This window comes from Martelella alba, from assembly GCF_005217455.1.
GTDB lineage: Bacteria > Pseudomonadota > Gammaproteobacteria > Enterobacterales > Enterobacteriaceae > Acerihabitans.
Window position 1 is genome coordinate 1 of the sequence record NZ_SZPQ01000023.1, and the last position, 57671, is coordinate 57671.

General features: G+C 56.7%; 56 protein-coding genes. 19 read left to right on the plus strand and 37 right to left on the minus strand.

What is annotated here, in order from left to right; genetic code table 11:
* The 9 genes from FCN80_RS15635 to fkpA all read right to left on the minus strand — a co-directional run.
* The coding region (locus FCN80_RS15635) for a GTP-binding protein (RefSeq protein ID WP_230492553.1) at positions 1 to 146 on the minus strand (146 nt) is incomplete at its 3' end.
* Positions 147 to 216: 70 nt separating this feature from the next.
* Positions 217 to 2322 (minus strand): elongation factor G, encoded by a 2106-nt coding sequence (gene fusA, locus FCN80_RS15640; protein ID WP_136991106.1) that lies wholly within the window; start codon positions 2320 to 2322, stop codon positions 217 to 219.
* Positions 2323 to 2419: 97 nt separating this feature from the next.
* Positions 2420 to 2890, minus strand: coding sequence for a 30S ribosomal protein S7 (gene rpsG, locus FCN80_RS15645; protein WP_136991107.1), 471 nt, complete (start codon positions 2888 to 2890; stop codon positions 2420 to 2422).
* A 96-nt stretch (positions 2891 to 2986) separates the two neighbouring features.
* Positions 2987 to 3361, minus strand: coding sequence for a 30S ribosomal protein S12 (gene rpsL / locus FCN80_RS15650; RefSeq protein WP_132923669.1), 375 nt, complete (start codon positions 3359 to 3361; stop codon positions 2987 to 2989).
* A 134-nt stretch (positions 3362 to 3495) separates the two neighbouring features.
* The gene (gene tusB, locus FCN80_RS15655; RefSeq protein ID WP_136991108.1) at positions 3496 to 3783 is read right to left on the minus strand and encodes a sulfurtransferase complex subunit TusB; all 288 of its coding nucleotides are present in this window, start codon (positions 3781 to 3783) and stop codon (positions 3496 to 3498) included.
* Between the two features lie 16 nt (positions 3784 to 3799).
* Positions 3800 to 4159 carry a sulfurtransferase complex subunit TusC gene (gene tusC / locus FCN80_RS15660; RefSeq protein WP_136991109.1) on the minus strand — a complete coding sequence of 120 codons (360 nt, stop codon included), beginning with the start codon at positions 4157 to 4159 and terminating at the stop codon, positions 3800 to 3802.
* 9 nt (positions 4160 to 4168) lie between these two features.
* Positions 4169 to 4561, minus strand: coding sequence for a sulfurtransferase complex subunit TusD (tusD, locus tag FCN80_RS15665; RefSeq protein WP_306767886.1), 393 nt, complete (start codon positions 4559 to 4561; stop codon positions 4169 to 4171).
* Positions 4558 to 5280 carry a helix-turn-helix transcriptional regulator gene (locus FCN80_RS15670; protein WP_136991111.1) on the minus strand — a complete coding sequence of 241 codons (723 nt, stop codon included), beginning with the start codon at positions 5278 to 5280 and terminating at the stop codon, positions 4558 to 4560. Before FCN80_RS15670 ends, tusD begins: the two co-directional genes overlap by 4 nt.
* A gap of 398 nt (positions 5281 to 5678) precedes the next feature.
* Positions 5679 to 6557 carry an FKBP-type peptidyl-prolyl cis-trans isomerase gene (gene fkpA / locus FCN80_RS15675; protein WP_136991112.1) on the minus strand — a complete coding sequence of 293 codons (879 nt, stop codon included), beginning with the start codon at positions 6555 to 6557 and terminating at the stop codon, positions 5679 to 5681.
* Positions 6558 to 7047: 490 nt separating this feature from the next.
* Between fkpA and FCN80_RS15680 the strand changes: the two genes are divergently transcribed.
* The 6 genes from FCN80_RS15680 to FCN80_RS15710 all read left to right on the plus strand — a co-directional run bounded on the left by FCN80_RS15680 (position 7048) and on the right by FCN80_RS15710 (position 14381).
* Positions 7048 to 8121: a zinc-binding dehydrogenase gene (locus tag FCN80_RS15680; protein ID WP_136991113.1), complete on the plus strand. Its 1074-nt coding sequence runs from the start codon at positions 7048 to 7050 to the stop codon at positions 8119 to 8121.
* Positions 8122 to 8632: 511 nt separating this feature from the next.
* Complete coding sequence (locus FCN80_RS15690) at positions 8633 to 9445, plus strand: ABC transporter substrate-binding protein (protein WP_230492707.1); 813 nt, start codon at positions 8633 to 8635, stop codon at positions 9443 to 9445.
* 71 nt (positions 9446 to 9516) lie between these two features.
* On the plus strand, positions 9517 to 11007 hold the full coding sequence (locus FCN80_RS15695; protein ID WP_136991116.1) for a sugar ABC transporter ATP-binding protein: 1491 nt from the start codon (positions 9517 to 9519) through the stop codon (positions 11005 to 11007).
* Positions 11004 to 11993 carry an ABC transporter permease gene (locus FCN80_RS15700; RefSeq protein WP_136991117.1) on the plus strand — a complete coding sequence of 330 codons (990 nt, stop codon included), beginning with the start codon at positions 11004 to 11006 and terminating at the stop codon, positions 11991 to 11993. Before FCN80_RS15695 ends, FCN80_RS15700 begins: the two co-directional genes overlap by 4 nt.
* A gap of 23 nt (positions 11994 to 12016) precedes the next feature.
* Positions 12017 to 13501 carry an FGGY-family carbohydrate kinase gene (locus tag FCN80_RS15705; RefSeq protein WP_136991118.1) on the plus strand — a complete coding sequence of 495 codons (1485 nt, stop codon included), beginning with the start codon at positions 12017 to 12019 and terminating at the stop codon, positions 13499 to 13501.
* Positions 13491 to 14381, plus strand: coding sequence for an L-ribulose-5-phosphate 3-epimerase (locus tag FCN80_RS15710; protein ID WP_136991119.1), 891 nt, complete (start codon positions 13491 to 13493; stop codon positions 14379 to 14381). The genes FCN80_RS15705 and FCN80_RS15710 overlap by 11 nt, the downstream gene beginning before the upstream one ends.
* 130 nt (positions 14382 to 14511) lie before the next feature.
* Here FCN80_RS15710 and FCN80_RS15715 read toward each other — a convergent pair whose 3' ends face one another.
* Positions 14512 to 15516, minus strand: coding sequence for a LacI family DNA-binding transcriptional regulator (locus tag FCN80_RS15715; protein WP_136991120.1), 1005 nt, complete (start codon positions 15514 to 15516; stop codon positions 14512 to 14514).
* A gap of 335 nt (positions 15517 to 15851) precedes the next feature.
* Here FCN80_RS15715 and FCN80_RS15720 point away from each other — a divergent pair, with 335 nt between their 5' ends.
* Positions 15852 to 16070 carry a protein SlyX gene (locus FCN80_RS15720; protein ID WP_136991121.1) on the plus strand — a complete coding sequence of 73 codons (219 nt, stop codon included), beginning with the start codon at positions 15852 to 15854 and terminating at the stop codon, positions 16068 to 16070.
* Positions 16071 to 16283: 213 nt separating this feature from the next.
* Here FCN80_RS15720 and slyD read toward each other — a convergent pair whose 3' ends face one another.
* The 4 genes from slyD to kefG form a co-directional block, all read right to left on the minus strand.
* Entirely contained in the window at positions 16284 to 16862 is a 579-nt protein-coding gene (slyD, locus tag FCN80_RS15725; protein WP_136991122.1) for a peptidylprolyl isomerase, read from the minus strand.
* A 93-nt stretch (positions 16863 to 16955) separates the two neighbouring features.
* Positions 16956 to 17165, minus strand: a complete 210-nt coding sequence (locus FCN80_RS15730; RefSeq protein WP_136991123.1) for a YheV family putative zinc ribbon protein — start codon at positions 17163 to 17165, stop codon at positions 16956 to 16958.
* The gene (gene kefB, locus FCN80_RS15735; RefSeq protein ID WP_136991124.1) at positions 17155 to 18993 is read right to left on the minus strand and encodes a glutathione-regulated potassium-efflux system protein KefB; all 1839 of its coding nucleotides are present in this window, start codon (positions 18991 to 18993) and stop codon (positions 17155 to 17157) included. The genes FCN80_RS15730 and kefB overlap by 11 nt, the downstream gene beginning before the upstream one ends.
* Entirely contained in the window at positions 18986 to 19549 is a 564-nt protein-coding gene (kefG, locus tag FCN80_RS15740) for a glutathione-regulated potassium-efflux system ancillary protein KefG (protein WP_136991125.1), read from the minus strand. Before kefG ends, kefB begins: the two co-directional genes overlap by 8 nt.
* Before the next feature lie 129 nt (positions 19550 to 19678).
* Between kefG and FCN80_RS15745 the strand changes: the two genes are divergently transcribed.
* Complete coding sequence (locus tag FCN80_RS15745) at positions 19679 to 21595, plus strand: ABC transporter ATP-binding protein (protein ID WP_136991126.1); 1917 nt, start codon at positions 19679 to 19681, stop codon at positions 21593 to 21595.
* A gap of 136 nt (positions 21596 to 21731) precedes the next feature.
* Here FCN80_RS15745 and FCN80_RS15750 read toward each other — a convergent pair whose 3' ends face one another.
* On the minus strand, positions 21732 to 23963 hold the full coding sequence (locus FCN80_RS15750; RefSeq protein WP_136991127.1) for an inverse autotransporter beta domain-containing protein: 2232 nt from the start codon (positions 23961 to 23963) through the stop codon (positions 21732 to 21734).
* Positions 23964 to 24220: 257 nt separating this feature from the next.
* Complete coding sequence (locus tag FCN80_RS15755) at positions 24221 to 24823, minus strand: LysE family translocator (RefSeq protein ID WP_136991128.1); 603 nt, start codon at positions 24821 to 24823, stop codon at positions 24221 to 24223.
* Positions 24824 to 24992: 169 nt separating this feature from the next.
* Between FCN80_RS15755 and FCN80_RS15760 the strand changes: the two genes are divergently transcribed.
* A complete protein-coding gene (locus FCN80_RS15760; RefSeq protein ID WP_373880341.1) occupies positions 24993 to 25217 on the plus strand; it encodes a YheU family protein in 225 nt (74 codons plus the stop codon).
* Positions 25218 to 25302: 85 nt separating this feature from the next.
* The gene (locus FCN80_RS15765; protein WP_136991129.1) at positions 25303 to 26172 is read left to right on the plus strand and encodes a phosphoribulokinase; all 870 of its coding nucleotides are present in this window, start codon (positions 25303 to 25305) and stop codon (positions 26170 to 26172) included.
* A gap of 48 nt (positions 26173 to 26220) precedes the next feature.
* On the opposite strand, the gene FCN80_RS15770 is transcribed toward FCN80_RS15765, so the two are convergent.
* Positions 26221 to 26628, minus strand: a complete 408-nt coding sequence (locus FCN80_RS15770; RefSeq protein WP_136991130.1) for an OsmC family protein — start codon at positions 26626 to 26628, stop codon at positions 26221 to 26223.
* 312 nt (positions 26629 to 26940) lie between these two features.
* Between FCN80_RS15770 and crp the strand changes: the two genes are divergently transcribed.
* Both crp and FCN80_RS15780 read left to right on the plus strand, forming a co-directional pair.
* Complete coding sequence (gene crp / locus FCN80_RS15775; protein ID WP_034895576.1) at positions 26941 to 27573, plus strand: cAMP-activated global transcriptional regulator CRP; 633 nt, start codon at positions 26941 to 26943, stop codon at positions 27571 to 27573.
* 51 nt (positions 27574 to 27624) lie between these two features.
* Positions 27625 to 29709 carry a YccS/YhfK family putative transporter gene (locus FCN80_RS15780; protein WP_136991131.1) on the plus strand — a complete coding sequence of 695 codons (2085 nt, stop codon included), beginning with the start codon at positions 27625 to 27627 and terminating at the stop codon, positions 29707 to 29709.
* Positions 29710 to 29732: 23 nt separating this feature from the next.
* On the opposite strand, the gene argD is transcribed toward FCN80_RS15780, so the two are convergent.
* Both argD and FCN80_RS15790 read right to left on the minus strand, forming a co-directional pair.
* Positions 29733 to 30953 (minus strand): bifunctional acetylornithine/succinyldiaminopimelate transaminase, encoded by a 1221-nt coding sequence (argD, locus tag FCN80_RS15785; protein ID WP_136991132.1) that lies wholly within the window; start codon positions 30951 to 30953, stop codon positions 29733 to 29735.
* A 156-nt stretch (positions 30954 to 31109) separates the two neighbouring features.
* On the minus strand, positions 31110 to 31688 hold the full coding sequence (locus FCN80_RS15790; protein WP_136991133.1) for an anthranilate synthase component II: 579 nt from the start codon (positions 31686 to 31688) through the stop codon (positions 31110 to 31112).
* Positions 31689 to 31959: 271 nt separating this feature from the next.
* Between FCN80_RS15790 and FCN80_RS15795 the strand changes: the two genes are divergently transcribed.
* Positions 31960 to 32754, plus strand: coding sequence for a LysR family transcriptional regulator (locus tag FCN80_RS15795; protein ID WP_170975416.1), 795 nt, complete (start codon positions 31960 to 31962; stop codon positions 32752 to 32754).
* Between the two features lie 74 nt (positions 32755 to 32828).
* On the opposite strand, the gene FCN80_RS15800 is transcribed toward FCN80_RS15795, so the two are convergent.
* The 3 genes from FCN80_RS15800 to ppiA form a co-directional block, all read right to left on the minus strand.
* Positions 32829 to 33596 (minus strand): SDR family NAD(P)-dependent oxidoreductase, encoded by a 768-nt coding sequence (locus tag FCN80_RS15800; RefSeq protein ID WP_136991135.1) that lies wholly within the window; start codon positions 33594 to 33596, stop codon positions 32829 to 32831.
* Positions 33597 to 33985: 389 nt separating this feature from the next.
* On the minus strand, positions 33986 to 34579 hold the full coding sequence (locus FCN80_RS15805; RefSeq protein ID WP_136991136.1) for a putative adenosine monophosphate-protein transferase Fic: 594 nt from the start codon (positions 34577 to 34579) through the stop codon (positions 33986 to 33988).
* 156 nt (positions 34580 to 34735) lie between these two features.
* A complete protein-coding gene (gene ppiA, locus FCN80_RS15810) occupies positions 34736 to 35308 on the minus strand; it encodes a peptidylprolyl isomerase A (protein WP_136991137.1) in 573 nt (190 codons plus the stop codon).
* A gap of 295 nt (positions 35309 to 35603) precedes the next feature.
* Here ppiA and tsgA point away from each other — a divergent pair, with 295 nt between their 5' ends.
* Positions 35604 to 36785: an MFS transporter TsgA gene (gene tsgA, locus FCN80_RS15815; RefSeq protein WP_230492708.1), complete on the plus strand. Its 1182-nt coding sequence runs from the start codon at positions 35604 to 35606 to the stop codon at positions 36783 to 36785.
* A gap of 18 nt (positions 36786 to 36803) precedes the next feature.
* On the opposite strand, the gene FCN80_RS15820 is transcribed toward tsgA, so the two are convergent.
* The gene (locus FCN80_RS15820; protein WP_230492709.1) at positions 36804 to 37022 is read right to left on the minus strand and encodes a DUF1127 domain-containing protein; all 219 of its coding nucleotides are present in this window, start codon (positions 37020 to 37022) and stop codon (positions 36804 to 36806) included.
* A 181-nt stretch (positions 37023 to 37203) separates the two neighbouring features.
* On the opposite strand from FCN80_RS15820, the gene FCN80_RS15825 reads away from it, so the two are divergent.
* Positions 37204 to 38628 (plus strand): aminotransferase-like domain-containing protein, encoded by a 1425-nt coding sequence (locus tag FCN80_RS15825; protein WP_136991139.1) that lies wholly within the window; start codon positions 37204 to 37206, stop codon positions 38626 to 38628.
* On the opposite strand, the gene FCN80_RS15830 is transcribed toward FCN80_RS15825, so the two are convergent.
* The 13 genes from FCN80_RS15830 to FCN80_RS15890 form a co-directional block, all read right to left on the minus strand.
* Positions 38618 to 39907, minus strand: coding sequence for a cytosine deaminase (locus tag FCN80_RS15830; RefSeq protein ID WP_136991140.1), 1290 nt, complete (start codon positions 39905 to 39907; stop codon positions 38618 to 38620). The two genes, FCN80_RS15825 and FCN80_RS15830, sit on opposite strands and share 11 nt — an antisense overlap.
* 9 nt (positions 39908 to 39916) lie before the next feature.
* Entirely contained in the window at positions 39917 to 40921 is a 1005-nt protein-coding gene (gene trpS, locus FCN80_RS15835) for a tryptophan--tRNA ligase (RefSeq protein ID WP_136991141.1), read from the minus strand.
* Positions 40914 to 41621, minus strand: coding sequence for a phosphoglycolate phosphatase (locus FCN80_RS15840; protein ID WP_136991142.1), 708 nt, complete (start codon positions 41619 to 41621; stop codon positions 40914 to 40916). Before FCN80_RS15840 ends, trpS begins: the two co-directional genes overlap by 8 nt.
* A complete protein-coding gene (rpe, locus tag FCN80_RS15845; protein WP_136991143.1) occupies positions 41614 to 42291 on the minus strand; it encodes a ribulose-phosphate 3-epimerase in 678 nt (225 codons plus the stop codon). The genes FCN80_RS15840 and rpe overlap by 8 nt, the downstream gene beginning before the upstream one ends.
* Positions 42292 to 42321: 30 nt before the next feature.
* Complete coding sequence (gene dam, locus FCN80_RS15850; protein ID WP_136991144.1) at positions 42322 to 43155, minus strand: adenine-specific DNA-methyltransferase; 834 nt, start codon at positions 43153 to 43155, stop codon at positions 42322 to 42324.
* A gap of 81 nt (positions 43156 to 43236) precedes the next feature.
* Positions 43237 to 44295, minus strand: coding sequence for an SPOR domain-containing protein (locus FCN80_RS15855; RefSeq protein ID WP_136991145.1), 1059 nt, complete (start codon positions 44293 to 44295; stop codon positions 43237 to 43239).
* A gap of 110 nt (positions 44296 to 44405) precedes the next feature.
* On the minus strand, positions 44406 to 45491 hold the full coding sequence (gene aroB, locus FCN80_RS15860) for a 3-dehydroquinate synthase (protein WP_136991146.1): 1086 nt from the start codon (positions 45489 to 45491) through the stop codon (positions 44406 to 44408).
* Positions 45492 to 45532: 41 nt separating this feature from the next.
* Positions 45533 to 46054 (minus strand): shikimate kinase AroK, encoded by a 522-nt coding sequence (gene aroK / locus FCN80_RS15865; RefSeq protein WP_136991147.1) that lies wholly within the window; start codon positions 46052 to 46054, stop codon positions 45533 to 45535.
* Between the two features lie 336 nt (positions 46055 to 46390).
* Positions 46391 to 47647: a secretin N-terminal domain-containing protein gene (locus FCN80_RS15870; RefSeq protein WP_136991148.1), complete on the minus strand. Its 1257-nt coding sequence runs from the start codon at positions 47645 to 47647 to the stop codon at positions 46391 to 46393.
* Between the two features lie 81 nt (positions 47648 to 47728).
* Entirely contained in the window at positions 47729 to 48010 is a 282-nt protein-coding gene (locus FCN80_RS15875; RefSeq protein WP_136991149.1) for a hypothetical protein, read from the minus strand.
* Positions 48000 to 48554, minus strand: coding sequence for a hypothetical protein (locus FCN80_RS15880; RefSeq protein WP_136991150.1), 555 nt, complete (start codon positions 48552 to 48554; stop codon positions 48000 to 48002). The genes FCN80_RS15875 and FCN80_RS15880 overlap by 11 nt, the downstream gene beginning before the upstream one ends.
* On the minus strand, positions 48538 to 49092 hold the full coding sequence (locus tag FCN80_RS15885; protein WP_136991151.1) for a PilN domain-containing protein: 555 nt from the start codon (positions 49090 to 49092) through the stop codon (positions 48538 to 48540). The genes FCN80_RS15880 and FCN80_RS15885 overlap by 17 nt, the downstream gene beginning before the upstream one ends.
* A complete protein-coding gene (locus FCN80_RS15890) occupies positions 49092 to 49928 on the minus strand; it encodes a type IV pilus biogenesis protein PilM (RefSeq protein WP_136991152.1) in 837 nt (278 codons plus the stop codon). Before FCN80_RS15890 ends, FCN80_RS15885 begins: the two co-directional genes overlap by 1 nt.
* Positions 49929 to 50046: 118 nt before the next feature.
* Here FCN80_RS15890 and mrcA point away from each other — a divergent pair, with 118 nt between their 5' ends.
* The gene (gene mrcA, locus FCN80_RS15895; RefSeq protein WP_136991153.1) at positions 50047 to 52566 is read left to right on the plus strand and encodes a peptidoglycan glycosyltransferase/peptidoglycan DD-transpeptidase MrcA; all 2520 of its coding nucleotides are present in this window, start codon (positions 50047 to 50049) and stop codon (positions 52564 to 52566) included.
* Between the two features lie 62 nt (positions 52567 to 52628).
* On the opposite strand, the gene nudE is transcribed toward mrcA, so the two are convergent.
* A complete protein-coding gene (nudE, locus tag FCN80_RS15900; protein ID WP_136991154.1) occupies positions 52629 to 53183 on the minus strand; it encodes an ADP compounds hydrolase NudE in 555 nt (184 codons plus the stop codon).
* 542 nt (positions 53184 to 53725) lie between these two features.
* Between nudE and FCN80_RS15905 the strand changes: the two genes are divergently transcribed.
* From FCN80_RS15905 to hslO, 3 genes are all read left to right on the plus strand, one after another.
* Complete coding sequence (locus FCN80_RS15905; RefSeq protein ID WP_136991155.1) at positions 53726 to 55855, plus strand: IgaA/UmoB family intracellular growth attenuator; 2130 nt, start codon at positions 53726 to 53728, stop codon at positions 55853 to 55855.
* 306 nt (positions 55856 to 56161) lie between these two features.
* Positions 56162 to 56578, plus strand: a complete 417-nt coding sequence (hslR, locus tag FCN80_RS15910) for a ribosome-associated heat shock protein Hsp15 (protein ID WP_136991156.1) — start codon at positions 56162 to 56164, stop codon at positions 56576 to 56578.
* A 27-nt stretch (positions 56579 to 56605) separates the two neighbouring features.
* Positions 56606 to 57484 (plus strand): Hsp33 family molecular chaperone HslO, encoded by an 879-nt coding sequence (hslO, locus tag FCN80_RS15915; RefSeq protein ID WP_136991157.1) that lies wholly within the window; start codon positions 56606 to 56608, stop codon positions 57482 to 57484.
* Positions 57485 to 57671 lie beyond the last annotated feature (187 nt).

The window sequence follows — 57671 nt, forward strand, 5'->3', positions numbered from 1 at the left end:
TGATCGAAGGCGCGGGCAGTACCGCCGTAGGTCTTGGCCAGTACAGCGGTGATGGCGGCGGTCAGGGTCGTTTTACCATGGTCGACGTGGCCGATGGTGCCTACGTTGACATGCGGTTTGGTACGTTGAAACTTTTCTTTAGACACGGCTATATTCCTTACTCTTATGCCCTCTCCAGAGGGTGAGGGCACGGATATTAATTTTACACCCTAAAGCTTATTTCGCTCTGCGGGCTTCGATAATGGCCTGAGCAACATTGTTCGGTGCTTCATTGTACTTCAGGAACTCCATGGAGTAAGAAGCACGGCCCTGAGTCTGTGAACGCAGATCTGTAGCATAACCAAACATTTCAGACAAGGGGACCTGCGCACGAACCGTTTTGCCGGTCGCCGTATCTTCCATACCGTCGATCATGCCGCGACGACGATTAAGGTCGCCGATCACGTCGCCCATGTAATCTTCAGGCGTTTCGACTTCCACTTTCATGATAGGCTCCAGCAGGACCGGCTTGGCCTTCATGAAGCCTTCCTTGAACGCCATGGAAGCGGCGATCTTGAACGCCATTTCCGAGGAGTCGACTTCATGGTAGGAACCATCGTAAGCCGCGACGCGGACGTCTACAACGGGGTAACCAGCCAGAACGCCGTTTTTCAGCTGTTCCTGCACGCCCTTGTCCACCGCAGGGATGTATTCCTTGGGCACCACACCGCCGACGATTTCATTAAGGAACTCGTAGCCCTTGCCGCCGGGCTCCATCGGCTCGATACGCAGCCAGACGTGACCGAACTGGCCGCGGCCGCCGGACTGGCGAACAAACTTGCCTTCCTGTTCCACGGTTGTGCGGATGGTTTCGCGATAAGCCACCTGCGGTTTACCCACATTGGCTTCAACATTAAACTCGCGACGCATACGGTCAACCAGGATTTCCAGGTGCAATTCGCCCATACCGGCGATAATGGTCTGGCCGGATTCCTCATCGGTCCATACGCGGAACGACGGGTCTTCCTGCGCCAGACGCCCCAACGCCAGGCCCATTTTTTCCTGGTCGACCTTGGTCTTCGGCTCGACGGCGACGGAAATAACCGGTTCGGGGAATTCCATACGCTCCAGGATAATCGGCGCACTCTGATCACACAGGGTATCGCCGGTGGTGACGTCTTTCAGACCGATGGCCGCCGCGATATCGCCGGCGCGCACTTCTTTGATTTCTTCACGCTTGTTGGCGTGCATCTGGACGATACGGCCGAAACGTTCGCGTTTGTCTTTCACCGAGTTCAACACGGTATCGCCGGAATTCACCACCCCGGAATACACACGGAAGAACGTCAGGTTACCGACGAAGGGGTCGGTGGCGATTTTGAACGCCAGCGCCGAGAACGGCTCGGTGTCGCTGGAATGGCGCTCAGCATGGGTTTCGCCGTCTTCGAGCACGCCGTTAATCGCCGGGACGTCGGTAGGTGCGGGCAGATATTCGATGACCGCATCCAGCATCGCCTGTACGCCCTTGTTCTTGAACGCGGAACCGCAAGTCACCAGAATGATTTCGTTGTTCAGAACGCGCAGGCGCAGACCGTGCTTGATTTCTTCCTCAGTCAGATCCTCACCGCCCAGGTATTTGTCCATCAGCTCTTCGCTGGCTTCCGCCGCGGATTCGACCAGATGCTGATGCCATTTCTGGGCCAACTCGAGCATGTCCGCCGGAATGTCTTCGTAAACGAAGGTCACGCCCTGATCGGCTTCATTCCAGTTGATCGCTTTCATTTTCACCAGGTCGACAACGCCGGTGAATTTTTCTTCCGCGCCGATGGCCAGTTGAATCGGCACCGGGTTGGCGGCCAGACGGGTTTTCAACTGTTCAACGACACGCAGGTAGTTGGCGCCCATACGGTCCATCTTGTTGACGAACGCGATACGCGGCACTTTGTATTTGTTGGCCTGGCGCCATACGGTTTCGGACTGAGGTTGCACACCGCCTACCGCACAGTACACCATGACCGCGCCATCGAGCACACGCATGGAACGTTCGACTTCAATGGTGAAGTCGACGTGCCCCGGGGTGTCGATGATGTTGATACGGTGCGAATCGAACTGTTTGGCCATACCGGACCAGAAGCAGGTGGTGGCCGCGGAGGTGATGGTGATTCCGCGTTCCTGTTCCTGTTCCATCCAGTCCATAGTGGCGGCGCCGTCATGGACTTCACCGATTTTATGGTTTACACCGGTGTAGAACAGAATGCGTTCCGTCGTGGTGGTCTTACCGGCGTCGATGTGCGCACTGATACCGATATTACGGTAGCGTGCAATAGGTGTTATACGAGCCATTTGTATCCTCGATTACTGGGGCGTTCTATTCGGGCCAACCCAAGCGAGCGGGCTTAGCTGTTCCGCCCGCTGGGTGAGCATGACTACTCCGCGGCGGTTACCAGCGGTAGTGGGCGAACGCCTTGTTGGCATCTGCCATACGGTGAACGTCTTCACGTTTCTTGACGGCAGTACCTTTGTTTTCTGCCGCATCGGAAAGTTCGTTCGCCAGACGCAGAGCCATAGATTTATCACCGCGTTTACGAGCGGCTTCTACGATCCAGCGCATCGCCAGGGCGTTGCGACGGACCGGACGGACTTCTACCGGCACCTGATAAGTAGACCCGCCGACGCGGCGCGATTTGACTTCGACAGTCGGACGCACGTTGTCCAGGGCTACTTCGAAAGCTTCCAGATGATCTTTACCGGAACGCTGAGCCAGGGTCTCCAGCGCGGTATAGACAATTGCTTCAGCAGTGGATTTTTTACCGTCCACCATCAGGATGTTGACGAATTTCGCCAACAGCTCGGATCCGAATTTGGGATCCGGCAGGATTTTACGTTGACCAATGACGCGACGACGTGGCATGGGATAACTCCGTTCTTAATTCAGGATTGTCCAAAACTCAATGAGTTCTTTGACATTAGTAATATAAAATGTTTGGCCTTACTTAACGGAGAACCATTAAGCCTTCGGCTTCTTCACGCCGTACTTGGAGCGACCCTGCTTGCGGTCTTTAACGCCAGAGCAGTCGAGCGCGCCGCGAACGGTGTGGTAACGCACGCCGGGAAGGTCTTTTACGCGGCCGCCGCGAATCAGGATCACGGAGTGCTCCTGCAGGTTGTGGCCTTCACCGCCGATATAGGAGGTGACTTCAAAGCCGTTGGTCAGGCGTACACGGCAAACCTTGCGCAGTGCGGAGTTCGGTTTTTTCGGGGTGGTGGTATATACGCGAGTACATACGCCACGCTTTTGCGGGCAGGCCTCCAGCGCCGGAACGTTGCTTTTAGCAACCTTCATGGTGCGTGGTTTGCGTACCAGCTGGTTAATTGTTGCCATTCAATAAAGCTCCTGGTTTTTTTTGCTTCGTAAACACGTAATAAATCGCCTCGGTTTGCCACAGGCAAAATACGAGGACGCAGAATTTTATGGCTGACGGCATAACGTGTCAAGAAATATACAATAAACCCGACTCACCAAGCCATCTGTTGGGATTGTTTGACCGTGAGCGAGACTAGCTGATTATAGTCGATAATGGTGATTTTGTCTGAAAAATGAGCGGTCAGCCCCCGAGCGGCCAGATCGGCGTCCAGCGCATAAAGCCCCAAGGGGGAGGAAAGCAGTCGCGCCAGCGCCTGCGTCCCTCTCAGGCCGGCGATAACGCCGTCCTGCCATAGCAGCAAGTCGTCGCCGGCGCGGACTGTGAGCAACAGGGCCGCCAGATCGCAGGCGAACGGTGAGCGGCGCAAGGTATACAACATGGACGGGATCTCCGGCTTAGAAGGTCAGTACGGTATCGTATTCCAGCAACCGTTGCCGCCACGCTTGCGCCGGCAGCGTCTCGGCGTCCAGTATTCGCCGCCCCGCCGCGTCCAGACCGCGTTCGGTCAGCGACTCGGCGCAAAGATAGCAATGTTCGATGTCATAAATGGACAACAGGCCGAAGGTGGCGATGAAATCACGGGCCAGTACCCGCGCCGGTTGCTGGTCCGGCAAGAGCAGCAACACGCCGTCGCCGATAAAAAATACGCCGACGCGTTCGGTCAGGGCGGAAATCGCCAGTAAGGCATCCAGCCCTTCCCGACCGGCGGCATGGCCGTGGGGACCACGAGTGAAAACGCATGCGATGCTTTTCATGGCGATATCCTAAAACTGTATGAGCCGATCGCATTCCACCGCCGCCTGGGCCAGCGAGCCCAGACCGCTTAGCGCGAAGCCCGGTTGCAGGGTATGGCCCGACAGGTTCAGTTGGCCGGCTTCCCGTTCGTCCAGGATACCCCGGCGCAGGGCGGCGGCGACGCAAACATGCAGGGGCACCCGGTGCTCATCGCTCAAACGCCGCCAGGCGCGCACGATGTCCGCCTCATCGCTGGCCGGCGAGGTGTAAAGGTTGCCATTCAGCACGCCGTCCTGATAAAAAAAAACCCTGTCGATGATGTGTCCCGCCGTCAGCAGCGCCTGGGCGAATTGCAAAGCGCTGGCGGACTGTTGGGTGCCGTAGGCCGGCCCCGTCACCATCAGGCAATACCGTAAACTCAACGTTCAAGCCCCAGGAAATCGCCGCTTTTGAACTGGCGGATATAGAGATACACCGTGTGCTTGGAGATATTAAGCCGGTCGGCCACCTGGTTGATGGCGTCCTTGATGTCAAAGATTCCCTTCTCATACAGGTTCAGCACAATCTGGCGATTTTTGGCGTTATTGGAAACGCTGCGATCGGCGTTCACTTCCTCGATAGTGAACTCCAGCGCTTGGGAGACCAGGTCGTCCACCGATGAGGCGAAATTCACTGACGTGGCGCTTTCCTGGGTTTCCGGCGGAATAAAGGTCTTCATGATTTGCGAGAAAGGGACATCAAGATTCATATTAATGCACAGAAGACCAATGACGCGTTGTTCACGGTTACGGATAGCGATAGTCACCGATTTCATCAATACGCCGTTTTTCGCCCGGGTAAAATAGGCTTTCGAGACACTGCTGTCGTCACCGGCCATGTCGTGCAGCATCCGCAGGGCCAGGTCGGAAATAGGCGATCCTATCTTGCGGCCGGTATGTTCGCCATTGGCGATGCGGATCGCGGAACTTTTCAAATCTTCCAGGGAATGCAGAACGATTTCGCAATGCTCGCCGATAAGCATTGCCAGACCGTCCACCACGGCTTCGTAAGAGGCGAGTATTTCGTGATCGACCGGACTGTAAGGGCGTTCGTCCAATACATCCAGTTCACTGTATTCGGAGGTTGGCGCAGAAGTAGACATGTGAAAATACCACCCGTTTAGACCGACCCGCCGCCACACCCGGGGCAAGCGCGGCCGTAAGTTGAGTTTTATGCTCGCTAGTCTAGCAAATCCCTTAAAACACTGTCCTTGTGTTTGGGCAGATTTTTGCAACGTGCAGTCCCACCATACTCCTCTCGCCAGAGGGCGGATATTGATTTTAATGCAGGCCGGCGAAATGACGCGCAGGTTCAATTCTCCCCGCTAAGGCCGTTTTAACCGACACGCGCCCGCGTTGCCGCGATTAGGTTCAGGGAAACGCCGTTGACGACGCGAATGCCTGACGGGCAGAAACACCGGGCAGGGCGGTAAACGACAAGCCCCGGAACCGGCCGGGGCTTGCCACACCTGGAATTCCGCCGCAAGGGCCGAAAAAGGCGTTATTGCTTGCTGTCGGCGGCGCCCGCGTCGGCTTTGCTCTTCTCGGCGGGCTTGGCCGCGGGTTTACTCTCTTGCGCGGCCGGTTTGATATCCAGCAATTCGACGTCGAACACCAGCGTGGAGTTGGCGGGGATGCCCGGAACGCCGGTTTTGCCGTAAGCCTGATCCGGCGGGATCACCAATTCAATCTTGCCGCCCTTGCGGATTTCCTTCAGACCTTCGGTCCAGCCCGGGATGACACCGTCCAGACGGAAAGACAGTGGTTCGCCGCGTTTGTAAGAGTTGTCGAATTCGGTGCCGTCGACCAGGGTGCCCTTGTAGTTGACCACCACGGTGTCGGTGTCGGTGGGCGCCTTGCCGGTACCGGCTTTTTCGATTTTGTAAAGAACGCCGTTGGCGGTTTTCTTCACGCCTTTCTGTTTAGCGAATTCAGCCCGGAACTTATCGCCCTTCTCGGCGTTGTCCTTGGCCTCTTGCTCCATTTTGGCCTGGGCGGCGGTTTTCACCTTGGCTTCAAAACTTTGCAACGTGGCTTCTATTTCTTCGTCACTCAGTTTGCTCTTATCGGCGAAGGCATCCTGAACGCCGGCAATCAACTGATTTTTGTCCAGTTTGATGCCCAGCTTTTCCTGTTCTTTGAGTGAGTTATCCATATAGCGGCCCAATGAAGCGCCCAACGCATAAGCGGCCTGCTCGTCGCTGTTCTTGAATTTGTCCGAAACGGCATTGCCGGACGCAGGCGCGGCATCGGCGGCGGTGCTCGCGGCGGCATTGGCCGTGGCCGGCGCGGCGGCGGCATCTTCGGCCATGACATAAGCGGTATTCAGGGCCATTGCCATCGTAGTAGCCAGCAACGTGACTTTAAACAGTGATTTCATCCATTTCTCCATAGCCTGGGCTGTCTCTTCCCAAGGTTCATGACAAGTTAAGCCGATATCATAGCCGCGAGCGCGAATGCAACACAATCGCTATACCTGCTGATCGGGTCTTTCTCAGACTTTTTTTTCCTTCAGGAAGTTTCGTTTTCGCCATGGGTCGGGCGAAACATCATTCACCCCCTGCACCGCCCTCTCCATCCCCCGCTGGGCATTGCGCCCGATTTCGTCACGCTACCTAACAACAAAAACATAACAAAATCGAACGGAAAGATTGACATTATGTGAGATGTCTCACTTTATTCTTTCAATGAAATACTATTATCGAAAATGTTAACGTTGTCATGCGAAACAAAGCCTAAATTCCGTTGTTATCGTGTTCATTTCACGTTTTTACGGGGGAGAAATCTGTATTTATAGCGTATTTTCATCACTTTAAATGACAACGTCAACATTCACTTAATTCATGACTAAAAACCTTATGGAGCAGAAAATGAGCCCATTACCGGAAACAATGAAAGCCGTGGTTTGTCACGGCCCCCATGATTATCGCTTCGAACATATTGCCACGCCCAGGCCTGGCCCCAGAGAAGTCGTAATCAAAGTCGATGGCTGCGGCATCTGCGCCGGCGATTGCAAGGCAAAAAGCGGTGCGCAAATGTTTTGGGGAGATAACCCCTGGGTTAAAACGCCGGTGGTGCCGGGACATGAATTCTACGGTCGTGTCGTTGAATTAGGCGACGGGGCCGCGGAGAAATTCCATATTCAACCCGGGGACAGGATCTTGGCCGAACAGATCGTCCCTTGCGGAGAATGCCGCTATTGCAAATCCGGCCAGTACTGGATGTGCGAAACGCATGATATCTACGGTTTTCAGCACAAGGTAGCGGAGGGCGGCATGGCGGAATACATGAAATTCTCCGAACGCGCCATCATCCATAAGATCCCGGAAAGCCTTTCACACAAAGACGCCGCGCTTATCGAACCGATGGCTTGCGCCATCCATACGGTGCAACGGGCCGATATTCAGCTCAATGATGTCGTGGTATTGGCCGGCGCCGGGCCGCTCGGTTTGTGCATGGTGCAGGCGGCGCGGCTGAAAACGCCAAAAAAACTGGTGGTCATCGACACCCTTGATGAACGGTTGCAACTGGCCAAATCACTGGGCGCCGATATCACTCTCAATCCCCAAAACCAGGATGTCGACAACATGGTCAAGGACATGACCGATGGCTATGGTTGCGATGTGTATATCGAAGCCACCGGCGCGCCGGTGGGCGTAACCCAAGGCTTGAAAATGATCCGCAAATTGGGGCGTTTTGTGGAATTCAGTGTTTTCGGCAAGGAAACTACCGTCGACTGGTCAATTATCGGCGATCGCAAAGAACTGGATATCCGCGGCGCTCACCTTGGGCCCTACAGTTACGAAATCGCCATCGATTTGTTCGCACGCGGGCTTATCACCGCCGAAGGCATTGTGACCCACAGCTTTCCCATTGAGGAGTGCGATGCCGCATTTGCCCTGGCGGATTCCGCCGATTCCATCAAAGTGGTCATCCACCCTTAGGCGCACCATCATAACGGATGATGTTATTGGGGTTGATATCGGCAAAGCCATTATCGCCAGTGTCCGTTCAGCCGGCGTGCCGGCCGCTGAAATTCGCGCAATGTGCGTGAGCAGCCTGTACGGCGGCTCGGGGATCCCGGTGAATAAGGACATGAGGCCGTTGCAACCCTGCCTTATTTGGATGGACCGCCGGTTTTGCGCCAGAATACTTCCAGGCATAGAGTTTTAACTTTTTAAGGAGTAAAAAGAAAAGAGACACATGCATTATCCGATCTCTGCGGATATATGGCAAAGTTAAATAATTTAAAGAACTTTGAGAAAACCTGCCAGTAATGACAGGTGGTGTATACCTCTACGCAATTAAAATATCGACCAACAGCTATTTAAAAAACTCGCACCCTACAGGAGAGAATATATGTTGTCTACGATTAAAAAAATATTTGCGGTATGTTGTATTGCACTGACTTCATTTATCAGTCAAACCGTCATGGCAAAACCATTGACTATAGGAATGTCATTTCAAGAGATGAATAATCCCTATTTCGTCACAATGAAATCCGCGTTGGAACAGGCGGGTAAAGATATAGGCGCGACGATTTACGTCGCCGATGCCCGCCATGATGTTTCGAAACAAATCAATGACATTGAGGACATGCTGCAAAAAAAAATCGACATTCTGTTGATCAATCCAGCAGATTCGGTTGGCGTACAATCCGCGGTGCTGTCCGCGCATAATGCCGGCGCGGTGGTGGTTGCCATTGATGCCCAGGCCGAAGGCCCTATCGACGCCTTCGTTGGCTCCAAGAATTACGACGCGGGTTATCTCGCCGGACAGTATTTAGGCAAAAATCTCAATGGTAAAGGTCAGGTCGCCATCCTTGACGGGATTCCGGTAGTGCCTATCCTGGATCGGGTTCGGGGTTTTGAAGCCGCCATGAAAACGTTCCCAGGCATCAAGATCGTCACCAAACAAAATGGAAAACAAGAGCGGGACACCGCGCTTACGGTGACCGAAAATATGCTCCAGGCCCATCCGGATTTGAACGGTATCTTCAGCGTGAACGATGTGGGCGCGCTGGCCGCCATCCAAGCCAGCGGATCCAAGGTCAAACTGGTGAGCGTTGACGGCCATCCGGAAGCCATCAAAGAAATTCTTAAACCCAACTCGCCTTTTATCGCCACCGCGGCGCAATTTCCCCGCGATCAGGTCAGGATTGGCCTGGGTATCGCATTGGCAAAGTATTGGGGCGCCAATGTGCCGAAGACAATACCGGTTGATGTCAAATTGATTGATAAATCCAATGCGCAAGGTTTCAGCTGGTAAATCAACGCCAGCGGAATATTACCGGCCGCCGTCAAATCGTTGCGGCCGTATTTCCAGGCGAGGAAACTGTCATGACATCGTTATTGCAACTGAGGCAGATCAAAAAATCTTTCCCTGGCGTCAAAGCATTAAATGGAATTAATATCACGATTGAGCACGGCGAAATCCATGCTTTGCTCGGTGAAAATGGGGCTGGGAAATCGACATTAGTAAAAATCTTATGTGGTATTTATCGTCCAGATGACGGCGATATCATAATGGAAGGCCGCCCACGAAAATTCAGTAGTTACCGGGAAGCCATCAACGCCGGTATTGGCATCATTTTCCAGGAATTTTCGCTTATCCCTTATCTGGATGCGGTTGAAAATATTTTTCTCAATCGGGAAATTCACAACCGTTATGGTTTTCTCGATCGTAAGGCCATGCGTCATAAAGTAAGGCAGATTCTTAAGCGACTGGCGGTGAAATTGGATCTGGATTGGCCAGTGGAGCAATTAAGCGTAGCGCAGCAACAGTTCGTGGAAATAGCCAAGGCGCTGTCACTCAATGCCAAGATTCTGGTGTTGGATGAACCCACGGCGACATTGACGCCGGGCGAAGCGGAACATTTATTCAGCGTGATGCGCGATCTAAAGAAATCTGGGGTCGGCATGGTGTTTATCTCCCATCACCTGGAAGAAATTTTCCAGATCTGTGATCGGATAACCGTGCTGCGCGACGGCGAGTATATCAGTACCGTCGCCACTGGCGCGACCGATATCGAGCAGTTGGTCGGTATGATGGTCGGTCGCAAGGTGGAAAACACTTTCCCGCCGAAAAAACGCGGCGATACCCCCGCTGATTGCGTGCTGGAAGCCACAGTACAACATAAAAAGAACGCTCCGGCCGATGGGTTCCGTCTGATGCGCGGCGAAATTCTCGGTTTCGCCGGCCTGGTGGGTTCCGGGAGGACCGAACTGGTCTCAGCGTTGATCGGCGCGCGACCCTGCTACCACAAAAGGATCCTTTTGCGGGGCAAACCCACGACGTTGCGCGACCCCGCCCAAGCGCTTGAACAGGGCATCGGCCTGTTGCCGGAAAACCGTAAAAGCGAAGGCTTGGTGCTGCCGTTTTCCGTCGCGCAAAACATTGCCCTAAACCGTCATGAAAAGGCGGCCCGCATTTTTATCAATGCGCGAAAGGAACGGGGCATTGTGCGTCGACTTATCCATATCGTGGGCGTCAAAACGCCAAGCGGAGAGACCGAAGTCAATACCCTTAGCGGCGGTAATCAGCAGAAGGTGGTCATCGCCCGTTGGCTGAACAGCGATTGCCGTATTCTTATCTTCGACGAACCGACACGCGGTATTGATGTGGGTGCCAAAGCAGAAATCTATCAGTTGATGCGGCAACTGACCGGGAAAGGCATTTCAATCATTATGGTTTCATCCGAACTACCTGAAATCATTGGTATATGTGATCGCGTACTGGTCTTTCGCGGCGGACATGTGGCGGCGGAACTGACGGACGGACAGATCGAATCGAATACGATTATGCTACACGCAACGGGGAACTCTTTATGAGTAGTATCGGCAGTCCTTCCTCCCAAGATGTGATGGTTCCGGCCTCAGGCCGCGTTCAATGGCGCAAATGCCTGCGCCACCCGGCGTTTTATCCTTTTCTGGGTTTTATCATCTTATTTGTGCTGATGGTGTTTCTCAGCGGCAGTTTTCTGACATTCAACAATCTGACCAATGTCGCGCGACAGGTATCCATCAATGCCATTATCGCCGTGGGTATGACCTGCGCCATTCTTACCGGCGGCATCGATTTGTCGGTGGGTTCGGTTATGGCGTTGTCCGGTACCGTGGCGGCCGGCCTGATGATTACCGGGATACCCATGCCGCTGGCGCTGCTGGCCGGTCTGGCGATTGGCGGCGCGTTTGGTGCCATCAATGGCGCCTGCATCGCCTATGCCCGCATGCCGCCTATTATCGTAACCCTGGCCTCCATGAGCATCGCTCGCGGGCTGGCCCTGATTTACACCGGCGGCTACCCGGTCTCGGGATTGCCGAATGGGTTTGCCTTCTTCGGTCGGGGCATGATTGCCGGCGTTCAGGTGCCGATTCTGATCATGGCCGGCATATACATCATTGCCTACGCCATGCTCAATCACATGTCGTTCGGCCGCTATGTCTATGCTATCGGCGGCAATGAAGAAGCCGCGCGCCTTAGCGGTATCCGTATCTCACGCTACAAAATGCTGGTGTATATCATCAGCGGTTTCACCGCGGCCCTGGCGGGCGTGGTGCTGACCTCGCGATTGATGAGCGGCCAGCCCAACGCCGGGGAGGGGTTTGAACTGGATGCCATTGCCGCGGTGGTATTGGGGGGCACGGCCATTACCGGCGGCAAGGGCGCCATCATCGGTACGCTGGTGGGCGCCATGATGTTGGGAATTCTAAATAATGGCTTGAATTTGCTTGGGGTATCGCCCTACGTCCAAAACGTCATCAAGGGCGGCATTATTCTGGCCGCCATATATATCAGCGCGGAAAAACGTAAATGATTGCTCTTATTCAAGGAGGCTCTATGGCCTGTTTTCTCGGTATCGACATCGGCGGTACGGTCACCAAGGCCGGGTTATATAGCGCCGAAGGCGAGGAGATCGGCGTGGCGGAACGCTATGCCGATGTCTTGTCGCCCAGTGCCGGCTTTACCGAACGCGATATGGATGAACTTTGGCGGACGGTATGCGCTGTTATTCGGGAAGTCATCCAAACCGGCCGGGTAAAATCCGCCGATATCCTGGGCGTCAGTTTTTCCGCCCACGGGAAAGGATTGTACGCTATCGATGCACAGGGCCGGCCTGTACGCAATGGCATTATTTCCTCGGACACCAGAGCGCTGACGCTGGTCCGGCATTGGCGGGAACAAGGTATTGATCGGCTAACCTATCCTCGCGGACTGCAACAACTGTGGACAGCGCACCCGGCCACTTTACTGCGTTGGCTGAAAATCCATGAACCGGAGAATTATCAGCGTATCTCATCGGTTCTGATGGCGCACGATTACGTTCGTTACTGCCTGACCGGCGTCATCGCCGCCGAAGTCACCAATATCTCCGGCAGTAACCTCTACAATCAATACAACGGCAATTATGATCCACAATTAATGGCTGATTTCGGCATTGCCGACGCCCGCTATAAAACGGCGCCGGTCATCGGCTCAACGCAGCAAGCCGGGCGGGTCACCGAATCCGCGGCGCAAGCTTGCGGACTGGCGGCGGGCACGCCGGTGTACGGCGGTTTGTTTGATGTGGTGGCGTCGGCGGTCTGCTCCGGTGTGTGCGACGATCGGATCTTGAGCGCCGTGGCCGGCACATGGTCCATCGCGACCAGCGTCACCGACGCCATTATTCCCGCCACCTATCCTTATGTCTGGGGCAGTTATTGCGTACCAGGTAAATTTTTTGTGCATGAAGGCAGCCCAACTTCGGCGGCCAATCTGTCCTGGTTCATGCGCAATTTCTGTAGTGATGAGACCGACCCCTATGCCCGGTTTGACCAATGGGTGGCGGAACGTGGTGGACAGTCAACGGAAATGATCTTCCTGCCCTACCTGTTCGGTTCCAATTACAGTCTGAATCTGGCGGGCGGTCTGGTGGGTATGCGTTCCCACCACAATAAGGCCGATATCGTTCATGCCCTTTATCAAGGAATAGTATTCTCCCATCTGGTGCATCAGGATCGCATTCTTAAACTCAATCCGAAGATCGCGCGTATCCGTATTACCGGCGGACCAACCCATTCGGCTGTGTGGATGCAGATGTTTGCCGATGCGGGTAACCTGCCGCTGGACGTGGTCGATATCCAGCAAAGCGGGTGCCGCGCCGCGGCATTATGCGCCGCCGTCGGTCAGGGCTATTACGCCGACTTCGCCCAGGCCATCGCCGCGACACAGCCTTATGTTCGAACCTATCTGCCGCAAAAAGACGCCCATTTCCGGTTACGCCGGCAAATGGCCCGATTCCTTGATACCGCCAAAGCGCTAAGCGAGGTGGCGTATGCAGAATGACGATGCGGGGCAATGGGGCAACAAAGTCACCCTTGGCATTTATGAAAAAGCATTGCCGGCCTCGCTGGAATGGCCGCAACGACTGGACAGTGTCCGTGATCTGGGGTTTGCGTTTCTGGAGCTGTCCATTGATGAACAGCCGGAACGGCAGCGACGTCTCGACTGGGATAGGCGGCAACGTCTGGCTTTTACCCAAGCGAGGTTGGACAGCGGCGTGGCGGTCCCCAGCATGTGTCTGTCAGCCCATCGCCGCTTCCCGTTCGGCAGCAGGGACGCCATCTTGCGCCAGCGGGCATTCCAATTGATGGAAAAAGCACTGGCCTTGGCGGTGGATCTCGGTATCCGGAATATACAATTGGCCGGTTACGACGTGTATTACGAACCCTCCGATCGCCATACCCGCGACCGGTTTCTCGCCGGCTTGCGCTGGGCGGTAGAACAGGCGGCCAAAGCACAGGTCATGCTGTCCATCGAGATCATGGATACCACATTTATCAACAGCATCAGTAAATGGCTGGAATTCGACGATATCATCCGCAACCCATGGTTTACCGTCTACCCGGACCTGGGCAACCTCACCGCCTGGGGTAATAACGTGGCGGCCGAATTGACCAAAGGTATTGGCAAAATTACCGCCATCCACCTCAAAGACACTTCGCCGGTGACGCCGGATTCACCGGGTAAGTTTCGTGATGTTGCCTTCGGCGACGGTTGCGTGGATTTTGTGGAGGCTTTCCGCACTCTGCGCCAATTAAATTATCGCGGTCCCTATCTGCTGGAGATGTGGTCGCGGGACAAGGAAGACGATATCGAGCGGGTTCGTCAGGCCAAAACCTGGATGGAACAGCGAATGCGTCTGGGTGGTTTGTTTGTTGAATGAACTGAAACAGCCGCAGCCGGTTTGGACACGGACAGCGCGCGGAAACCGGCGCGTACCCGGGATATGTGGGAATAGGGAGCACGGCCCGGGGCCAAAATGGCAAGTGAAATAGCCCTAATGGGATAAGCGCCTAAACAGTCAGTTCCCCAGGGACATATTCGCGTAGCGATGTTTGGCTGGCGGGGGACGTTTCAATTAGGCGGAAGAGTATTTCCGCCGCTTTTTCCCCCAGAAAAACCGTATCGTGATATATTCCAGGAATATGTTGTCCATAGGATTGGCAATAGGGTGGTTTATCAATAGAAAAAAATTTCACTTGGTCATAAATATGCAATTGATGACAAATCGACATGGCACCCAATGTGATAACACCGTTCAACCCGACGATATATTGTGGCCAACATTCTTCGGCCGACAACATATCGCGCAACACTTGCTCCTGCGAATCAAATTTATAACCGCCATGAATTATTTTTACTTGTTTATTATTATTATTGATCAAGGCCCCCATGATACCCGCAACGCGGTCTTTGGTAATTTCCGAATCTTCGGGCCCGCCGACAATAAGCAGGCGTTGCTCCGGCTGTTCCGCTAAAAAACGTCCGGCACGCACACCGATTTCAATGTTGTTGAGAAAGACCCCGTTCAGTTTTTTGCCATAAATATCGCGGTCGATAAGGACCAAGGGAATCCGGTACACATCGGCCAGGTCCAGGTAAGAAGGGCTGTAATTCTTGTCGTCGCGCACAGCGGATAGCAAAATACCACAGGCCTGATAACTAAACAGTGTCTGAATGGCCAGCGATTCGGCCGATTCACTGTCATCGGTATCGAACAGCATTATCTGATAACCTTTATTTCTGGCGATACGCGAAACTGTCTGAATTAGATGAGAATAAAAAGGGTTGTAGGTGCTGCTGGTCACCACGCCGATAATCCGACTGCTGTTTTTTTTCAGCCCCTGAGCGAATGCGTTAGGTACATAATTAAGTTCTTTGGCAATGGTAAGTATTTTTTCCCGCGTTTCAGGCTTGACTAAATGGGGTTGGTTAAAAACACGCGATACGGTGATATTGGTAACGTTCGCGCGCCGTGCTATATCAATGATGGTCGAATTGGCATTGTTTTTTTTCACCGGTAATCCTGATTTCCAGATATCAATACTGATACTATTTCCATTGTAGGGAAGCCGGGAGCTAAGCGCCACTCAAATTGGCGCGGCCACAAGGCCGGCAGGCTTCGCCGGCCGCCAGTGGCATCGCTTTTCGCGCCAGCCGTCCAGAGCCGGCGACTCTCCGTTTTACGCCGGGCGTCGATAGGGTTTTACGGTTACAATGAACGTCGGGTCACCCCCGACGATGAACAAAGCAGTAGATGCCGTCCGGACCGGGTTACATACGCCAAATACGTCGAGTTGTATCGCGGCGGCAAGCACGTGACCCATTCGTCGGGAACGAAAAGGAGAATAGGATGGATTTATCGCAGTTGGAACAAAGACTGGATTTACTGGAAGGCCGTCTGGCGTTCCAGGAGGTGACCATTGAAGAATTGAACCAAACCGTGGTGGCCCACCAGCGCGACATCAGTCGCTTGCAGGAACAATTACGGTTATTATCGGAAAAACTGCGCGCCCAGCCGCTTTCAAATATCGCTTCGCCGTCAGAAGAGACGCCGCCACCGCATTACTGATTGCCATGTCATCATGACGGTGCCTGATAGCCAGGCGAACATGGCTGCGCCGTTAAGACACAGGGACTCTTTCGCCACGGCATATCGGCGGCGGGTTTTTCGCGCCGGCGCAGGGCGTAAGCACGCCGCCGGACGCTACCGTCGATGCGAGCAACGGAAGAACCCGCCTGCCGTCACGCCGGCGCGGGAGGCATGGCGCCGCCCCGCCGTCAATTAATGGCAGCCGCATCCGCCATGGCCGTCGCCGTGGCCGCCGCAGCAATCATCGCCATGTTTATGGCCGTGGCCGCCGCAACATTCGTCGCCATGTTCATGTTCGTGGTCGTGCTCGCCGTGTACATGCCCGTGCGCCAGTTCCTCCTCGGTAGCTTCACGAACAGCCAGCACCTCGACATTGAAATTCAGGTTTTGGCCGGCCAGCATATGGTTACCGTCCACCACCACATGATCGCCGTCGATTTCGGTAATCTCCACGGGAACCGGACCCTGGTCGGTTTCCGCCAGGAAACGCATGCCCACTTCCAGTTCCTCCACGCCCATGAAGACGTCCTTTGGCACCCGCTGAACCAAATTATCGTCATAATGACCGTAGGCGTCATTGGCGCTGATATGCACATCGAAATGATCGCCGACGGAATGCCCGTCCAGCGCTTTTTCCAGACCGGAAATCAGCGAACCATGGCCGTGCAGGTAGTCCAACGGCGCGCTCACCGGAGACTCATCGACCAATACACCATCTTCAGTACGTACCTGATAGGCCAGACTGACCACCAGGTCTTTTGCAACTTTCATGATATCTCCTACCGTTGAAACTTGACTGGCGCAGATTCTAGCGAAAAAACGCCCGGATGTATGCCCCAGCTTAAAAAAACCTGGCCCGGAACGCTACTCGGGATGAAAAATACCGATAATCCGCTCCGGGGCCGGTTTTTTCTCGGTAATTGTTTTGTCGGTTTGCCGCTGGGTAAAACCGCATTGCACACAGACCACATTATCGAATTCATCTTGTTCATCTCGCCAGATGGCCAGCGTGTCCCGACTTTGACATTCGGGACACACCGCGCCGGCGATAAAACGCTTGCGTCTAACCGTCATAGGGCTTGTCTCCTTGTACATCGTCGTCTTCCCAGCCGCTCAACTGTCGCCTTTCCTGGTTCATCTCCCGCTGGAAAATATCCTCCAACTCCCGCCGGGCTTCTTTCACCCGTGATATCTGCGAAACATCGCCGTGTAGTTGCGGCATTAACTCCCGCAGCATCCGCACATCCAGACGACGGAAATGCTGCTGCGCGCGGTAGGCCTGGTGGGGATGCATACCCAACTCCAGTAAAGCCTTGCGGCCCAGGTCCAACGCGCTGGAAAAGGTCTCGCGGGAAAATTGCGTCACCCCGGCCTGCAACAATTCGTGGGCTTCCACCCGCCCCCGGGCGCGCGCCAGGATCTTCAGGTGGGGAAAATGCTGCCGGCACAGATGTACGATAGCCATGTTGGCTTCCGGCGTATTGGCGGTCACCACGATAACCTGCGCCTTTTCCGCCCCGGCGGCGCGCAACAGTTCCAACTCGGTGGCATCGCCGTAGTACACCTTATAACCATAGCTGCGCATCAGGCTAACCGCACTGATATCCCGTTCCAAAACCGTGATCCGCATCTTGTTGGCCATCAGTAACCGACCTATCACCTGACCGAATCGGCCGAAACCGACGATGATCACTTGCGGTTCGTCGTCGTTGACGAAGGGCTGCTCATCGTTATCCTCTGAAGCGTTATAACGACGGGTCAGAATGCTGTCTATTAATTTCATCAGCAGCGGCGTGGCAATCATGGATAACGTAACGGTCACCAGCAGTAGCGCCAATTGATCCGGCGTCAGGATTTTCAGCGCGCCGGCGGCGGAAAACAGCACAAAGGCGAATTCGCCGCCCTGGCTTAGCACGCCGGCGAATTGCAGCCGGACCGAACGTTTTAAACCGGAAATCCGCGCCAGGGCATACAGCACGGCGCCCTTGATAAACACCAGCGCCAGTAGACCGGCCAGTACAGTCAATAAGTGAACGTACAGAATGCCCAGATTCAGCGACATGCCCACCGAAATGAAAAACAAGCCGAGCAGCAATCCTTTAAACGGCTCAATGGCGATTTCCAGTTCATGGCGGTATTCGCTTTCCGCCAGCAATACCCCGGCGATAAACGTACCCAGCGCCATGGACAAACCAAGCAAATCCATAAACAGCGCGGCGCCCAGCACCAGCAGCAGCGAGGCGGCGGTAAAAATCTCGCGCACATTGGCGGCGGCGATGTAACGGAATACCGGTTTCAACAGAAAACGGCCGCCCAATAACATCACCAGAAACGCCGCCACTTTCATGGTGATTTTCATCCAGTCGCTGGGACCGCCGCCGCCGCCCGACAGAAAAGGGATCAGGGCCAGGGCAGGAATCACCGCGATATCCTGAAACAGCAGCACCGCGAAACCGAGTTGACCGCCCTCATTGCGATTCATGCCCTTGTCACGCATCAATTGCAACGCGATGGCCGTCGAGGACATGGCCAAGCCAATACCGCCTATCAGCGACGCCTGCCATGAGGCATGGGTCTGGTAGAGCGCGACGCCAAGCAGCAGAGCGGTAACAATCAGTTGAGCGGTGCCGACACCGAAGATCGAACGCCGCAGCGCCCATAATTTGCCGGGGTTCAGTTCCAGCCCGATGATGAACATCAGGAAGACCACGCCCAATTCGGAAAAATGCAGGATCTCGTCCACATCGCGGATAAAACCCAGCCCCCACGGCCCAATGGCGATACCCGCCGCCAGGTAGCCGATGACCGCGCCGATGCCCAGACGCTGGGCAATCGGCACGGCCACCACGGCGGCGGACAAAAATAAAACCACGGCGGCGAGAAATGACGGACTGCTATCCACGTCGCGTCCCCCCTTCTTCAAGCGGCATATTCAACCATTGAACATAGGCGTCGGCATGGCGTTTGAGAATGTCGGCCGATTGCCGCCTGGCCCAATAAATCACCAGCGGCGGCAGCCAGCGCATTCGGCATAGCGTCGCGGTCAACTCGAACGGCCGCAGCACCTCATCCATGGTATAGCGGTTGTAACCCAGGCGCTGATAAGCGGTTTCCGGCTCGCCGGTGGTGATAACCGATCGCCACGCCTTGCCGCTTAAGGCATTGCCGCCGATGCCGCTGGCGAAACCGCGGGTGAGAACCCGGTCAAGCCATTCCTTCAGTAGCGCCGGACAACTGTAGGTGTAGAGCGGATGCTGGAAAACGATCACTTGATGCTCGCGCAGCAATTGTTGTTCGTAATGGATATCGACGAAAAAATCCGGATACTGCGCATAAAGGTCATGCACGGTAACATGTTCGAGCGATGATACCGCCTGGAGCAAAACCCGGTTGGCCACGGAATCCTGCGATTCGGGATGGGCGTACAATAAAAGGATCTTGGGTGGCTGTGCGATCAATTCCCCTCCAAAGCGTCGTCAGGGCGCGGGATTTCCGCTACCATGCTTCGCGAAGTCAGAAACCAGGACAGTGCGCCTGGCTGGCATCCCATCAGGTCAATTTAACATATTCTCAAACTATGGCGCTTTATGATTGTTTTCACCTCATTGCAAATTCGTCGCGGTACACGGGTACTGCTGGATAATGCCGCCGCCACGATCAATCCGGGCCAAAAAGTCGGTCTGGTCGGCAAAAACGGCTGCGGCAAATCGACGCTGCTGGCGTTGTTGAAACAGGAAATCAGCGCCGACGCGGGCAGCGTCGCCTTTCCCGCCAACTGGTCCATGGCCTGGGTTAATCAGGACACTCCCGCGCTGGATCGTTCGGCCCTAGACTATGTTATCGACGGCGATCGTGAATATCGTCAGTTGGAATCCGAATTACAGGCGGCCAATGAAAAAAATGACGGCCATGCCATCGCCGTGGCCCATGGCAAACTGGATGTGGCGGACGCCTGGACCATCCGCCCCCGCGCGGCCAGCCTGCTAAGCGGTCTGGGATTTAGCCAGGAACAGTTCGACGCGCCGGTGAGCGCTTTTTCCGGCGGCTGGCGGATGCGGCTGAATCTGGCCCAGGCGCTCCTTTGCCGTTCGGATTTATTGTTACTGGACGAACCCACCAACCATTTGGATCTGGATGCGGTCATCTGGCTGGAAAAATGGCTGAAAAGTTATGCCGGCACGCTGATCCTGATTTCCCATGACCGGGACTTCCTCGATCCCATCGTCAATAAGATACTGCATATCGAACAGCAGTCATTGCACGAATATACCGGCAATTATTCATCCTTCGAGCAGCAACGGGCGGCGAAAATGGCGCAGCAGCAGGCGTTGTATCAGCACCAGCAGGAAAAAGTGGCCCATCTACAGCACTACATCGATCGTTTTCGCGCCAAGGCCACGAAATCCCGCCAAGCGCAAAGCCGCATCAAGATGCTTGAGCGTATGGAGCTGATTGCGCCGGCGCATGTTGACAATCCCTTCCATTTCCAGTTTCGCGTTCCGGAAAATCTGCCTAATCCGTTGTTGAGCATGGAAAAGGTCAGCGCCGGCTATGGCGAGCATACGGTTTTAGATTCGATCAAATTCAATCTGGTACCGGGTTCGCGCATCGGCCTGCTGGGGCGCAATGGCGCCGGCAAATCAACGTTAATTAAATTATTGGCTGGCGCTTTGATGCCGCAATCAGGCAGCGTCAGTCTCGCCAAAGGCGTCAAGCTCGGTTATTTCGCCCAGCATCAGCTTGAATTTCTCAGGGCCGACGAATCCCCGTTGCAGCATTTGAGCCGTATGGCGCCGCGGGAATATGAACAGTCGCTACGCGACTATCTCGGCGGTTTTGGTTTTCAGGGCGACAAGGTCACTGAACGAACGGAACGGTTTTCCGGCGGGGAGAAAGCCCGTTTGGTTTTGGCGCTTATCGTCTGGCAACGGCCGAATCTGCTGTTGCTCGACGAACCCACCAACCACCTGGATCTGGACATGCGCCAGGCATTGACCGAAGCCTTGATTGATTTTGACGGCGCGCTGGTGGTGGTGTCCCATGACCGGCATCTGTTGCGTTCCACCACCGATGATTTTTATCTGGTGCATGACGGCAAGGTTGAACCGTTTGCCGGCTGTTTGGAGGACTACCAGCAATGGCTGGCGAATGAACAACGCTTGGCGGCTCAAAGCAGCCTTGGGGACACCGCGCCGACGGCCAATTCCGCGCCGTCGAGAAAAGACCAGAAACGGCGTGAGGCGGAATTCCGTAATCGTACCCAGCCGTTGCGCAAAGCCATCAGCCGACATGAAAAAAATATGGAAACACTGGGGGAGGCATTAACCGAAGCTGAAACCGCTTTGGCCGATCCGGCTCTTTATGCGCCCGCGCATAAAGGAGAATTGACTGCCTGTCTGCAACGGCAGACGGATTTAAGAAGCCGTTTGGAACAGGCCGAAACCGACTGGCTTGATGCGCAAGAGCAATTGGAAGCGCTGACGCGTCAATTCGATTCAGAATGAAAAGGCGGCTCGGCCCGGTTATTTTCCCGCGTCTCGCGGCGCCGCGGCAATGCGCGCGCCAATCGAGCCGTCCGCCAGTGCCGCTGCCGGACGGCGAGTTCCCTTCGCCATACCGCATACCGTTTGACATTCGCCGTTAGCGGGTACACCAACTGGCATCGTCGCAGAACAGGATGTTATCCACCGATTTGGTGAATGTGCCGACATCAACTTTTACGGAAACCCGTTGTTCAATACCCTCCACGCCTCGCAAAGTCGCGCTGACCGAACCGTCATCGGCCGTTGTGCCTTGGGCGGGCGATATTGAAATGGTATTTTCCGTGCTGAATGAAACCGTTTGTCCTTTGATGGGGTTATCGTATTTGTCGCGTACGAAGACAGTCAGCGCGTTGCTGCCGCCGCTGGGCACCGGTTCGTTGACGAGCAATTGCGTCGTGGTGGCTCCGCTATCGGCGGGTCCGGCGATAAAGCCCATTGCATCGCTGTTTTTTTCAAAACCATCGACAAGCGCGATTACCCGCGTTTCTCCCGCCTTGGTGCTGGTTATGTCGGCGACAAGCGTTCCGTCGGCGTCGGTTTTCCCTTCCCCCGGCGTGACCTGCGCGCCGCCGGATGCGCTAAAGCTAACGGTGCGCCCGGCAATGGCATTGTTTTCCGCATCGCGGACGGTGACTTTTACCCGATGCGCGTCAACGCTATTGGCGGTTTTATCTCCCGATGTGGTTATCTCAATGCGGGTATTGGCCTGAGAGGCCGCCACATCCGTGAATTCGGCATTCACATTTCTCGTGCTGTCGCCGGTTCGAGCCGTCACCGATGTGGTACCCGCCGTCGTTTGGGTCAGGCTGGTCTCGGCCCACCCTTGTTCATCGGTCTTTGCCTCCATGCGTGACAATACCGCGCCGTTATTGGCGCTGAACGCCACATCCGCGCCAGCGATCGGGTTGCCAGCGGCATCTTGCACTTTGGCGCGGACCTGTACCGGAGTTTTACCGTCCGCCGGCGCGGGGCTGTTTTCCACCACCAAGCTGGATATGGCGACAGCCGTATTGCCCGTTTCCGCTCCCGTCACCGAGACCACCGTCGAGGCGCGATTGGATGCATTACCCTTGCCGTCATAGGCGACGGCGCGCAGAGTATACGTATCGGTACCCGCTATGCCGCTGTGCGGCGGCAGCGTAACGGCCAGGCTTTGCGTCGAACTCTGGCTAACGGCGCCGCCGGCGGCGATCAGGGCGGCGGCATCCCATTCCACCCGGTCAAGGCCGTTTTGCGCCGATACATTGGCGGTGACCATCAATGTCTCACCTCCCGCGCCGGATAGGGTTGCCGGCAACGTTAAGCGGATGGAGGCCTGTTGCTGATAGTCCAGTACGATATGGTTATTGCGCGAAACCAGATCATAGCGGCTATTGGCCAATTGCCGCGAGGCGGCGACCTTCGACGGATCGAGATGCGATCGGAAGGATTCTCCCAGTCGATAATTCAATTGGAAATTGATGGCGGAATCGTTTATGCCGCCCTTGCCGGCCCGGTGTTCCGCGCCGACGGTCAGTAACGGGATCGGCGTATAATTGATGTTCGCGGTTAGCGCGTAAGGATCCTTTTGCCGGTTATCCTTGCCGAACAACGCAACGCTGTCCCCCAGGTATTGCTCATACATCAGTTTGCCGCCCAGTTGCGGGTGAGTCGGCAGCCAGGCCTCCGCCCGCAGATCAAAGCCATTGGCGGGCCGCTCTTTATAATCGGCGAAATCCCGGGACTGGCGCCAATTGCTCAGACCGAAATAACCATTGGTGGACAGCTTGAGATAATCGGTCCAGGCTTCGGCGCCCACGCCCATACGGTGGTGATTGCCCGTCATGTCATAATCGTAAAACGTGTTGACGCCATAAAGCCAGTTGCCCCGCTGGGTGCGCACGCCGACACCGAGATTGGCGGTGTTGCGGTCATCCTTGTTTCGCACGCCCAGTTGGCTGAAAACGGTGGATGTCGGGGTATCATACAGCGGGACCAGGACATCGGCCGCGCTGTCCTTCAAGGAAAAATTTTCATCCAGATTCAGTTGTACTTGGGCGGTGCCGAACTGGCTAAGCCATTGTTCCCCCGCATTTCCGGCCGCGCCGGCGGCGGCTGAACGGGCCATTGGCGCGGCGTCGCCCCCCGTCAATGCCTGTTTGCCGGGGGCCATGCCCGCGGCTGCCTGGCCCGGCGCCGCGACGGCGGTGGGGACGAATGGCGTCAAAATCATGGCTATTTGGGCCGTCAGCAAGGCCAGGGCGGTACCACGGTGGTGGCGCCTGGATGTCCCCGCACGGGGAAAACCATCGCGATTGCGATGCGCCTTAGAATGTGTATTTCCAGACATAATGCTCGCTCTGAAAGTTAATGTTGGGCCGTCATGGGCCGGTTTTGCATAGCATTCGGATGACGTTTCTAAGAGCGGGCGGGAAGTTTCTTGGCAAAGATGAGTGGCCAGCTCTAGTGAATCGATCCAGCGCTGGCAATGGTGCAAGAAATGAAATAACAGATCCTGACCAAATAATGATTTGCTATTAATTAACTAATCATTATTTAGGCGTTTTAATTGGCTTTCAGAGAGTTAGCTGGAGGAGAAAGCGGCGTTTATCGCCAGATCAATAGCACGCAGCCCGCGGTGAGCAGGCCCATTAGTACGTTGAAGGCCACCCAGGCCCGTTGACTGCTGAGCAACCGGCCTATCAGCGTGCCGAACCCCAGCCAGATGGCGCCGGAAACGATATTCACCGTGATAATACCGATACTGATGGCGCCGACCGAGGTAATATAGGCGTTGCCGGACAGGCTGAAACTGGCTACCGCGCCCAGCGCCATCAACCAGGCCTTGGGATTGAGAAATTGCAGCAAGCCGCCTTGGTAGAAAGGCACGGGACGCGGCGGCGGCGCGTCGGCCTCCAGCGTTTCATAGGCAGCGGTGGCAATCTTCCAGGCCAGCCATAGCAGGTATAGGGAGCCGGCTATCTTGAGGATCAGATGCAGCTCGGGATATAGGGTGATAAGGCTGCCGATGCCAAAAGCCACCAGCAGCAATATGCACTGCATGCCAAGCATGATGCCCAGCATCAGCGGCATGGAGCGCCAGAAGCCGAAATTCGCGCCGGACGCGGTCAACAACATATTATTGGGACCCGGCGTGATGGCGGCCACCCAGAGAAAACCCAGCATTGAAAGGAAAAGGCTCGATTCCACGTGTAGGGCGCTCCGGTAGGAAAGGTCATAGGCAAATGCATTCAATATGCCCCTTCGTCAAGAAGGGACAAGGAACAGACGTAGAAGTTAACAGCGCGCCATAGCCAAAACAAGCCCTGGCCGGTGAAATTTGCTCAAGACATTGATTCATTGAACATCGGGACATAACATGATGATTATTCCATGGGAACAGATCGATCCTGATACGCTGTATAACCTTATTGAAGCCTTTGTCTTGCGCGAAGGAACCGATTACGGCGAGCAGGAGAAAACCCTGGCGGTTAAGGTCGCCGACGTGCGGCGTCAGTTGCAAAGCGGCGAAGCGGTGGTGGTCTGGTCGCAATTGCATGAAACCGTCAATATTTTGCCACGCGGCCGTTTCCAGCCGGACTGAAGCCGGATAGAACCGCCGGCGGCCACGGCCGTTCATGCCCGGACCAGGCTCATCGTCCGTCCACCACAAAAAGCGTAGGGTCAACATGTCAGCACAACACCCGATAATCGCCGTTACCGGTTCCAGCGGTGCGGGCACGACTACAACCAGCGTGGCTTTCCGTAAGATATTTCATCAACTGGGAATCAACGCCGCCGAGCTGGAAGGCGACAGTTTCCATTACTATACGCGCCCGGAAATGGATATGGCTATCCGCAAGGCCCGCGACCTGGGGCGCCATATCAGCTATTTCGGACCGGAGGCCAACGATTTCGGCCTGCTGGAACATACCTTTTTGCAATACGGACTGACCGGCTGCGGCAAGTCGCGCAAGTATCTGCACACCTACGATGAAGCGGTGCCGTATAACCAGGTGCCCGGCACCTTTACCCCCTGGCAGCCGCTGCCGGAACCCACCGATGTTCTGTTTTACGAAGGCCTGCACGGCGGTGTGGTCACCGAACATCATAATGTGGCCCAGCATGTGGATTTGCTGGTGGGGGTGGTGCCAATCGTCAATTTGGAATGGATTCAGAAACTGGTGCGCGACACCAGTGAACGCGGCCATTCCCGAGAGGCGGTCATGGATTCGGTGGTGCGTTCCATGGAGGATTACATCAGCTACATCACCCCGCAGTTTTCACGCACGCATATCAATTTCCAAAGAGTGCCGACCATAGATACGTCCAATCCCTTCGCCGCCAAGGCCATTCCGTCTTTGGATGAAAGTTTCGTCGTGATCCATTTCCGCGGGCTGGATCGGATCGATTATCCTTATCTGCTGGCCATGTTGCAGGGATCTTTTATCTCCAATATCAATACACTGGTGGTGCCGGGGGGGAAAATGGGGCTGGCCATGGAGCTGATTATGGGACCGCTGGTCAGCCGGTTGCTGGAAGGCAAGCGCATCGAGTAGGGTCATCCGGCGGCACAGGGCGTAAGCCGCCCGCCGCCGGCAGGGCCGTTACTCCGGCGCGCGGATTTCGAAACTGTGGGTAATGTCCACCGCCTTGCCCAGCATTAACGATACCGAACAGTATTTTTCCGCCGACAACGCCACCGCCCGTTCCACCGCTTTGTCGGAAAGGTCGTTGCCGGTGACGATAAAATGTAAATTGATATGGGTAAACAGGCGGGGCGCTTCGTCGCGGCGAACGGAAGTCAGTTTCACTTCGCACCCCCGGATAGCATGCCGCCCTTTTTGCAAAATGGAAACCACGTCGATGGCGCTGCAACCGCCGGCGGCCATCAACACCATTTCCATCGGGCTTGGCGCTTTTTCGCCCCCGTTGCCGTCCATCAAAATCCGGTGGCCGGAAGCGGATTCGCCGACAAACGTCAACCCCTCGACCCATTTAACTCGTGCCTGCATTATGATAACTCCTGAGAAAACGCTTTCCGGCACACTACAATTTTCCCGGAAAGTTGGCAATCTAACCTAACATACTTCATGCTGATGCAAGACAACAGAAGACACTGATTCAAACCTATGTTAAAAACAAGGCAGGATCGACCTCCTGATGATCTAACGGCAAGAGAGCGATCGGAACATCATTAAAACCAGACCCTAAAAGTTCCCTTACGCCGTTCCGTTTCAGACGGAATCAGAGTAATAAAAGAACGTCGTAACAGGATATCCGTTGTCCAGGCTTTGGGCAGCGATGACAAAAGAGGATAACAGCGAATGGTGCTCGGCAAACCGCAAACAGACCCGACTCTCGAATGGTTCCTGTCTCATTGCCATATTCACAAGTATCCATCCAAGAGTACGCTCATACATCAGGGCGAAAAGGCTGAAACACTCTATTACATCGTCAAAGGCGCCGTGGCGGTGCTGATCAAGGACGAAGAAGGCAAGGAGATGATCCTTTCCTATCTCAATCAGGGTGACTTTATCGGCGAATTGGGATTATTCGAGGAAGGCCAGGAGCGCAGCGCCTGGGTAAGGGCGAAGACCGCCTGCGAGGTGGCGGAGATTTCCTATAAAAAATTTCGGCAGCTTATCCAGGTCAATCCCGATATCCTGATGCGTTTGTCGGCGCAGATGGCCAGCCGCCTGCAAGTCACGTCCGAAAAGGTCGGCAACTTGGCGTTTCTCGACGTAACGGGCCGCATTGCCCAGACGTTGCTGAACCTGGCCAAGCAACCCGATGCCATGACCCACCCGGACGGGATGCAGATCAAAATCACCCGTCAGGAGATCGGGCAAATTGTCGGCTGCTCCCGCGAAACCGTGGGACGCATTTTGAAAATGCTTGAAGATCAGAACCTGATTTCCGCGCACGGCAAAACCATTGTCGTGTACGGGACCCGTTAATCGTGTGCCAATAGGCGTGGTGCCCCGTACCATGCCTTTTTCAACGGCAACATGTGGCGTCGACTGATCTACCATCCCGAAGTCAACTATGCCCTGCGGCAGACTGCCGTCCTTTGTCTGCCGGTGGCCGTTGGGCTGTTGCTCGGCGGTTTGCAAAACGGCCTGCTGTTCTCGCTGGTGCCCGCCTGCTGTAATATCGCCGGACTTGATACCCTGCATAAACGGTTTTTTAAACGCCTGGCGGTGGGCGGCGCATTGTTCGCCGTCGGCAGCATCCTCATTCAATGGCTGTTGGGAGCGCATGTGCCGCTGCCCCTGGTGATGTTTCTGTTGGCGATGCTGTTTGGCGTCACCGGCGAAATCAGTCCCTTGCATGGCCGGTTATTGCCCGCGTCGCTTATCGCCGCCATCTTTACCCTGGGCCTGACCGGCAATATGCCGTTTTGGGCGCCGCCGCTGCTTTACGTCGCCGGCACCGCTTGGTACGGCCTGTTCAGTTATGTATGGTTTCTGTTATGGAAAGAGCAGCCGATGCGGGAAACCCTCAGTCTGCTTTATCGGGAACTGGCGGATTATATTGAAGCCAAATACAGCCTGCTGACCCAGCATACCGACCCGGAAACCGCCTTGCCGCCCCTGTTCGCCCGGCAACAGCATGTGATTGATTTGATAGCGCAGGTTTATCAGCAATTACATATGCTCTCGGCCCACAATCAGTTGCAATACAAGCGATTGTTGCGCGCATTCCAGGTCGCGCTGGATCTGCAGGAGCATATCGCCGTGAGTCTGCATCAGCCGGACGAAGTGCAAAAACTGGTGGAGCAAAGTCACGCGGAGACGGTCATCCGCTATAACGCGCAGATCATCGCCGCCCGGCTGCGGACCGTGGCCGATGACATTCTTTATCATCGGCCGCCCGATCGGTTCACCATGGCCAGGGCCATTTCCGCGTTGGAAAAAATCGCCGAACGCCACCCGGACAACCCGGTCGGCCAGTTCTGCTATTATCACTTTAGCCGCATCGCCCGATTACTGCGGACGCAACGCCCGTTGTACAAGCGGGACGTCATGGCGGACAATCAGCAGCGGCTCTCGGTCTGGCAGGCCCTCGGCAGCTATTGCTCAATAACGTCCATGGCGCTGCGGAATGCCGCCCGCCTGGGCATTATGCTGGCCGTCGGCGGCAGCCTGGGATTGGCGCTCAATCTGCCGAAGCCCTATTGGATCATGATGACGGTGATGTTCGTCAGCCAAAACGGCTATAACGCCACCCGCGTGCGGATCCAGCACCGGGCATTGGGCACCGTGGCGGGATTGTTTATCGCCGCCGCGTCACTGCAGTTGCGCCTGGACGATATGACCGTGCTATTGCTGATGCTGGCAGTAACATTGGCGGCATACCTGGTTCTTAGGAAAAATTACGGCCTGGCGATGGTGGGGTTCACGGTGACCGCGGTCTACACCTTGCAGCTATTGTCAATGAACGGCGAACATTTTCTGGTGCCGCGCCTGGTGGACACGCTGATCGGTTGTATGTTGGCGCTTGGCGGTTCGCTCTGGCTGTGGCCGCAATGGCAAAGCGGCCTGCTGCGCAAAAACGCCCACCAGGCGCTGGAGCGGGATCAGGACGCCTTGCGCCTGCTGTTGCAGCCGGCGCCGGAATCAGCGGCGCTGGCCTACGCGCGGATGCGGGCCAATCAACAGCATAATGCGTTGTTTACCTCGTTAAGCCAGGCGATGCAGGAACCGGGATTTAATTCGCAGTATCTGGCCGATATGCGGCTTTGGGTCACCCACAGCCAGTTTATCGTCGAGCACATCAATGCCATGACCATACTGGCGCGGGATCATTATATGCTGCCGCCCGGCCTGGCGGAAAATTACCTCACCGCCTGCGAAGTGGCGCTGCAACGCTGCCAGCAGCGGCTGGAATATGATGGCCCCGCCAGCGACGCCCCCGCGCTGGCCACCGCGGGCGATACGCCGGAACAACCCGGCACCCTGATGGAAAGGCATTTACGGCGAATCCTGTTCCATCTGGGCGTAATGCATACCATCTCGTCGGTTGCCTGGCGGCAACGGCCGCGGCACGGCATCTGGCTGTCGCACCGCTTGCGGGAAGGCGCCGGCTCCTGAGGCATCGGCGCCGCCAATGTCTGTCAGGCGTTGACCACTTGCGCCACTGCCCGTTCAAACCGGGCCATGCCTTCGTCGATATCGGCGAAGTCCACCACCAGCGAGGGGGCGAAGCGGATCACATCCGGCCCGGCCACAAGAACCATCAAACCCTGGGCGGCGCTGGCGTACAGGAATTCCCTCGCCCGGCCGTGATAACCCGGACTCAGGGCGGCGCCGATCAAAAGTCCCATACCGCGCACTTCCTCGAAAATGCCATAGCGCTGGTTGATGGCCTCAAGCGCGGCCCGGTACCGCTGATGCCGTTCCTCGATACCGGTCAGCACCGCCGGCTGGTTAATCACGTCCAGCGCCGCCTCAGCCACCGCGCAGGCCAGAGGGTTGCCGCCATAGGTGGTGCCGTGGGTACCGACCTTCATTACCGAGGCGATTTCCTCGGTGGTCAGCATGGCGCTGATAGGGAACCCCCCGCCCAATGCCTTAGCGGTGGTCAGAATGTCCGGTTGTACGCCGTAATGCATATAGGTGAACAGTTTACCCGTCCTGCCCATGCCGCACTGGACTTCATCCATGACCAGCAGGGCCTGGTGGGTATCGCACAATTCCCGCAACCCTTGCAGAAATTCCGGCGTGGCCGGGGTAATGCCGCCTTCACCCTGAATGGGCTCCACCACTACCGCGCAGGTATGATCGTCCATAACCGCCTTGACCGCCGCCAGATCATTGAAAGGCACATGTACGATATCCGCCGGTTTTGGGCCGAAGCCGTCGGAATATTTGGGTTGCCCGCCGACCGAAACGGTGAATAGGGTTCGGCCATGGAAAGCATTGTAAAAGGCGATGATTTTGGTTTTATAGGGACTGTGACGGGTTACCGCATAGTGGCGGGCCAGTTTGAATGCCGCCTCGTTGGCCTCGCCGCCCGAATTGGCGAAAAACACCCGATCGGCAAAGGTGGCGTCGATAAGCTTACGGGCCAGGCGTAACGCCGGTTCGTTGGCAAAGATATTGGACGTATGCCAAAGCGTTTCGCCCTGGGTTTTCAGCGCATTCACCAGCGCCGGATGGCAATGGCCCAGCGCGGTGACCGCAATGCCGCCGGAGAAATCGATATATTCCTTGCCGTCCTGATCCCAGACCCGACTGCCCTGGCCTCTGACGGGAATAAATTGCGCCGGTGCATAAACCGGCAAAATGACCTGATCGAAAGTTTCCCGGGTTACAGCCTCATTATGTGTTTTCATAAGCCCTTTTCTCTATCCGCCACACTACGTTCAATGAAATATTAGTCATAAAATATGAATAAAAAATCACTGCGATGCAATCAAAAATTGACTGCCGGCCGGTAAAAATTCATTACCGCCGTCGAGCAGCCGGGCGGAAGTCTTACCGACGCCCCCCTACATGGCCAGAAAATTGGCCAGCAGCCGATGCCCCTGTTCGCTAAGAATACTCTCCGGATGAAACTGTACTCCTTCAAGGGGCAACAAACGATGACGGATTGCCATTATCTCATCGCGCTTGCCGTCCAGCAGACTCGTGGCGGACACCTCCAGGCAATCCGGCAGGCTGCCCGAGTCAACCACCAGCGAGTGATAGCGGGTCACGGTCAACGGCATGGCCAGATCAGCAAAAACGCCCCGGCCGTCATGTTCGATAGCGGACGTTTTACCGTGCATCACGGTCCTGGCCCGCGCAACCCGGCCGCCAAAAACTTGCGCAATGGCCTGGTGGCCAAGGCAAACCCCCAATATGGGGATTTTACCGGCAAAATGTGCGATGGCCGCCAAGGAGATACCGGCATTGTCCGGCGTACCGGGGCCGGGCGAAATGACCAGCCGCGCCGGTGACAGGGCCTCGATATCGCTCAATAGCAGACTGTCGTTGCGTTTCACCTCGACATGGGCGCCAAGCTCGCAGAAATATTGATATAAATTGAAGGTAAACGAGTCATAGTTGTCGATGATTAGCAGGTTCATTTATAACCTTTTTGTTTCCATGACCAGCCCCTGGCGGCGGCGTCAGAGACCGGGCAGTAAGATAATAGGCCATGAAGAGGCTAAAGCATCGCACAGGCATGACATGACGGAACAGTAGGCCCCATAGTAAGGTGAATAGGCTCTTACGTGTGAGTGTCTATTGTATGACAAGCATTATGGAAAAAACCACCGGACTGGTCGCTTTCGTTCGGACGGTCCAGAACGGTTCCTTCGCCAAGGCGAGCCGGGTTATCGGGCCAGTCCATCGGCGGTGTCCAAAAGCGTTGCCCGTCTTGAAGAACGCCTGGGCGTGCGGCTCTTGCAGCGATCGACCCGCACACTGAAGCTGACAGCGGCGGGCATGGACTATTACGAACGGGTAGCGCCCCTCTTGCAGTCCATCGAGGAGGCTGAAAATCACGTTCAGTCGGCCGATGCGCCGCAGGGACTTATCCGGGTTAGCGTGCCGGTACTGCTCGGCCGGGGATTAATAGCCCAGTGGGCGGCGAAGTTTATCGTCATGTATCCACGGGTGAAATTCGATATTGACGTTACCGACCGCAACGTCGACATCATACGCGAGGGATTCGACATTGTTTTGCGTATCGGCGTGCTGCCGGATTCGGGTTTGTATGGGCGTCTTCTGGGAAATACGGACCACGTCCTGGCCGCATCGCCTCAATACCTGGCGCGTCGGGGCATCCCCCGGACCATCGATGACCTGCGCCATCATGACTGCCTGCGCTTTCTGACCGGGGGGCGGCCCTTTCCTTACGCATTTGCCGACGGCACATCGGTGATTCCCGACGGCCCCCTCGACACCGGCGACGGCGCCACCCTTCGCCAGGCGGCTATCGAAGGCGCGGGTATCATACAGATTCCCCGATTCGCAATCGCAAGCGACATTGAGGACGGTACGCTTATCCAAATTCTGACGGCGTTCCCCATGCTGGTATCGCCGATCCATGCCCTGCACCCCTTCGGCCGTCAATTGCCCGTCCGGGCCAGACTGTTTGTGGATTTTCTCATGGAACAGTTTCGCGGGAAAGCCGGTTTGGGGCGGTAACCGTCCGGCGGTGCCCACCCCTTGTTTGCGCCCTTCCCCCCCGGCCAGGCCGTCAGGGGATAAGGGCGACTTGCCTAGGCGTTCCAGCCGCCATCGACGGTGAGGTTTTCGCCATTGGTGTATGACGCATCCGGATGAGCCAAATAGGCGACCGCGGCGGCGATTTCCCTCACTTTACCGAAACGGCCGACACTGGTGAGCTTGACCATCGCGTCATATTCCGGTGTACCCGGGTTCGGACTGAGTTCGGTATCAATTGGACCGGGTTGTATGCCATTGACCGTGATGCCAAGCGGCCCAAGCTCACGGGAAAGCCCTTTGGTAAAGCCGGACAGGGCGAATTTGGTGGCGATGTAAAGTGTGACGCCGGGCAACGGCGCGGCTTCGCCAAAAGCTGAACTGATATTGATGATACGACCCCAGCCGGTTTTCGCCATGCGCTTACCCGCATCCTTGGCCAAGGCGATAGGGGCGCGGACATTCAAATTGAAGTGGTTATCATAACTCTGGTCCGAAGACGCCAGAAACGGGCCGTACTCCACCGTGCCGGCGTTATTCACCAAAATATCGAGGCGGCCGTTGAATTTGCCGCCAAATGCCTGGTCGATGGCCGCAGTCAGGGTGCTGATGCCTTCAAGGGTGCCAAGATCGGCGCCCACGGTTTCGGCTTCGCCGCCGGCGGCGCGAATTTCAGCGGCCACGTCTTCAGCGCGGGCCCGGCCCGCGGCATAGGTGACAATAACCGACGCGCCGTCTGCCGCCAGGCGGGCCGCCACCGCGGCGCCGATGCCGCGGGAAGCGCCGGTTATCAGGGCGAGTTTATCTTTAAGAGGCTGGGTCATACTGGAATCCTTTAGGTTGAACGCCGTGAGAACGCCCCCGGCGCGCGTTGGTATTATTCGCCATACGTCAAGCCGGCTCTTTGTTGGCTGCGCCCGCTCGCCCGGTCACAGAGCGGGCTGTGCGCCTGGGACCATAAGAGACAGGCGGTCTCTTTCCAAAGACCCGCCATGGGCGGCTTGCATGGGTTGCCGACGAATCTGTCGCATGCTTGCCGCCGCGATGCGGCTCGACATATTTGGCGTCGATATTGATATCGGATTCATTATTGGCCGTTGCCCCGCATACCGGTAGCGCCATTCAGTTCGCGTCTTTCGTGACGGAAATTCTTGAATAGCCGGAGCAAGATAAGGTGATACGCCTGACGGGACAACAATCGGGCGGCGCCGGATCATACCGGCCCGTCCGGCTCATTGACCACCCTGGCGAACAATGTGGTCAGCGGCGCCAACGCGCCTACCGCGCCCGCCCGTAAGGCCGCCTGCCATTCGTCGCGCTGAATCGGCCGCCAACGCGGATCGTAACCGGCGTGGATCATCAACTGCTCGAAAAATACCCGTTGCGCCAGTCCATTGCCGGCAAAAAACGGATGCAACATATTGATTTCCGTATAATAGTGGGCAAGCCGGGAGATGATTTCCCCTTTTGGCAGGCCGCGCAAATAGTTTTCGCTTTCCAATTGCTGCATCACGGCGCTCCCTTCCTTTTCAAGATAATCGAAATGGCAAAAACACATGTCCCCCCGGACAATATCCACCGTGCGCAATTGGCCGGCCCCGTCATGGATACCTAAAAACAGATGACGGTGAATAACGCACAGCCGGGGCAATCCCATCGCGGGAGGCCCCAGTTCCAGCGTACCCGCCCGTTGCGCCGCCGATTCCCGTGCAGAGGGAAAATCATCCAACCGCAGGCTTTCGGTGAAATTTTCGCTGCGCCGCAGTTGATATAACCGCGCTTTTTGTTTTTCAGTGAGCTTTTTCATGGCGTTCTCCCCAAGGTTTACCCCGGCCAGACAGCCTAAAGTATAATCAGCCGTGGCGGATTCGCCCGATGCGGCAGGAACGAGAAGGTTGGACAGCGGCGCGTAGCGCGAAGAAAGAGAGGCCGTCATAGCCTCTCAAGGGGAACGAGTCCGTTATCAAGGCAGCACTTTGGCAGACAGTATGATAATGGGTTTGACCGGGACATTTTGATAGGGGCCGATGTTTTTGGTCGGCACCTGGGAGATTTTGTCGGCGACATCCATACCTTTGATCACCTTGCCGAACACCGCATAGCCGAAATCGCGTTGCCCGTGATCGAGAAAAGCATTGTCGGCCACGTTAATGAAGAACTGGCTGGTGGCGCTGTCTTTATCGGAGGTGCGCGCCATGGCGACGGTACCCCGCAAATTGCGCAACCCGTTATCCGCCTCATTCTTGATGGGGTCGCGGGTCGGTTTTTGCTGCAAGTCTTTGTCGAACCCGCCGCCTTGAATCATGAAACCCGGGATCACGCGGTGAAACGTCGTGTTATTATAAAAACCGCTGTTCACGTATTCGACGAAATTGCTTACCGTCACTGGCGCTTTTTGTTTATCCAGCGCCAGCTCGATTTTGCCCGCGGTCGTGGTAAGCAATACATGGATGTCTTGGGACGCGGCCAGAGCGGGGGAGGATGAGGCGGCAAGGCAGAAAAAGAGAGCGGCAGTCGCCAGTTTTTGTTTCAGCATGAAAGGTTCCTTCGATAGACATGGGCAACAGGAAGCGCTTAGATTCTAAATAGCCGCCCCGCCTAACGCTACCCATTTACTTTTTTTTACGTAACTGGCCTCAGAAGCGCCCGGCGCGCCGGGTGTTTTCCAGACGTAAACCGAAAACCGGACGATTTTATAAAAATCGCTGAAAAATTTCGATAACACGAAACCCGATGCCGCCGGCCAGGTATGACATGGTAGCATAGCCGCCATTGCGTCAAGGGCATACCAGTATTCGCCCGTTGCTTCAGATTGTCTCTGGCATAGGTTGATGATGAATAATAGCAATCGATTGAGGCTGACATGGCTTAGCTTCTTATCTTACGGATTGACGGGAGCGCTTGTCATCGTGACCGGCGTGCTATTGAGCGATATTGCCGACTATTTTGCTATTCCCGTCCCGGGCATGAGTTTCACTTTTACTTTTTTGAACACCGGCATCCTGATCGCCATATTCATCAATGCCTGGCTTATCTCCGTGATTCCGCTGAAACGCCAATTGACGGCCGGTTTTTTTCTCATGGCGCTGGCGGTGCTGGGGTTGATTTTCGCCAGGGACCTGCGGCTGTTTTCGGCATCAATGTTCATCCTGGGACTGGTCAGCGGGATCACCATGTCCATCGGCACCTACCTGATAACCCAGCTTTATGACGGAAGACGGCGGGGTTCCCGCCTGTTGTTTACCGATTCCTTTTTCAGTATGGGCGGCATCCTGTTTCCCATGCTGGCGGGCACTCTCCTGGCGCGGCATATTGACTGGTATTGGGTTTACGCTTGTATCGGCGGCGTCTATCTGCTGATTTTCCTTCTGGCGCTGTGTTCCGATTTTCCGCCGGTCGCCGAGAAAAAATCACGCCAGTCACCGTCTGATGAAAAATGGGGTATCGGCGTGTTGCTCATGGCTATCGCCGCTTTGTGCTATATCCTCGGTCAGTTGGGGTTCATTTCCTGGATGCCGAAATACGCCGCCTTGCGATTTGATATGAACGCCCTTGAGACGGGCGTGCTGGTAAGCCGGTTCTGGTTCGCCTATATGGCGGGTATGTGGGTTTTCAGCGCTCTGCTGCGTTTCGTGGATTTACAACGCACGGTCACCTTGCTGGCGGCGTTGTCCACTGCCGCCATGTATCTGTTCATCAATGCCGACCGCCCGGAATTGCTCCGCTATTATCTGCTTTGCCTGGGTTTTGTATCCAGCGCCATTTACACCACCCTGATTACCCTGGGCTCCCAGCAGACGCGAACCAACTCGCCTAAGCTCATCAATTTCATCCTGACCTGCGGCACAGTCGGCACCATGCTGACGTTCGTGGTTACCGGACCCATTGTGGCGACCTATGGCGAGAAAGCCGCATTATTCACTGCCAATACGCTTTATATGGCGGTGTTTGTTCTCTGTCTGCTACTGGGATTCGTTTCCAAACACCGTCTGTATGGTCATGACACGCAGTGAGCCCGCGCCGGACGCATATTAATCAATGTTGCGTCCGAGGCGGATATCTTCCCGGTTCAGGCCGATATCCCGTAACTGGTCATCGTTTAATTGCAGGAGGATGGCCCGGTTGATTCGGCGGCGGCGCCACGCCTCAAGCCGGCGGAATACGCCGCTCAAAGCCGGAATAGACAGGCGCAGGCCGGGTAGCGTGAATACCGGCGTGGTCGGGTAGGCTCTGGTGATGGCTTTCATCATACTTCCTCCTTGTTAAGATAACGCGCCTATGATGCTATACCGTCCATGAACCGTACAGATTCAGAAAAAATATTTTTTTGACATACAATACGGCTTTTTTCGTTCTGTCATGGTTTAATTTCAGTGGATCTGTACTGTAACTGCGACCCTTAACAGGATCTGTATTGGGAGCAAGAGCATCATGACGCGCTATGACCATCTGGCCGAAATTATCGGCGATCGTATCAAACAAGGTCTTTATACCAGCGGGGAGCGATTGCCCTCGGTGCGCGCCCTCAGCCTGGAGCATGAAGTGAGCATCAGCACCGTGCAACAGGCTTACCGGGTATTGGAGGAACGCCAGCTTATCGAGGCGCGGCCGAAATCCGGCTATTTCGTTAGCCAGCGGCATGAGCTGGCCGCGCTGCCGGCCATGAGCAGGCCGGCGCAGCGGCCGGTGGAAATCTCCCAATGGGATTTGGTGCTGAAATTACTGCGGGCGGATCCCGCCGACGGGATGGTGCATTTGGGGATCGGCATGCCGGATATCGGCTCGCCGACCCTGAAACCGCTGATGAAAGCCCTGAGCCGCATCGCCCTGCAACCGGACCTGCGCGGCATGTCCTATGGCGATATTTGCGGCGCGCCGGCCTTACGCGAGCAGATCGCCCGTCTGTTGGTGGACAGCGGCAACCATTTGTCCTGGGAGGACATCATGGTTACCTCCGGGTGTCATGAAGCGCTGTCCATCGCCATCCACGCCGTCTGCCAGCCTGGCGACATCGTGGCGGTGGATTCACCGAGTTTCCACGGCGTCACCCAGACGTTAAAAGCCTTTGGCATCAAGGCGCTGGAGATCCCCACCGACCCGGTCACCGGCATCAGCCTGGAAGCGCTGGCGCTGGCGCTGGAACAATGGCCGATCAAGGCCATTCAGGTGACGCCCAACTGCAACAATCCCTTGGGATACATCATGCCGGACAGCCATAAGCAGGCATTGTTGACCCTGGCGCAGCGCTACGATACGCCCATTATCGAAGACGATGTCTACGGCGATCTGGCCTACCGCTATCCACGGCCGATAACCATCAAATCCCTGGACGAGGATGGCCGGGTATTGTTGTGCAGCTCGTTTTCCAAGACATTGGCGCCGGGCCTGCGCATCGGTTGGATAGCGCCCGGCCGCTATATGGAGCAGGCGTTGCACAAAAAATACATCAGTACCGGCGCCACAGCGCTACAGCCGCAATTGGCGGTGGCGGATTTCGTGCGCCAGGGGGGATACCAGAAGCATTTGCGCCGGATGCGGGCGCATTACCAGCGAAACTGCGACATCATGACCGCCTGGGTCAAAAGCCACTTTCCCCCGGAAACCCGGGTGAGCCGTCCGCAGGGCAGCTTTCTGCTCTGGATCGAATTGCCCGAGCGCTTCGACTCGCTGCGGCTTAACCGCCAGCTTGATCTGTTGGGCGTCCAAATCGCGGTCGGACCGATTTTTTCCGCTTCCGGAAAATACCGCCACTGTATGCGCTTGAGTTATGCGCTTAAGCTGACGCCCCGGATCGAACAGGCGGTGAAGACTATTGGCGATGCGGTTAAACAGCAACTGGACGAAATCACTCCCTGAAACTTACGGTTTCGGGCGAGTCGCCAAGATGAAGCATCGTCTGCGCCGGTCGGGTCTCGGCGATAACCCGCCCGCCACGAATGACATAGCGCGGCGCAACCTGGCGCCGCACGGCGTCAAAGCCGTTTTGCGCCGGCAAAATGACCAGGTTGGCGCTGTGCCCGCGTTCGATGCCGTAATCGGTAAGCTGCAAAGCCTGGGCGCTATTGCGGGTGACCAGCTCCAAGCCCCGGTCGATTTGTTCGTACCCCATCATCTGACAGACATGCAGCCCCATATGCAACACCTGTAGCATATTGCCGGTACCCAGCGGATACCAGGGGTCAAACACATCGTCATGGCCGAAACAGACATTGACGCCCGCCGCCAGCAATTCTTTCACCCGGGTGATTCCGCGCCGTTTGGGATAATCGTCGAAACGCCCCTGTAAATGAATATTGACCAGCGGATTGGCGACAAAATGGATGCCGGATATCTTCAGCAAACGAAACAACCGGGCGGTATAGGCGCCGTTGTAGGAATGCATGGCGGTGGTATGACTGGCGGTGACCCTCGGCCCGATACCGTGACGGTGCGCCAGCGCCGCCACGGTTTCGACGAAGCGCGATTGTTCATCATCAATCTCGTCGCAATGCACATCCACCAGCCGATCGTATTTCAACGCGAGCGAAAATGCCTTGTGCAGGGATTCCACGCCGTATTCCCGAGTGAATTCGAAATGGGGAATGGCGCCCACCGCGTCGGCGCCCAGGCGCAGCGCCTCTTCCAACAATTCTTCGCCGCGCGGATAAGACAGAATGCCTTCCTGGGGGAAGGCCACCAATTGCAGGTCCAGCCAGGGCGCCGCCTCCCGTTTTACTTCGAGCATGGCTTTCAGCGCGGTCAGGCCGGCGTCGGACACATCCACATGACTGCGGACATACTGAACGCCGTTGGCAAGCTGCCATTTGAGCGTTTGCCAGGCGCGCCGCTTGACATCCTCGTGGGTGAGCGACGCTTTGCGTTGCGCCCAGCGCTCGATGCCTTCAAATAGGGTGCCGGATTGATTCCAACTGGGCTGTCCCGCGGTCTGGGTGGTGTCCAGATGGATATGCGGCTCGACAAACGGCGGTATGGCCAGCCCGCCATCGCCGTCGAGAATATCGTCGGCCTCCCCGGCCGTGGCCGTACCGGCGGGCGCGATGTCCCGGAACCGGCCCTGGTCGATGTCTATCCGCCACAAGCCCTCGCGCTGCGGCAGATGGACATTGATGATTCTACGCAATGGAAGTGACGGCATGGACGCACCTCATTTGGCAATAATGAACCCCACGGCCTCGTAAACCCGATCCAGGGTGGCCCGCGCTCTGGTCCGGGCTTTGTCGGCGCCTTCTTGCATAATGCGCTCAAGCAGCGCTTCATCGGCGCGAAAATGATGATAGCGCTGCTGTAATTCTACCAGCATGCCGGAAACCGCTTCCGCCACGGCGCCTTTCAAATGCCCATACATCTTCCCGGCGAACGCTTGTTCCAGCTCGGTTACCGGACGGCCCGTCACGCCGGACAGGATATCCAACAAGTTGGAAACCCCCGGTTTATTTACGACGTCATAACGCACCACGGGCGGCTCATCGGAATCGGTCATGGCGCGTTTGAGTTTCTTGACCACCGATTTCGGATCTTCCAACAGCGTGATCACATTACTGCGATTTTCGTCCGATTTGGACATTTTTTTCGTCGGTTCCAGCAGCGACATCACTCTGGCGCCGGATTTGGGGATAAACGGCTCCGGCACGGTAAAAATATCGCCGTACAGGGTATTGAACCGCTGGGCGATGTCCCGGCTCAGTTCCAGATGCTGTTTCTGATCCTCGCCCACTGGCACCTGATGCGTCTGGTACAGCAGAATATCCGCCGCCATCAGCACCGGATAGCCGAACAACCCGGCATTGACGTTTTCGGCATAGCGCGCCGATTTATCCTTGAACTGCGTCATGCGGCTCAGTTCGCCGAAATAGGTATAGCAGTTAAGCAGCCAACCCAGTTGGGTATGTTCCGGCACATGGGACTGGACAAAAATAGTGCTTTTCTGCGGATCGATGCCGCAGGCAAGATAAAGGGCCAGCACATCCAGCGTGGCCTTCCTCAGATGCTGCGGATCCTGGCGCACGGTGATGGCGTGCAGATCGACGATACAATAAATACAATCGTAATCGTCCTGCATGTTAACCCACTGACGCAGCGCACCCATATAGTTGCCTATGGTCAATTCGCCCGACGGCTGCGCGCCGCTGAAGACTATGGGTTTACTCATTGTTGGTTTCCTGATTCTCTGAAAGTGACAACCCGAGAAGGGGCAATAAATCGGCAAAATGATCCAGCACGTAATCCGGATGGCAACTGATGATCGGTTCGCCGTAGTTGTAGCCGTAGGTCATACCGACGCTGCGGCAACCCGCCGCGCTGGCCGCAAGGATATCATTGCGCGAATCGCCCACGAACAGCAGTTCGTCCGTGTAAAGGCCAAGCTTGCCCAACACCAGATACAACGGCGCGGGATGGGGTTTTTTCACCGCCACGTCATCTCCGCCGATGATCAGCGAAAAAAACGTGTCTATGCCCAGCGATGCCAGCAACGGCGCCACAAAGGGGGTGGGTTTATTGGTCACCACGGCCATGGGTAATCCGTGCTCCGCCAGCCGCGCCAGAGTGTCCCGGACGTGCGGGAACAAGCGGCTGCCCTGCTCCACCGTGCCGGCGTAAAATCGGTCAAACAACTGGCGCGTTTCGCGGCATAACGCCGCGTCAGGCGTGGCGCCGGCCCAGCTCAGCGCACGTTCCACCAGTTTATCGGCGCCGTTGCCCACCCAGGCGGCGACCCTGGCCTGACCCGCCATTGGCAAGCCCTGCGCCCGCAAAGCCTGATCGACGGCGCTGGCCAGCCCAGGCGCGGTATCGGTCAATGTGCCGTCCAAATCGAAGGCCAGCCCGCGGATTTTCGTCAAATCAGCCATGGCGGACCCCGCTCAGCTCACGGCGCATCGCCGCAATGACCTCGCCATAATCCGGCTGGCCGAAAATGGCGGAACCCGAGACGAACATATCCGCGCCCGCCTCCGCCACCGCCCGGATGTTTTCGACCTTAACGCCGCCGTCCACCTCCAGCCGGATATCCCGGCCGCTTTGGTCGATAAGCCGCCGGGCGCGGCGCAACTTGTCCAGGGTGCCGGGGATGAAGGATTGTCCGCCGAAGCCGGGATTCACCGACATCAGCAAAATAATATCCAGCTCGTCCATGACATATTCCAGCCAGTCGAGCGAGGTGGCTGGATTGATCACCAACCCGGCCTTGCAGCCATGATCTTTGATGAGTTGCAGCGATCGGTGAACGTGTTCGGACGCCTCAGGGTGGAACGTGATGAAACTGGCCCCGGCGGCGGCGAAATCCGGGATGATTCCATCGACCGGCTTAACCATGAGATGCACATCGATGGGGGCGGTAACACCGAAGTCGCGCAGCGCTTTTAATACCATCGGCCCCATGGTGAGATTGGGCACATAATGATTGTCCATCACGTCGAAATGCACGACGTCGGCCCCCGCCGCCAAAACGCGGGCCGTGTCCTCGCCCAACCGGGCAAAGTCCGCCGAGAGGATGGATGGGGCGATCAAAAACTGTTTCATCCGCTTCTCCAATCAGTTGAGGTGGGCCGCCTAGGTCACGTTGCTACCGGTGTAATGATACAGCGCCAGCAATTCGTTCACCTTGGTACGGCCCAATATGTTCCGGCTGATGGTGCGTCGACCTTTCACCACATGGAGAATGGCGTCGCAATACCACTCACGGGTCAATAGGGTATCGTGGTTGGATATCAATACCGGTACCCGGCCTTTGACGGCCAGTTGTCTGGCCAATCGCGCCAGATTCTGCTGTTCGACATTACTGAAACTACTGGTATGGTATGCCGTAAAGTTGGCCGTGGGCGATAACGGTACGTAGGGCGGATCGCAATATACCACCGATCCGGACTGGGCTTTCGTCAACGTCTGCTGGTAATGCTCGCAGACGAAAACGGCATCCTGGGACTTCTCCGCAAACCAGTTCAATTCGGTCTCAGGAAAGTACGGTTTCTTGTAACGTCCAAACGGCACGTTGAACTCACCGCTCAGATTATAACGGCACAGGCCGTTGTAACAATGCCGATTCAAGTAAAGAAACAACAACGCCCGCCGATAATTATCAGCGGAGAGATTGAATTCTTCGCGTAGGGAATAGTAGGTTTGCGGCGTATTGGACTCCGCAAAAAACAGCAGGCGGGCATCGCTGATAAATTCATCGGTCCGTACCTTGACGATGTTGTACAGATTGATGAGATCGCTGTTGATATCAGCAAGGATATATTTCTCATAATCCGTATTCAAAAACACCGAACCCGCACCAACGAAAGGTTCGATAAGGCAATCGCCCGCCGGTAAATAACGGCGAATATCTTCTATCAGCGGATATTTACCGCCAGCCCATTTTAAAAACGCGCGGTTCTTCTTCATGCCGTCGTTCGATACTCACACATTCTTCAGAGCCGCGGATTGTACTCTGTTTATGGCAGCACATCAGCGCTAATTCAGGAACTATTTATTCTGATCCTGTTTAACCTGGCCTATCTCTCTGGCCCAGGGCTTGTTTGCCCGGACATCGGCCGGCAGTTGCGCCACGGCGCTTCTGGCCTGGGCCGGGCTCGAATAGATGCCGCTGACCAGCACAAACCAGGGTTTTCCGGAACGGCGCGTCTCATATACCCAATAAGGGTCCAGATGCTGCTTGCGGGCATAGGCGTTAAGCGTTGCCGACTGGGAGGCGCTGCTAAGCTGCAGCGTGTAAAAGTTTGATGGCGCGGACTGGATGGAGCCGGTGGCCGAACGCGGCGCATGCTGCTCAGCATATGCGCCGGCGCGCGGGGCGACGGCGTGCGCCTCCGCCGACGATGTTCTGGCCGGCGGCGCGGCGACAGGTTCCGCCCGGTGAGTGGTCGGCCTGCGGGATTCTACCGGCGCCTTCGTCTCGCTGTTTCTGCGCGTGGGCGCTTTGGCGGACGGCGCGACAGTGGCCGGCGCGGTCGGCAAAGTCGATGAGGCCCCTTCATTATTCATTTGCTCTGTCATGCCATTGACGCGATCGCCTTGTTGCGATAGCGCATCAGCGATATTGCCCGGCAAGTCAATACGATGTTGCGGCGAATTGCCGTTGACCGGCGGCGCCACAGTGGGCTCGGCGGCCACTTGGGGCGCGTTAAGAACCTGGGGCTGCTGATTGGCGCCGTTTACCCCATTAGCCGTCCCGTTGGCAACGGCACCGCCATTAACGGTACCGTTGGCGACGCCGGGCGTCGCTTGCTCCTGACCGGCCGTCTGGCCCGGCGCCGAAGAACCGGCGGCGGGCAATGAGGACGAACCGGAAAGATCAATATTTTTTTCAACCGGATTTTGCCGACCTGAATCGGACTGGCTCGGCGATTTCAACGCCGAACCGACACCGATAACCACCAACAGCAATACCAAAATACCGACACCGATCATCATGTGCTGTCTGGACATGGCGATTTTGGGAACCGAGGGGCCTTTCCGTTGACGTGAGGGGCGGCGGTCACTGCTATCGGGTCTCAGTTCTTCTTCCGAATTGAACTCATCCATCTACTGCTCTCCGACTGAGAGATAATCCCAGCGCCAAAGGCCCTGGGAAGGATTAAAGCGACTGAACCTGTTACTGTTCGCCGGCCCGTTCCGGGACGGCGAAAGACGTCTTACTTCAAACAATCATTAATCGACGCTAATACCATATCATCCGGCACGCCGGCGCGCACCTCCGATTGACCGAGCGCCGTGGGCAGCACCAGCCGCAGCCGGCCGGCAACGACTTTCTTGTCGCGCAGCATATGCGGCAGATAGTCCTCAGCGGCCATCTCCGCGGGTCCGTTGACCGGCAGGCCAGCGCGCGCCAGCAGGGCTTTGACGCGCTTCACATCAGCGTCGCTGAACTGTTCAAGCCGACGAGCGGTATGGGCGGCCATCATCATACCGGCCGCCACGGCCTCGCCGTGAAGCCATTTACCGTACCCCAGATGGGTTTCGATGGCGTGGCCGTAGGTATGGCCCAGATTCAGCAAGGCTCGCTGGCCGCTCTCCCGCTCGTCGGCGGCGACCACTTCCGCTTTCAGCTCGCAGCAACGGCGGATGCAATAGGCTAACGCCGCGGGTTCCAGAGCCAGTAGATCCTCAAGATGGGTCTCCAGCCAGACGAAAAATTCCCTGTCGAGGATAATGCCGTATTTGATGACTTCCGCCAGACCGGAGGAAAACTCCCGCCGAGGCAATGTCTTTAGACAGTCAAGATCGACAATCACCGATACCGGCTGGTAGAAGGCGCCGATCATGTTTTTGCCGAGGGGATGGTTCACCGCGGTTTTGCCGCCCACCGACGAATCGACCTGGGAGAGCAGCGTGGTGGGCACTTGAATAAAACGGACGCCGCGCTGGTAGCTGGCCGCGGCGAACCCCGCCATATCGCCGATTACCCCGCCCCCCAGCGCGATAATGGTGGTGTCGCGGCCGTGGGGTTTACTGAGCAGCGCGGTGAAAACCCCCTCCAGCACGGACAGGGTTTTATATTCTTCGCCGTCGGGCAAAATCGTCTGATCGACGATAACGCCCGCGCGTTCGAGAACCGCGCGGACCGGAGGAAGGTACAGCGGCGCCAGCGTATCGTTGGTTACCACCATGACCTGATCGCCGCCCTTGAGCGGCAGGAAAGACGACGGATCGTTAAACAACCCGGGCGCAATGGTAATGGGGTAGCTGCGCTCCCCCAATGTAACGTAAATCCTCTCCATGGCTGCTCAATACCCTGTTCGGCATTTCGTTGTATGCTGGATCAATTGCTTTCCAGCATATGTATGATTTGGTTGGCGACAACCTTGGCGCTTTGCTCATCGGTGCGGATGGTGACGTCGGCGATTTCTTCGTATAAAGGATTGCGTTCCCGGGCCAGCGCTTCCAGCACCTCGCGCGGCGGGGCTTCAACCTGCAACAGGGGACGTCGCTTGTCACGCTGGGTTCTGGCCAGCTGTTTTTCGATGGTGGTTTCAAGATAAACGACGACGCCGCGGGCGGAGAGGCGGTTACGTGTCTCGCGAGATTTTACTGAACCACCGCCTGTCGCCAGTACGATCCCTTGTTTTTCAGTAAGTTCGTTGATGACTTTTTCTTCGCGATCACGAAAGCCGTCCTCGCCTTCGACATCGAATACCCAGCCTACATCAGCCCCGGTGCGCCGCTCAATCTCTTGATCAGAATCGAAAAACTCCATGTTAAGTTGTTGGGCCAATTGACGGCCAATAGTGCTTTTGCCGGCACCCATAGGCCCAACCAGAAAGATATTGCGTTTCTCTGCCATGTTTTCGGTGTTACTAAGATTATTCGTTAATGACAACCCGCCCCGCCGATCAAATCAGCGGCGGGACCTAAACTGAAACCTCATGAGCGATAGTGTGAGAATCAGACGAAAAATTATCTCAACACTCGGGGTAGTTTGGCAACCGATTAAATCAATGCCCGCACCGCATGGAAGCCTGTCGAAACCGCTGAAGAAACGACGTGCGGCGCAAAAAAAATTGCGATGCGCTTTGGGATACCCTTGTAAGCGAAATCAGGCACAGCGTCAAACTTATCGCGCGAAAAACGCATAATTTGTTTCGGCTGGCCGGCTTCACCGCTTTCCAGACTATCAAGTCTACCCCGTTATCCGGGTGGGTGTAATAAAAATCACTAATTCACGTTGCTTCGCCTGTTCATGCTGCCGCTGAAACAACCGTCCCATCAGGGGAATATCGCCTAATAGCGGGACCTTGTCCCGGGTGCCGAGCTTTTGGCGCTGGAAAATACCGCCAAGTACGATCGTTTCGCCATCGGCAATCGTCACCTGAGTTTTGATCTCCTCCATATTAATGGACACGCCTTCATTGCCGCCCTGTTTGATGATGGCCCCGGGCGCATTCTGGCTAAGGCGCAAATCCAGGGTGACCCTGCCGTTGCGCAGGATTTTCGGCGTGACTTCCATACTCAGCACCGCCTCTTTGAAGCGCACGGCGGTGCTTTTACGCTTGCCGTCCGCCACCGGGTACGGCAATTGGGTGCCCTGCTTGATACTGGCGGTACGCTGATGGGCGGTGTAAAGACGCGGACTGGCCAGAATATCCACTTTGTTTTCCTGCTCCAGGGCGGTCAGCTCCAGCTCCAGCAAGCGGCCGCTCAGGCGCGCCAGCCGGAATCCCGCCCGCGCATAGTGATCCCCCAGCGGCAAGTTCACCGCCAGCGCGGTCGAGCGCTGTTGCGCCTCCAGGGCACTTTGCCACTCCACGCCGATATGCCGCAAATTTTCCCGGCTAATGGTGACGATATGCGCGGTGATCATGACCTGCTCCAACGGCACATCCCATACATTTATCCAGTCCGTCAAGGCGGCCAATGCCGGTTCGGTATCTCGCAGCACCAGCGAATTAGTCCGTTTATCCAGGACCAGGCTGCCGCGGGAGGACATCAGACTTTTGCGCGACGCGCCGATATTTTTGGCGATTTCACCGGCATCGGCATGCTGCAGCGTCACCAAACGATTGCGCAAGGGCAATCCGTTTTCCCGGCGGCGCTCGGCCTCCTCGCGTTTTTTTTGCCCGAGGCTTTGCGGATCGTCCGGGAACACCAGCAGCACATTGCCTTGCCGCTCCAGATGCAACCGGCCGGAACGCACAATCAGATCCACCGCTTCCCGCCATGGCACCGCGTGCAAATGAATGCTGATGTTTCCTTGTATGCCGGGCGCCACCACCAGATTCAGGTTCTGGTGTTCGGCCAGGGCGCGCAGCACCTGCCGAACCGGCGCGTTATCGAACACCAGCGTCACCGGGCGATCCTTGGCCGACGGCCTGGCCTCGGCCCGGGCAACGAGCAAAACGGTCAAGAGAAAAGCCCAAATCAGGGGGCATCCTTTCATGTTTTCTTCCTTTAAGAGACTCAAACGCACAAGGACAATGCTTCATCCTACAGGCGCAATGAATTGTCCGGCGACCGAGCTTCAAGGGGTTTGCGGCGCCGGATCGCCGTCCCCCGCCGCCGGTTCGCCTTCCAGCGGCGGTTCCCGACGGCGCCAGCGCCCGTGGCGATCAGTCGTCCACAGATGCCGGCGCTGCCCATCCGCCACCATCCCCTTCACCGGCGAAGGCGCCGCGGCCGGCGATGGCGTCTCCGTACCGGGACGAAAAGGATCGCGGCGGGCCTCGCCCGTTTTTGCCCAGCCCGAGAGGGCAACCCCCGCCACGAGACATAACAGCGGCGCAACAGCGCCGTTAATTCCCATCCGTCAGCTCCGTTTCCGCCAATTCGAACCGGACGTCCAGTTCGCCATCCCGCGCCGTCGCTTCAAAAGCGCTCACAGGCGGCGCCCCAGGGAAACCGGCCAGATTTTGCAGGATAGATCGCAGACCGGCGTAGTCCGTGGTGATCTCCGCCGTCCAATGCCGGGGACCCATTTCCCCGGCCGGCGCGGCGGCGGACGCTTGCCAGGTTAATTTGCCGTCGCGGCCGGGATCGAGACGGGGGAACAACGCGACGAAATCGCCACGTTGCGCCGCGCAAGCCGCCAGATCACGACGCAACCGCCCAATGCCGCGTTCAAGCTCCGCTGCCGGCGGTAATTCGTTCACGTCTTTTCGCAACCGCGTCAAACTGTCCGTCAGCCGTTTTTGCTGATCCCGCAGGCCGGCCCGTTCCTGCCAACCGGCATTAAGCGGCGGCCCAAAGATCAGCGCAGCCGACGACAACACCATCATGGTCCCGGCGGCCAGCGTGGCCATCGGACGCGTCGTTAATCGCCAGACCCACTGTTCAGCGCGCCGCATCACGCGCCCCCCTCGCCGGCCAATCGGCCTGTAGGCGAAAATGCACTGCGCCGTTTTTTTGGCGGGCCAATTCCTGCCAATGCCAGGGAACGGAGGACAGAATGCCATCCAGCCGGCGTCCCGTCTCATTGATGGCCGCGTAGTTGCGGCCACAACCGCCTATCGCCAGTTTCCCCGCCCTGACCCGCACCGAGGTCAGCCACAGATCCGGCGGTAAACGTTCGCCCAGCCGCTCAAACAACATGCCGAGGCGATGATTGTCGTCGCGCGCCTGCTGACAACGCCGCAGCTTACCCGCCAGCGAACGCCGTTGCTCCAGGCAATGGCGGCGTTGCAACAGCCGTTGCTGCATCTGGAGTTGCGACTGCAGCAGCGCCGCCGTTTGCCGGTGGAGCGCGTGGCGCTCCACACGGCCGCGCCACACCAGCAGGCCGGCCGCGCCGAATGACGACGACAGCTCCGCCGCCAGCACGGCCGCCAGCCATATTCCGCGCCGCCGCCGCCGCTGCTGCCGCCACGGCAGAAAATTGACCTGGTACATCAGTCCTCCTGACGTATCGCCAGACCGCCGGCGATGACAAAAGCCTCCGGCCAGGGCGGCGCCGGGGGATAAACCCGCCAAAGCTTTTCGAAGGGGGGCCAGGGCGCGGCGGCCTCCGGCAGCGGCGCGCGTTCCACGCTGCTGACATAGGCCGGATGGCGAACAGTATGGGCCGTGGACGACAGCGTCCCGGCCATCGACCTTTGCCAGGCGGTGAAATCCGCGGTATCGGCGCGATCGGCAAAACCGAATGCCAACGGGCTGTCCAACGGGGAAACCCAGCACCAGCCATCGCCGATGCGATGCACCAGCGGCCTGTCCCGCTCCAGTCCGGCATGGCCGGCCATGGCGCGCAAGGCGCAGGGCATGATATCCAGGACCTGCGGCTTAAGGCCGGCGTCGCGAAGACAATTTTGCCAGGCATCCACGACGCTTTGCCGGGCCGCGGTGACCAGCAAAGCGCTTGGCACCCGCGGGTCGTCCTGATAGTCGAAAGCCAGCGGGTAGCCATCGTCTGAAAAATGGCGACTGGCCCGCGAGACGACGTACCATCCCCGTTCCGGCTCGCGCAAACGCCGGTCGGGCGCGTCGATTCGCCCCTGGCGGATCAGGAGGTCCGCCAGGCAAACTCGTAACGAAATGCTACCGGGCAACGCCGAGCGCCAATGGGCCAGCATCTCGTCCGCGCCGGGCGGCGGCAAGCCTTGTTCGCCGCCCGGCAGCCTTTTTTGCCACCAGTGGCGCAGGCACCATCCTTGCCGGCGACGCTGCACCGCCAGGGCGCGCAGCGTGCCGTTTCCTATCTCCAAGCCTACCTGCCAGCGGCGGAATGCCATGTTTTGCAACTCCTTATCATCCGTAATCAAAAGTACGTATCCAACATGCAGGCTTACCTTTATACTAGCGCGCGATTGTTTATAAACTGCCCAAACGACTCGAAATGGGAATTCTCAGGTGAAGTTCGTAAAATATTTTTTGATATTTGCAGTGTGTTGCATCTTGTTGGGAGCAGCTTCGATTTTCGGCATGTATAAATACATTGAGCCGCAATTGCCGGATGTCGCCACGCTAAAAGATGTTCGACTGCAAACCCCGATGCAGGTCTATAGCGCCGACGGTCAGCTCATAGCCCAGTTCGGCGAAAAGCGGCGCATCCCGTTGCGTCTCGATCAGATTCCACCCGAGCTGGTACATGCCTTCATCGCCACTGAGGACAGCCGGTTCTACGAGCATCATGGCGTCGATCCGGTGGGTATTATGCGCGCCGCTTTCGTCGCGCTGGTATCGGGCCACGCGACCCAGGGCGCCAGCACCATTACCCAGCAACTGGCCCGGAACTTCTTTCTCAGCCCGGAACGGACGCTGATGCGCAAGATCAAGGAAGCCTTTCTCGCCATCCGCATTGAACAATTGCTGACGAAAGATGAAATCATCGAACTGTATCTGAATAAAATTTACCTCGGATACCGCGCCTATGGCGTCGGGGCCGCCGCGCAAGTGTATTTCGGCAAGGACGTCAATCAACTGACCCTCGGGGAAATGGCGGTTATCGCCGGGCTGCCCAAGGCGCCTTCCACGTTCAACCCGTTGTACTCCCATACCCGCGCGCTGGCGCGGCGCAATTTCGTGCTGTCGCGAATGCTGGATGAAAACTACATTACCCGCGAACAGTACGATCAAGCCCGCAATTCGCCGTTGATAGCCAACTACCACGCGCCGCAAATGGGTTTCACCGCGCCTTATGTGGCCGAAATGGTCCGCCAGGATATGCTCAAGCGTTATGGCGACAGCGCCTATACCGACGGCTACAAGGTCTATACGACCATTACTGAAAAATTGCAGATGGCGGCGCAGGACGCGCTGCGCACCAATATCATCAACTACGACATGCGCCATGGCTACCGCGGTCCGAGCAATGTCTTGTGGAAAATCGGCGAGATGCCCTGGGACAGGCAACGGATTATGGAGAATCTGAAAACGCTGCCGGTTTACGGTCCGCTGTATCCGGCGGTGGTGACCGACGCCGACGCCGGCCAGGCTACCGCGCTGATGGCGGACGGCACCGCCGTTACCCTGCCGATGGCGGGCATGAAGTGGGCGCGGCCGTTTAGAACCGACAGATTGCAAGGTCCGTTCCCGAAGAAGGTCACCGATGTGGTTCAGCCGGGCCAGCAGATATGGGTCCGCAAAGTGGATGATGGCTGGTGGCTGGCCCAGGTCCCCGACGTCAATTCGGCCCTGGTTTCCCTCGATCCCGAAAACGGCGCGATCAAGGCCCTGGTGGGCGGTTTTGATTTCAACCAGAGCAAATTCAACCGGGCGACCCAGGCTTTGCGCCAGGTGGGGTCCAATATCAAACCCTTCCTGTATGCCGCCGCCCTGGACAAGGGTCTGACCTTGGCGACCATTTTGAACGACGCGCCGATCACCCGCTGGGATCCGGGCGCCGGCACCGATTGGCGGCCGAAAAACTCGCCGCCGACTTATGACGGACCCATCCGGTTGCGCCAAGGGCTGGGGCAGTCGAAAAACGTGGTGATGGTGCGCGCCATGCGGGCCATGGGCCTGGACTATGCCGCGGAATATTTGCAGCGTTTCGGCTTCCCGCCGGAAAACATCATCCATAGTGAATCGCTGGCGCTGGGCGCCGCATCGTTCACTCCGCTGCAAATCGTCCGGGGCTATGCGGTTTTCGCCAACGGCGGCTACCTGATTGATCCTTATTTGATCACTAAAATCGACGACGCCTCGGGTAAAACGGTGTTCGAAGCCAAGCCCAAAGTGGTCTGTGACAGTTGTAACCTGCCGGTGATTTACGGGGACACGGCGAAATCGGCGGTTTTATCCGACGACAATATGGAAAATGTCGCGGTATCACATCAGCCCGACAATAACGCCACCGTCCCCATGCCGCGGCTGGAAACCGTGTCTCCCGCCCAGGTGGCCGCCAGCGGCGAACAATCCTACGCGCCGCATGTTATCAGTACGCCGCTGGCGTTCCTGATCCACGACGCCCTCAACAGCAATATCTTTGGCGAGCCAGGCTGGCAGGGTACCGGCTGGCGCGCGGCGCGCGACCTCAAACGCCATGATATCGGCGGCAAAACCGGCACCACCAATAGCTCAAAGGACGCCTGGTTCTCCGGCTACGGCCCTGACATCGTCGCCACCGTGTGGATCGGATTTGACGACCATCGCCGTGATCTGGGCCGTGGGGAGGGCGGCGCGCAAAGCGCTCAGCCGGCCTGGGATGATTTTATGAAAATCGCCCTGGCCGGGATTCCGGAACAGACGGTCACGCCGCCGCCGGGTATCGTCACCGTAACCATCGACAAAACCAGCGGTAAGCTTTCCGACGGCGGCGGCAACAGCCGGCAGGAATATTTTATCGATGGCACGCAACCCAAGGAAAAAGCGGTGCATGAAGTGGGAACAACCTTGATGGACAACGGCCAGGAACACGAATTGTTCTAGCCGTTACCCAACGCCGGCGCGGTCATAAGCGGATGCCTTGCGCACCGCCGCGCCGGCCGTCGTCAGGTATTGCGCATTAACCAATCCCGGGCCAGAAACAGCGCGCTGACGTTGCGGGCTTCCTGGAAATCCGGCTGGTCAAGCAAATTCATCATGGCCGTGATGGGCCAGCGGACCTGCGGCAAAGGCTCTGGCTCGTCACCCTGGCGCTGTTGCGGGTACAGTTCCCGCGCCACCAGAATATTCATTCTGCTGGAAAAATAAGAAGGCGCCATCGTCAGTTTGGCCAGCACGTCCATGCGGCCGGCGCCGAAACCGACCTCTTCCATCAGTTCCCGGTTAGCCGCCTCGATCACGTTCTCCCCGGGATCCATAAGGCCCTTGGGGAATCCCAGCTCGTAATCCTCAATGCCCACCGCGTATTCACGGATCAAAATAATCCGATCATCAAGAACCGGGACAATCATGACGGCCTCCCGTTCCGACGGCCGCATACGTTCATAGATTCGTCGGGCGCCGTTACTGAATTCGAGGTCTACGGATTCCACATTGAACAACCGCGACCGCGCGACAGTTTCGACTTTGTGTATTTTGGGTTTTTGCAGGCGTTTATCCATAGTTATCCCGATACTGGCAACAGGCCGACGCCACAGCATAACCCGCCATCGCGCCAAACAACAGATGTAAGGGGTGCCGCATTAGCGCGGACGGACAGGACACGGCGCCTAAAGTGAGTGAATGACCGCTAACGATAAGGCAACGTGAAGTATGGCGAGTCTATATATTGACGCTGATAACGTTAGCCGATATTTAGACTTGATCACATTGTGCATTAATGAGAACCTTCCCCGCAACCGCCGCCGACAGCGACGCTTAATGTGTTCTATTGGTGAAATTTTGCGCCAACCCCTTGTTCCCACTGAACATGGGAAAAGATTATTTGCCGACAAAATAGGAAAATACCGATATGTCCGCATGATAGGGATTGTTAACCTGTGTAAGGTATTAACGATCGACACGGCTTTCGCGCCGGCGCCTTCCATCGCGAAATCCGCTAACGGATAACCCTCCGCTTTGACCGGAATACGCGCAACAACACCGGTTTATGACGGGTAAGCGGAGTCAGCCGTAAATTTTTTCGCGCATCGATGGGGATAGCATGAGCACAATAGCATTTATATTGGCCGTACTGCTTGCCTGTGCGATCGCTTTCTTTGTCTATCGGTTCTACCGCGAGCGGCATCCCGCCTCGCTCCCGCGATTACCCCTTCTCAAGCCGGTTCCGCGCAAGCTCAGCGCGGAGGAACGCGGCGCCGTGGAGCATTATCTCTCGCTTAATCAATATGTTCAGCGCGGACTGCCCTTGTCGCCGGCCGCGTCGGCGCCGGACGGCACCCTGGCGCTAACCCCGCAAAGCGAGAACATTTACGAGGTGAATCACGCCATCACCCGTTACGGCTTGATGACCGATGCGCCGCATAAATGGCGCTATTATCTCGATAGCACGGAAATTCATTTACCGCCGCAGTGGGAACAGTACATCGCCGAAGAAAACCGTGTGGAATTGATCAAAACCACTGGAATTCCGCTGGTTATCGCGCTTAATGGACATTCGCTGGTGGATTATGTCTTTACCGCCCCGCAAGTGTCGCCGCCGCAAACCATGACCAACTCCTCCATGCGCGAGCAGGAAAACGAGCAGGTCGAGTTGTTGAACATCCGCAAAGAGACGCCGCAAGAGCACGCGCTCAACCGCCCCGCCGGGCAGCGCGAAGCCGCCATGATCAGCGTGGCGCTACTGCTATTGTTTGTGAGCTTGCTGGCGCCGGTAATGGCGGTGCCCTGGCTGGTGGCCGTCGCCTGCCTGCTCATTCTGGGCGGTTTCTGGCTGCTGTTCCGCCCGCCGATGGAGCGCTCTCGGCTGGATATTCATTGCCTGCGCGGTACGCCGAAACGCTGGGCGCTATTTGGCGAAAGCAACCAGAACCGGCTCAATACCATTTCGATGGGCATTATCGATCTGAATTACCCGCCGCATTGGATGCCTTTCATCGATCGGGATCTGGGCAAAAAAACCGACGTGGACATCTATGTCAATCGCCAGGTGGTGCGCCAGGGCCGTTTTCTGTCTCTGCATAACGAAATGGTCAATTTCCCGGTCCAGCGCTGGGGTAAAAATGTGATCTTGTTTTGCAGTTCAACTTTGCTGCTGCTGCTATTGCTGGCCTATGTTCCTCTCAGTCTGCCGCTCACCCTAAGTATGGCCTGGCTTAAGGGCGCGCAGGATATTCGGGCAACCGAAGTCAATACGCTGGAAACGGCGCAATTGCGCATCGGCGATACGCTACGGGCGCAGGGCACCGGTATGTGTTATATCGATACGACGCCGGCGCCCAACGCCAAAGAGCCATTTTTGCCCTTCGATTGCTCCAGGATTTACTGGAACACCGCCACGCCGCTGCCCCCGCCGGAATCAGATACCGTGGACAAGGCGGTGGCCTTGCTGGATACCGTCAATGCCCAATTGCATCCCGAACTGGATTCCGATCCGAAAATTAATCCGGTGCTGGCCAACGCCATCCAGAAATCGGGCATGATCCTTTTAGACGACTTCGCCGATATTGTCTTAAAGACCCAAAGTCTTTGCCAGGACGACATCGCCTGCGGTCGGTTGAAGGCCGCGCTGGTCAATCTGGCCAATGCCAGAGATTGGGCGGCGGTGGTCAAGCGCGCCCGCAGCGGCTCGTTGCGCGGCGTAAACGTGCTGCTGCGTCCCGTGAGCGCCGAAACGCTGGAACATCTGGTCAACAGCGCCACCGCGTCGTTCTTTACCAGCGAAACCCGGCTGGCCACCAGCGCGCTCAACAGCCCACCGCCGGGAGGGGTGCTCATCAGCAGCGATGAGGGCAAAATGCTAGTGGATCATCCACTGCCAATGAGTTCGCTGTACGACTATACCGGTCTGGCGCAATGGCGCGAATTGCAGCGTTTATCGGCGATGCTGCTCAACACGCCCTTCCACGCCCAGGGCGTCATCACCAATATCAGCATCGACGCCAACGGTACCCGCCATATCGCCTTGCACAGCGAGCCCGACGTCATCACCGTATGGCGTTATATGGGTACCAGCCTGCTGCTGGTATTGGTCATTATCAGCGCGCTTATCAACGGCGGACTGATCATAAAACGCGTGCTGAAAAGCCGTCATCGCGGCCAGGATATTCAGCGCTATTACGAAAGCTGCTTTAACCCCGACTTGCCGAACGTCTCGCTGAACCGACCGCAATAACGCCTCCAGCGCTGTTTTGCGACAGGTTATGCTACTCTGGTAAGGCGAACCCGTCCCGGGTGCCGGGTATTCCCTCCTTTTACCAATGCCGCGGGCGCCCCCTGGCGGCGAGCCGCCGTTGCCGTGTCGATACGGTCTTCGGCCGGCCACGCTGACGATGGCCGACAATGACTGGCAGTGAAAAGAAGGCATGTCGGACGAATCATTGTCTTGATTTATCATTTTATACCCATACATAGGAATATTCCCCGGCGCAAGACGCCCGCGGCGGCGGACGCTCGACGGGTAATGCTTTGCGGAGGCGCGATGAAAACCCAGGATAAGCAAAGCCGCGACGACGCGGTCCGGCTCGATAAATGGCTGTGGGCGGCCCGGTTTTATAAAACCCGCGCCCTGGCGCGCGACATGGTGGAAGGCGGCAAGGTTCACTATAACGGGCAAAGAACAAAACCGGGCAAAATCATGGAGAGCGGCGCGGTGATAACCCTGCGCCAGGGGAATGACGAACGCACGGTTATCGTGCTGGCGCTGACATCGCAGCGCCGGTCGGCCGATGAAGCCCGGCTTGTCTATCGTGAAACGCAAGAGAGCGTGGCGAAGCGGGAAAAATTGTCCGCCGCCCGCAAACTTAACGCCCAATATCTACAGCATCCGGATCGGCGCCCGGATAAGAAAGAGCGCCGCGACCTGATTAAATTCAAATACCGTGAACCGGAAGAGTGACTGATCACCGCCGGCAAGAGGAATATTATGGCCATCCAAGACCAGCTACACCGTTATCTGTTTGAAAACCATGCCGTTCGGGGTGAACTGGTTTCGCTGCAAGATACCTACCGGCATGTTCTGGGGCAACATGACTATCCGCCTTGCGTACAGAACTTGCTGGGGGAAATGCTGGTCGCCACCAGCCTGCTCACCGCCACGCTGAAATTCAAAGGCGAGATCACCGTGCAATTGCAAGGGGACGGGCCGCTGCGCCTTGCGGTCATCAATGGCGACGATGAGCAGCATATGCGCGGCCTGGCGCGGATAAACGGGCCCATCGCCGACGACAGCAGCCTAAGCGGGATGGTGGGCAACGGTTATCTGGTCATCACGCTCATGCCTAAGGGCGGCGAACGTTATCAAGGCGTGGTCGGACTGGAAGGCGAGCAGTTATCCCACTGTCTGGAAAATTATTTCCTTCAGTCCGAACAACTGCCTACCAGGCTGTTTATCCGCACGGGCAACCGTGACGGCCAGCCCGCCGCCGCCGGGATGTTGCTTCAGGCCATGCCGGGCCAGGATACCCGACCGGAGGATCTCGATCATTTGGCGCAGTTGACCGATACCGTTAAGGCGCAAGAGTTATTCGACTTGCCGGCCGAAGACGTTTTATACCGGCTTTACCATCAGGAAGACGTGACGCTCTATCCGGCCCAATCGGTGAACTTCCGTTGCACCTGTTCGCGGGAACGCTGTGCTGAAGCCTTGCTGACATTGCCGGAAAACGAACTGCTCGACATGCTGGAGCAGGACGGAAAAATCGATATGCACTGCGACTTTTGTGGTAGTCTTTACCCGTTCGATGCCGAGGATATTGAAAAAATCAGACAGGGAAAAGGCAGTGCGGACATGCACTTGCATTAACTGAACGGATTTCGACTGTGCAGAAATTCGGGCAATACACTTGCCGATGATAGCCAAAGCTGACGCAAATTATATGCGTCAGCACACAAAACAGTGTAAAGACTCTCGACTCGAGCTAATTCGCGATTCACGTCTCAGTGATCCCCTGTTATATCCTTACAATTGCAGCAGGCATTAATCGAAAGCT

Coding starts and splice junctions, on each gene's coding strand:
- fusA (WP_136991106.1), bottom strand. CDS start 2,322: ATGGCTCGTATAACACCTATTGCACGCTACCGTAATATCGGTATCAGT.
- rpsG (WP_136991107.1), bottom strand. CDS start 2,890: ATGCCACGTCGTCGCGTCATTGGTCAACGTAAAATCCTGCCGGATCCC.
- rpsL (WP_132923669.1), bottom strand. CDS start 3,361: ATGGCAACAATTAACCAGCTGGTACGCAAACCACGCACCATGAAGGTT.
- tusB (WP_136991108.1), bottom strand. CDS start 3,783: ATGTTGTATACCTTGCGCCGCTCACCGTTCGCCTGCGATCTGGCGGCC.
- tusC (WP_136991109.1), bottom strand. CDS start 4,159: ATGAAAAGCATCGCATGCGTTTTCACTCGTGGTCCCCACGGCCATGCC.
- FCN80_RS15670 (WP_136991111.1), bottom strand. CDS start 5,280: ATGTCTACTTCTGCGCCAACCTCCGAATACAGTGAACTGGATGTATTG.
- fkpA (WP_136991112.1), bottom strand. CDS start 6,557: ATGAAATCACTGTTTAAAGTCACGTTGCTGGCTACTACGATGGCAATG.
- FCN80_RS15680 (WP_136991113.1), top strand. CDS start 7,048: ATGAGCCCATTACCGGAAACAATGAAAGCCGTGGTTTGTCACGGCCCC.
- FCN80_RS15690 (WP_230492707.1), top strand. CDS start 8,633: ATGTCATTTCAAGAGATGAATAATCCCTATTTCGTCACAATGAAATCC.
- FCN80_RS15695 (WP_136991116.1), top strand. CDS start 9,517: ATGACATCGTTATTGCAACTGAGGCAGATCAAAAAATCTTTCCCTGGC.
- FCN80_RS15700 (WP_136991117.1), top strand. CDS start 11,004: ATGAGTAGTATCGGCAGTCCTTCCTCCCAAGATGTGATGGTTCCGGCC.
- FCN80_RS15705 (WP_136991118.1), top strand. CDS start 12,017: ATGGCCTGTTTTCTCGGTATCGACATCGGCGGTACGGTCACCAAGGCC.
- FCN80_RS15710 (WP_136991119.1), top strand. CDS start 13,491: ATGCAGAATGACGATGCGGGGCAATGGGGCAACAAAGTCACCCTTGGC.
- FCN80_RS15720 (WP_136991121.1), top strand. CDS start 15,852: ATGGATTTATCGCAGTTGGAACAAAGACTGGATTTACTGGAAGGCCGT.
- slyD (WP_136991122.1), bottom strand. CDS start 16,862: ATGAAAGTTGCAAAAGACCTGGTGGTCAGTCTGGCCTATCAGGTACGT.
- FCN80_RS15730 (WP_136991123.1), bottom strand. CDS start 17,165: ATGACGGTTAGACGCAAGCGTTTTATCGCCGGCGCGGTGTGTCCCGAA.
- FCN80_RS15745 (WP_136991126.1), top strand. CDS start 19,679: ATGATTGTTTTCACCTCATTGCAAATTCGTCGCGGTACACGGGTACTG.
- FCN80_RS15750 (WP_136991127.1), bottom strand. CDS start 23,963: ATGTCTGGAAATACACATTCTAAGGCGCATCGCAATCGCGATGGTTTT.
- FCN80_RS15760 (WP_373880341.1), top strand. CDS start 24,993: ATGATGATTATTCCATGGGAACAGATCGATCCTGATACGCTGTATAAC.
- FCN80_RS15765 (WP_136991129.1), top strand. CDS start 25,303: ATGTCAGCACAACACCCGATAATCGCCGTTACCGGTTCCAGCGGTGCG.
- FCN80_RS15770 (WP_136991130.1), bottom strand. CDS start 26,628: ATGCAGGCACGAGTTAAATGGGTCGAGGGGTTGACGTTTGTCGGCGAA.
- crp (WP_034895576.1), top strand. CDS start 26,941: ATGGTGCTCGGCAAACCGCAAACAGACCCGACTCTCGAATGGTTCCTG.
- FCN80_RS15780 (WP_136991131.1), top strand. CDS start 27,625: ATGTGGCGTCGACTGATCTACCATCCCGAAGTCAACTATGCCCTGCGG.
- argD (WP_136991132.1), bottom strand. CDS start 30,953: ATGAAAACACATAATGAGGCTGTAACCCGGGAAACTTTCGATCAGGTC.
- FCN80_RS15790 (WP_136991133.1), bottom strand. CDS start 31,688: ATGAACCTGCTAATCATCGACAACTATGACTCGTTTACCTTCAATTTA.
- FCN80_RS15800 (WP_136991135.1), bottom strand. CDS start 33,596: ATGACCCAGCCTCTTAAAGATAAACTCGCCCTGATAACCGGCGCTTCC.
- FCN80_RS15805 (WP_136991136.1), bottom strand. CDS start 34,579: ATGAAAAAGCTCACTGAAAAACAAAAAGCGCGGTTATATCAACTGCGG.
- ppiA (WP_136991137.1), bottom strand. CDS start 35,308: ATGCTGAAACAAAAACTGGCGACTGCCGCTCTCTTTTTCTGCCTTGCC.
- tsgA (WP_230492708.1), top strand. CDS start 35,604: ATGATGAATAATAGCAATCGATTGAGGCTGACATGGCTTAGCTTCTTA.
- FCN80_RS15820 (WP_230492709.1), bottom strand. CDS start 37,022: ATGATGAAAGCCATCACCAGAGCCTACCCGACCACGCCGGTATTCACG.
- FCN80_RS15825 (WP_136991139.1), top strand. CDS start 37,204: ATGACGCGCTATGACCATCTGGCCGAAATTATCGGCGATCGTATCAAA.
- FCN80_RS15830 (WP_136991140.1), bottom strand. CDS start 39,907: ATGCCGTCACTTCCATTGCGTAGAATCATCAATGTCCATCTGCCGCAG.
- trpS (WP_136991141.1), bottom strand. CDS start 40,921: ATGAGTAAACCCATAGTCTTCAGCGGCGCGCAGCCGTCGGGCGAATTG.
- FCN80_RS15840 (WP_136991142.1), bottom strand. CDS start 41,621: ATGGCTGATTTGACGAAAATCCGCGGGCTGGCCTTCGATTTGGACGGC.
- rpe (WP_136991143.1), bottom strand. CDS start 42,291: ATGAAACAGTTTTTGATCGCCCCATCCATCCTCTCGGCGGACTTTGCC.
- dam (WP_136991144.1), bottom strand. CDS start 43,155: ATGAAGAAGAACCGCGCGTTTTTAAAATGGGCTGGCGGTAAATATCCG.
- FCN80_RS15855 (WP_136991145.1), bottom strand. CDS start 44,295: ATGGATGAGTTCAATTCGGAAGAAGAACTGAGACCCGATAGCAGTGAC.
- aroB (WP_136991146.1), bottom strand. CDS start 45,491: ATGGAGAGGATTTACGTTACATTGGGGGAGCGCAGCTACCCCATTACC.
- aroK (WP_136991147.1), bottom strand. CDS start 46,054: ATGGCAGAGAAACGCAATATCTTTCTGGTTGGGCCTATGGGTGCCGGC.
- FCN80_RS15870 (WP_136991148.1), bottom strand. CDS start 47,647: ATGAAAGGATGCCCCCTGATTTGGGCTTTTCTCTTGACCGTTTTGCTC.
- FCN80_RS15875 (WP_136991149.1), bottom strand. CDS start 48,010: ATGGGAATTAACGGCGCTGTTGCGCCGCTGTTATGTCTCGTGGCGGGG.
- FCN80_RS15885 (WP_136991151.1), bottom strand. CDS start 49,092: ATGTACCAGGTCAATTTTCTGCCGTGGCGGCAGCAGCGGCGGCGGCGG.
- FCN80_RS15890 (WP_136991152.1), bottom strand. CDS start 49,928: ATGGCATTCCGCCGCTGGCAGGTAGGCTTGGAGATAGGAAACGGCACG.
- nudE (WP_136991154.1), bottom strand. CDS start 53,183: ATGGATAAACGCCTGCAAAAACCCAAAATACACAAAGTCGAAACTGTC.
- FCN80_RS15905 (WP_136991155.1), top strand. CDS start 53,726: ATGAGCACAATAGCATTTATATTGGCCGTACTGCTTGCCTGTGCGATC.
- hslR (WP_136991156.1), top strand. CDS start 56,162: ATGAAAACCCAGGATAAGCAAAGCCGCGACGACGCGGTCCGGCTCGAT.
- hslO (WP_136991157.1), top strand. CDS start 56,606: ATGGCCATCCAAGACCAGCTACACCGTTATCTGTTTGAAAACCATGCC.